Source organism: Enterobacter sp. FUJ80071, assembly GCF_038739915.1.
Lineage (GTDB): Bacteria > Pseudomonadota > Gammaproteobacteria > Enterobacterales > Enterobacteriaceae > Enterobacter > Enterobacter kobei.
The window spans coordinates 4583250-4640920 of the sequence record NZ_JBBXKH010000001.1; the positions used below are offsets into that span (position 1 = coordinate 4583250).

Annotated in this window: 53 protein-coding genes and 1 riboswitch (2 of these 54 cut by a window edge); of the genes, 28 read left to right on the forward strand and 25 right to left on the reverse strand. The window is 56.4% G+C overall.

Features of this window, described 5'->3' with window-relative positions; genetic code table 11:
* Nucleotides 1-57, reverse strand: a riboswitch (cobalamin riboswitch); it reaches 120 nt to the left of the window's first position.
* Nucleotides 58-161: 104 nt separating this feature from the next.
* On the forward strand, nucleotides 162-1262 hold the full coding sequence (gene trmA, locus AAER43_RS22235; protein ID WP_023338877.1) for a tRNA (uridine(54)-C5)-methyltransferase TrmA: 1101 nt from the start codon (nucleotides 162-164) through the stop codon (nucleotides 1260-1262).
* 56 nt (nucleotides 1263-1318) lie between these two features.
* On the opposite strand, the gene AAER43_RS22240 is transcribed toward trmA, so the two are convergent.
* Nucleotides 1319-1678, reverse strand: a complete 360-nt coding sequence (locus AAER43_RS22240; RefSeq protein ID WP_008501783.1) for a YijD family membrane protein — start codon at nucleotides 1676-1678, stop codon at nucleotides 1319-1321.
* A gap of 9 nt (nucleotides 1679-1687) precedes the next feature.
* On the reverse strand, nucleotides 1688-2326 hold the full coding sequence (fabR, locus tag AAER43_RS22245; protein ID WP_008501784.1) for an HTH-type transcriptional repressor FabR: 639 nt from the start codon (nucleotides 2324-2326) through the stop codon (nucleotides 1688-1690).
* Nucleotides 2327-2522: 196 nt separating this feature from the next.
* On the opposite strand from fabR, the gene sthA reads away from it, so the two are divergent.
* A complete protein-coding gene (gene sthA, locus AAER43_RS22250; RefSeq protein ID WP_014885685.1) occupies nucleotides 2523-3923 on the forward strand; it encodes a Si-specific NAD(P)(+) transhydrogenase in 1401 nt (466 codons plus the stop codon).
* On the opposite strand, the gene oxyR is transcribed toward sthA, so the two are convergent.
* From oxyR to argC, 4 genes are all read right to left on the reverse strand, one after another.
* Complete coding sequence (gene oxyR, locus AAER43_RS22255) at nucleotides 3906-4823, reverse strand: DNA-binding transcriptional regulator OxyR (RefSeq protein WP_014885686.1); 918 nt, start codon at nucleotides 4821-4823, stop codon at nucleotides 3906-3908. The two genes, sthA and oxyR, sit on opposite strands and share 18 nt — an antisense overlap.
* Nucleotides 4824-5149: 326 nt before the next feature.
* Entirely contained in the window at nucleotides 5150-6523 is a 1374-nt protein-coding gene (gene argH / locus AAER43_RS22260) for an argininosuccinate lyase (protein WP_032635165.1), read from the reverse strand.
* Between the two features lie 77 nt (nucleotides 6524-6600).
* The gene (gene argB / locus AAER43_RS22265) at nucleotides 6601-7377 is read right to left on the reverse strand and encodes an acetylglutamate kinase (RefSeq protein ID WP_086527814.1); all 777 of its coding nucleotides are present in this window, start codon (nucleotides 7375-7377) and stop codon (nucleotides 6601-6603) included.
* 6 nt (nucleotides 7378-7383) lie between these two features.
* Nucleotides 7384-8388, reverse strand: coding sequence for an N-acetyl-gamma-glutamyl-phosphate reductase (argC, locus tag AAER43_RS22270; RefSeq protein ID WP_047625605.1), 1005 nt, complete (start codon nucleotides 8386-8388; stop codon nucleotides 7384-7386).
* 88 nt (nucleotides 8389-8476) lie between these two features.
* Here argC and argE point away from each other — a divergent pair, with 88 nt between their 5' ends.
* From argE to AAER43_RS22295, 5 genes are all read left to right on the forward strand, one after another.
* A complete protein-coding gene (argE, locus tag AAER43_RS22275; RefSeq protein WP_014885690.1) occupies nucleotides 8477-9628 on the forward strand; it encodes an acetylornithine deacetylase in 1152 nt (383 codons plus the stop codon).
* Between the two features lie 307 nt (nucleotides 9629-9935).
* Complete coding sequence (gene ppc, locus AAER43_RS22280; RefSeq protein WP_047625603.1) at nucleotides 9936-12587, forward strand: phosphoenolpyruvate carboxylase; 2652 nt, start codon at nucleotides 9936-9938, stop codon at nucleotides 12585-12587.
* A gap of 56 nt (nucleotides 12588-12643) precedes the next feature.
* Nucleotides 12644-13405: an AraC family transcriptional regulator gene (locus AAER43_RS22285; RefSeq protein ID WP_050862899.1), complete on the forward strand. Its 762-nt coding sequence runs from the start codon at nucleotides 12644-12646 to the stop codon at nucleotides 13403-13405.
* A gap of 128 nt (nucleotides 13406-13533) precedes the next feature.
* Nucleotides 13534-14196 (forward strand): fructose-6-phosphate aldolase, encoded by a 663-nt coding sequence (gene fsa / locus AAER43_RS22290; RefSeq protein ID WP_050862898.1) that lies wholly within the window; start codon nucleotides 13534-13536, stop codon nucleotides 14194-14196.
* 12 nt (nucleotides 14197-14208) lie between these two features.
* Nucleotides 14209-15312 (forward strand): glycerol dehydrogenase, encoded by a 1104-nt coding sequence (locus tag AAER43_RS22295; RefSeq protein ID WP_014885694.1) that lies wholly within the window; start codon nucleotides 14209-14211, stop codon nucleotides 15310-15312.
* A 92-nt stretch (nucleotides 15313-15404) separates the two neighbouring features.
* On the opposite strand, the gene katG is transcribed toward AAER43_RS22295, so the two are convergent.
* The 4 genes from katG to metB all read right to left on the reverse strand — a co-directional run bounded on the left by katG (nucleotide 15405) and on the right by metB (nucleotide 22442).
* The gene (gene katG, locus AAER43_RS22300) at nucleotides 15405-17585 is read right to left on the reverse strand and encodes a catalase/peroxidase HPI (RefSeq protein WP_023331595.1); all 2181 of its coding nucleotides are present in this window, start codon (nucleotides 17583-17585) and stop codon (nucleotides 15405-15407) included.
* Between the two features lie 148 nt (nucleotides 17586-17733).
* Nucleotides 17734-18621, reverse strand: a complete 888-nt coding sequence (gene metF, locus AAER43_RS22305) for a methylenetetrahydrofolate reductase (protein ID WP_023331596.1) — start codon at nucleotides 18619-18621, stop codon at nucleotides 17734-17736.
* 225 nt (nucleotides 18622-18846) lie between these two features.
* Nucleotides 18847-21279 (reverse strand): bifunctional aspartate kinase/homoserine dehydrogenase II, encoded by a 2433-nt coding sequence (locus AAER43_RS22310; protein ID WP_050862897.1) that lies wholly within the window; start codon nucleotides 21277-21279, stop codon nucleotides 18847-18849.
* 2 nt (nucleotides 21280-21281) lie between these two features.
* A complete protein-coding gene (gene metB, locus AAER43_RS22315) occupies nucleotides 21282-22442 on the reverse strand; it encodes a cystathionine gamma-synthase (protein WP_014885697.1) in 1161 nt (386 codons plus the stop codon).
* Between the two features lie 275 nt (nucleotides 22443-22717).
* Here metB and metJ point away from each other — a divergent pair, with 275 nt between their 5' ends.
* Nucleotides 22718-23035 carry a met regulon transcriptional regulator MetJ gene (gene metJ, locus AAER43_RS22320; protein WP_006179183.1) on the forward strand — a complete coding sequence of 106 codons (318 nt, stop codon included), beginning with the start codon at nucleotides 22718-22720 and terminating at the stop codon, nucleotides 23033-23035.
* A 48-nt stretch (nucleotides 23036-23083) separates the two neighbouring features.
* On the opposite strand, the gene rpmE is transcribed toward metJ, so the two are convergent.
* Nucleotides 23084-23296: a 50S ribosomal protein L31 gene (gene rpmE, locus AAER43_RS22325; RefSeq protein WP_003862040.1), complete on the reverse strand. Its 213-nt coding sequence runs from the start codon at nucleotides 23294-23296 to the stop codon at nucleotides 23084-23086.
* 200 nt (nucleotides 23297-23496) lie between these two features.
* On the opposite strand from rpmE, the gene priA reads away from it, so the two are divergent.
* The 7 genes from priA to rraA all read left to right on the forward strand — a co-directional run bounded on the left by priA (nucleotide 23497) and on the right by rraA (nucleotide 31456).
* Nucleotides 23497-25692: a primosomal protein N' gene (gene priA, locus AAER43_RS22330; protein WP_023331599.1), complete on the forward strand. Its 2196-nt coding sequence runs from the start codon at nucleotides 23497-23499 to the stop codon at nucleotides 25690-25692.
* Nucleotides 25693-25811: 119 nt separating this feature from the next.
* Nucleotides 25812-26837, forward strand: a complete 1026-nt coding sequence (cytR, locus tag AAER43_RS22335; RefSeq protein ID WP_050862896.1) for a DNA-binding transcriptional regulator CytR — start codon at nucleotides 25812-25814, stop codon at nucleotides 26835-26837.
* Nucleotides 26838-26930: 93 nt separating this feature from the next.
* Nucleotides 26931-27920 (forward strand): cell division protein FtsN, encoded by a 990-nt coding sequence (ftsN, locus tag AAER43_RS22340; RefSeq protein ID WP_050862895.1) that lies wholly within the window; start codon nucleotides 26931-26933, stop codon nucleotides 27918-27920.
* Nucleotides 27921-28014: 94 nt separating this feature from the next.
* Nucleotides 28015-28545 (forward strand): ATP-dependent protease subunit HslV, encoded by a 531-nt coding sequence (gene hslV / locus AAER43_RS22345; RefSeq protein WP_008501802.1) that lies wholly within the window; start codon nucleotides 28015-28017, stop codon nucleotides 28543-28545.
* Nucleotides 28546-28554: 9 nt separating this feature from the next.
* Complete coding sequence (gene hslU / locus AAER43_RS22350) at nucleotides 28555-29889, forward strand: HslU--HslV peptidase ATPase subunit (protein ID WP_010436948.1); 1335 nt, start codon at nucleotides 28555-28557, stop codon at nucleotides 29887-29889.
* Between the two features lie 68 nt (nucleotides 29890-29957).
* Nucleotides 29958-30878 carry a 1,4-dihydroxy-2-naphthoate polyprenyltransferase gene (menA, locus tag AAER43_RS22355; RefSeq protein WP_014885701.1) on the forward strand — a complete coding sequence of 307 codons (921 nt, stop codon included), beginning with the start codon at nucleotides 29958-29960 and terminating at the stop codon, nucleotides 30876-30878.
* Between the two features lie 92 nt (nucleotides 30879-30970).
* Complete coding sequence (rraA, locus tag AAER43_RS22360; RefSeq protein WP_014885702.1) at nucleotides 30971-31456, forward strand: ribonuclease E activity regulator RraA; 486 nt, start codon at nucleotides 30971-30973, stop codon at nucleotides 31454-31456.
* Between the two features lie 76 nt (nucleotides 31457-31532).
* Here rraA and zapB read toward each other — a convergent pair whose 3' ends face one another.
* Nucleotides 31533-31772, reverse strand: coding sequence for a septal ring assembly protein ZapB (gene zapB / locus AAER43_RS22365; protein WP_008501806.1), 240 nt, complete (start codon nucleotides 31770-31772; stop codon nucleotides 31533-31535).
* A 399-nt stretch (nucleotides 31773-32171) separates the two neighbouring features.
* Between zapB and AAER43_RS22370 the strand changes: the two genes are divergently transcribed.
* From AAER43_RS22370 to fpr, 4 genes are all read left to right on the forward strand, one after another.
* On the forward strand, nucleotides 32172-33017 hold the full coding sequence (locus tag AAER43_RS22370) for an MIP/aquaporin family protein (RefSeq protein WP_050862894.1): 846 nt from the start codon (nucleotides 32172-32174) through the stop codon (nucleotides 33015-33017).
* Between the two features lie 21 nt (nucleotides 33018-33038).
* Nucleotides 33039-34547, forward strand: a complete 1509-nt coding sequence (gene glpK, locus AAER43_RS22375) for a glycerol kinase GlpK (protein ID WP_014885706.1) — start codon at nucleotides 33039-33041, stop codon at nucleotides 34545-34547.
* Between the two features lie 117 nt (nucleotides 34548-34664).
* On the forward strand, nucleotides 34665-35675 hold the full coding sequence (gene glpX / locus AAER43_RS22380) for a class II fructose-bisphosphatase (protein ID WP_050862893.1): 1011 nt from the start codon (nucleotides 34665-34667) through the stop codon (nucleotides 35673-35675).
* Nucleotides 35676-35771: 96 nt separating this feature from the next.
* Entirely contained in the window at nucleotides 35772-36518 is a 747-nt protein-coding gene (fpr, locus tag AAER43_RS22385; protein ID WP_014885708.1) for a ferredoxin--NADP(+) reductase, read from the forward strand.
* Here the strand turns inward: fpr and AAER43_RS22390 are convergent, their stop codons facing one another.
* On the reverse strand, nucleotides 36519-36938 hold the full coding sequence (locus tag AAER43_RS22390; RefSeq protein WP_023331602.1) for a DUF805 domain-containing protein: 420 nt from the start codon (nucleotides 36936-36938) through the stop codon (nucleotides 36519-36521).
* Between the two features lie 112 nt (nucleotides 36939-37050).
* Between AAER43_RS22390 and AAER43_RS22395 the strand changes: the two genes are divergently transcribed.
* Together AAER43_RS22395 and tpiA are read left to right on the forward strand one after the other, a co-directional pair.
* Nucleotides 37051-37647 (forward strand): DUF1454 family protein, encoded by a 597-nt coding sequence (locus AAER43_RS22395; protein WP_014885710.1) that lies wholly within the window; start codon nucleotides 37051-37053, stop codon nucleotides 37645-37647.
* A 111-nt stretch (nucleotides 37648-37758) separates the two neighbouring features.
* Nucleotides 37759-38526 carry a triose-phosphate isomerase gene (tpiA, locus tag AAER43_RS22400; protein ID WP_003862019.1) on the forward strand — a complete coding sequence of 256 codons (768 nt, stop codon included), beginning with the start codon at nucleotides 37759-37761 and terminating at the stop codon, nucleotides 38524-38526.
* A gap of 81 nt (nucleotides 38527-38607) precedes the next feature.
* On the opposite strand, the gene AAER43_RS22405 is transcribed toward tpiA, so the two are convergent.
* The 6 genes from AAER43_RS22405 to cpxP all read right to left on the reverse strand — a co-directional run bounded on the left by AAER43_RS22405 (nucleotide 38608) and on the right by cpxP (nucleotide 44746).
* Nucleotides 38608-39912, reverse strand: coding sequence for an SLC13 family permease (locus AAER43_RS22405; protein WP_014885711.1), 1305 nt, complete (start codon nucleotides 39910-39912; stop codon nucleotides 38608-38610).
* A gap of 73 nt (nucleotides 39913-39985) precedes the next feature.
* Nucleotides 39986-40729 carry a CDP-diacylglycerol diphosphatase gene (locus AAER43_RS22410; RefSeq protein ID WP_014885712.1) on the reverse strand — a complete coding sequence of 248 codons (744 nt, stop codon included), beginning with the start codon at nucleotides 40727-40729 and terminating at the stop codon, nucleotides 39986-39988.
* Nucleotides 40730-40836: 107 nt separating this feature from the next.
* Nucleotides 40837-41826 carry a sulfate ABC transporter substrate-binding protein gene (locus AAER43_RS22415; protein WP_014885713.1) on the reverse strand — a complete coding sequence of 330 codons (990 nt, stop codon included), beginning with the start codon at nucleotides 41824-41826 and terminating at the stop codon, nucleotides 40837-40839.
* 229 nt (nucleotides 41827-42055) lie between these two features.
* Nucleotides 42056-43018 carry a 6-phosphofructokinase gene (pfkA, locus tag AAER43_RS22420; protein WP_014885714.1) on the reverse strand — a complete coding sequence of 321 codons (963 nt, stop codon included), beginning with the start codon at nucleotides 43016-43018 and terminating at the stop codon, nucleotides 42056-42058.
* Nucleotides 43019-43192: 174 nt separating this feature from the next.
* Nucleotides 43193-44086, reverse strand: coding sequence for a CDF family cation-efflux transporter FieF (fieF, locus tag AAER43_RS22425; protein ID WP_014885715.1), 894 nt, complete (start codon nucleotides 44084-44086; stop codon nucleotides 43193-43195).
* Nucleotides 44087-44239: 153 nt separating this feature from the next.
* Nucleotides 44240-44746, reverse strand: a complete 507-nt coding sequence (gene cpxP, locus AAER43_RS22430; protein ID WP_023331606.1) for a cell-envelope stress modulator CpxP — start codon at nucleotides 44744-44746, stop codon at nucleotides 44240-44242.
* Between the two features lie 150 nt (nucleotides 44747-44896).
* Between cpxP and cpxR the strand changes: the two genes are divergently transcribed.
* Entirely contained in the window at nucleotides 44897-45595 is a 699-nt protein-coding gene (cpxR, locus tag AAER43_RS22435) for an envelope stress response regulator transcription factor CpxR (protein WP_006179159.1), read from the forward strand.
* Nucleotides 45592-46965 (forward strand): envelope stress sensor histidine kinase CpxA, encoded by a 1374-nt coding sequence (cpxA, locus tag AAER43_RS22440; RefSeq protein ID WP_014885717.1) that lies wholly within the window; start codon nucleotides 45592-45594, stop codon nucleotides 46963-46965. Before cpxR ends, cpxA begins: the two co-directional genes overlap by 4 nt.
* A 53-nt stretch (nucleotides 46966-47018) precedes the next feature.
* Here the strand turns inward: cpxA and yiiM are convergent, their stop codons facing one another.
* Entirely contained in the window at nucleotides 47019-47693 is a 675-nt protein-coding gene (gene yiiM, locus AAER43_RS22445) for a 6-hydroxyaminopurine reductase (RefSeq protein WP_014885718.1), read from the reverse strand.
* A 71-nt stretch (nucleotides 47694-47764) separates the two neighbouring features.
* On the reverse strand, nucleotides 47765-48385 hold the full coding sequence (gene sodA / locus AAER43_RS22450; protein WP_004203668.1) for a superoxide dismutase [Mn]: 621 nt from the start codon (nucleotides 48383-48385) through the stop codon (nucleotides 47765-47767).
* A 289-nt stretch (nucleotides 48386-48674) separates the two neighbouring features.
* Between sodA and rhaT the strand changes: the two genes are divergently transcribed.
* Nucleotides 48675-49709: an L-rhamnose/proton symporter RhaT gene (gene rhaT, locus AAER43_RS22455; protein WP_014885719.1), complete on the forward strand. Its 1035-nt coding sequence runs from the start codon at nucleotides 48675-48677 to the stop codon at nucleotides 49707-49709.
* Here the strand turns inward: rhaT and rhaR are convergent, their stop codons facing one another.
* The gene (gene rhaR, locus AAER43_RS22460) at nucleotides 49710-50558 is read right to left on the reverse strand and encodes an HTH-type transcriptional activator RhaR (protein WP_023336471.1); all 849 of its coding nucleotides are present in this window, start codon (nucleotides 50556-50558) and stop codon (nucleotides 49710-49712) included.
* A gap of 72 nt (nucleotides 50559-50630) precedes the next feature.
* Entirely contained in the window at nucleotides 50631-51464 is an 834-nt protein-coding gene (rhaS, locus tag AAER43_RS22465) for an HTH-type transcriptional activator RhaS (protein ID WP_050862892.1), read from the reverse strand.
* Between the two features lie 301 nt (nucleotides 51465-51765).
* Between rhaS and rhaB the strand changes: the two genes are divergently transcribed.
* The 4 genes from rhaB (at nucleotide 51766) to rhaM (ending at nucleotide 55736) form a co-directional block, all read left to right on the forward strand.
* On the forward strand, nucleotides 51766-53235 hold the full coding sequence (gene rhaB, locus AAER43_RS22470) for a rhamnulokinase (RefSeq protein WP_014885723.1): 1470 nt from the start codon (nucleotides 51766-51768) through the stop codon (nucleotides 53233-53235).
* Entirely contained in the window at nucleotides 53232-54491 is a 1260-nt protein-coding gene (rhaA, locus tag AAER43_RS22475) for an L-rhamnose isomerase (protein ID WP_014885724.1), read from the forward strand. The genes rhaB and rhaA overlap by 4 nt, the downstream gene beginning before the upstream one ends.
* A 72-nt stretch (nucleotides 54492-54563) precedes the next feature.
* Nucleotides 54564-55394, forward strand: a complete 831-nt coding sequence (gene rhaD, locus AAER43_RS22480; protein WP_050862891.1) for a rhamnulose-1-phosphate aldolase — start codon at nucleotides 54564-54566, stop codon at nucleotides 55392-55394.
* 27 nt (nucleotides 55395-55421) lie between these two features.
* Nucleotides 55422-55736 (forward strand): L-rhamnose mutarotase, encoded by a 315-nt coding sequence (gene rhaM, locus AAER43_RS22485; RefSeq protein WP_014885726.1) that lies wholly within the window; start codon nucleotides 55422-55424, stop codon nucleotides 55734-55736.
* Here the strand turns inward: rhaM and AAER43_RS22490 are convergent.
* On the reverse strand, nucleotides 55724-57001 hold the full coding sequence (locus AAER43_RS22490) for an MFS transporter (protein ID WP_014885727.1): 1278 nt from the start codon (nucleotides 56999-57001) through the stop codon (nucleotides 55724-55726). The genes rhaM and AAER43_RS22490 overlap by 13 nt on opposite strands.
* A 44-nt stretch (nucleotides 57002-57045) precedes the next feature.
* Nucleotides 57046-57671: the final stretch of an alpha-galactosidase gene (locus AAER43_RS22495; RefSeq protein WP_050862890.1), read on the reverse strand. Its footprint extends 1498 nt past the window's final position; 626 of the gene's 2124 nt are visible here — the last part of the coding sequence; its start codon lies beyond the right edge, outside the window; its stop codon occupies nucleotides 57046-57048.

Below are 57671 nucleotides of genomic sequence, written 5' to 3' on the forward strand. Positions count from 1 at the left end.
CAGAATTACACTGGATTCCCTTTTCACTCTCAGGAGACCGGAAACAGAATGCTACAATTAGACACGTATAGATGTCCAGACAGCTATGAGCCATTAAATCTGGACATCCCCTGCACAATGCCTACAATCCCCGCGTAATTCTTTATCACTCAGGACGCATCATGACCCCAGAACACCTCCCGACAGAACAGTACGACGCGCAGCTGGCAGAGAAAGTCGTCCGCCTGCAAAGTATGATGACGCCGTTCAACGCGCCCGTTCCCGAGGTGTTCCGCTCTCCCGTCAGCCACTACCGCATGCGCGCCGAGTTCCGCATCTGGCACGACGGAGATGACCTGTACCACATCATTTTCGATCAGCAGACGAAATCCCGCATTCGCGTGGACAGCTTCCCGGCGGCGAGTGAGCTCATCAACCAACTGATGACCCTGATCATTGACGGTGTGCGCGATAATCCGGTGCTGCGTCATAAGCTGTTCCAGATTGACTATCTGACCACGCAAAGCAATCAGGCGATTGTCTCTCTGCTCTACCACAAAGCGCTGACCGACGAATGGCGCGAACAGGCAGAAGCCCTGCGCGATGCGCTGCGTGCGCAGAACATCAATGTCCACCTGATTGGCCGCGCGACCAAAACCAAAATCATGCTGGATCAGGATTACGTCGATGAGCGTTTGCCGGTAGCGGGTAAAGAGATGATTTATCGTCAGGTCGAGAACAGCTTCACTCAGCCGAACGCCGCGATGAACGTGCAGATGCTGGAGTGGGCGCTCAAGGCGACGGAAGGTTCTAAAGGCGACCTGCTTGAGCTGTACTGCGGTAACGGCAACTTCTCCCTGGCCCTGGCACGTAACTTTGATCGCGTTCTGGCAACCGAAATTGCCAAGCCGTCAGTTGCCGCCGCGCAGTACAACATTGCCGCTAACCATATCGACAACGTGCAGATCATTCGTATGGCCGCAGAAGAGTTCACGCAGGCCATGAACGGCGTGCGGGCGTTTAACCGCCTGGAAGGGATCGACCTGAAGAGCTACCAGTGTGAGACGATTTTTGTCGACCCGCCGCGCAGTGGCCTGGACAGCGAAACCGAAAAGATGGTGCAGGCGTACCCGCGCATTTTGTACATCTCCTGTAACCCGGAGACGCTGTGCAAGAACCTCGAAACATTAAGCCAGACGCACAAAGTTGAACGTCTGGCGCTGTTCGATCAGTTCCCGTATACGCACCATATGGAGTGCGGCGTTTTACTGACCGCACGGTGATCTGTAGGCCGGTTTTGGCAGGTGGCGCTTCGCTTACCTGCCCTACAAATAATTCATTACTCTGGTAACTGGCTCTTACGGCTACGCATGCGCGAGCCAATCCAGAATACCAGCGCCACAGAAAGTACCGCAGGGAAGAAGTTAGATCCGATATCCGGGTACTCCGCACGCACCACGGTGCTATACAGCAATACGCCGAGAATAAAGCAGGCAGCGGCCAGCCCCGGTAACCCCACCGGCATGGTGCGGTTCAGGTAACGTTGATGCAGGCAGTACACCGTCAGCACCAGCGCAATAAGCGGGAAAATCGAAAACGGAACAATTGAGCTAAAAATAGCGGCAAACGTCCCATTAATGGATAAGCCAGCGATCAATGCCAGCAACAGCGTCCCTTTATCCTGACCTGACTGTTTCATTACTCACCTTCACTCTTCGGTTTGATGTGCCAGTTTCTCTTGTTCACGGCGATACCAGTAGTACGCGCCTTTGGAGATCATCCTGAGCTGCAATACCAGTCGCTCTTCGAGCTGTTTGCGTTGTTCAATGCTGACATCCAGCGCTTCGGCACCCGCGCTGAAAACAATCGTCACCATCGCCTCAGCCTGTGCTTCAGTAAACGCACGCGGCATATGGTTTTCGAGTTCAAGATAGTCGGCAAGTTCCGCGATGAAGTGCTGAATTTCACGCGCGACGGCGGCACGAAACGCCGCCGATGTGCCCGAACGCTCGCGCAAAAGCAGACGAAACGCGTTGGGGTTATTGCCAATAAATTCCATAAAGGTCGACACGGAGGTGCGTATCACGCTCCCCCCTTTGGCGATACGCTGACGTGCCTGGCGCATCAGCTGGCGCAGCATCAGACCGCTTTCATCGACCATGGTCAGGCCCAGTTCATCCACATCACGGAAATGACGATAGAAGGACGTTGGCGCAATCCCGGCCTCGCGTGCGACTTCGCGCAGGCTCAAACTGGCAAAACTCCGCTCGGCACTCAGTTGACTGAATGCGGCTTCCACCAGCGAACGCCGGGTTTTCTCTTTTTGTTGTGCTCTTACGCCCATCACGATAGTTGAATCCTTCCAAAGGCCTGCTGGCACTATACCAGAGAATAAAATTAATCTGTTTGCCTGGCTTTGTGAATGATTGTTTACGTGCGGTTTGTGCTCCACTGCCGGAAAAAAGCACAACGATAATTGGGTTACCCTGGCAATGATGTTATGATTCTGTTGCTTTTATGTATAAGAACAGGTAAGCCTTACCATGCCACATTCCTACGATTACGACGCAATAGTTATTGGTTCCGGCCCCGGCGGCGAAGGCGCTGCTATGGGTCTGGTGAAACAGGGAGCCAGAGTAGCGGTCATTGAGCGCTACCATAATGTCGGCGGCGGTTGCACCCACTGGGGCACCATCCCTTCAAAAGCCCTCCGCCACGCCGTTAGCCGCATTATCGAATTTAACCAGAACCCTCTTTACAGCGACCACTCCCGACTTCTTCGTTCCTCCTTTGCCGACATCCTGAATCATGCAGATACCGTCATTAACCAGCAGACGCGCATGCGCCAGGGGTTTTATGAGCGTAACCACTGTGAGATTTTGCAGGGCAACGCGCATTTTGTGGATGAACACACCCTGGCACTTGAATGCCACGACGGTTCGGTGGAGACCCTCACCGCCGAAAAATTTGTGATTGCCTGCGGATCGCGCCCTTACCACCCGGCCGACGTCGACTTCTCGCACCCGCGCGTTTACGACAGCGACTCGATTCTGAGCCTGCACCATGAACCCCGCCACGTCATCATCTATGGCGCAGGGGTCATTGGCTGCGAATATGCGTCGATCTTCCGTGGAATGGATGTCAAAGTTGATCTCATCAACACGCGCGACCGCCTGCTGGCATTCCTCGATCAGGAGATGTCAGACTCTCTCTCCTACCACTTCTGGAACAGCGGCGTGGTGATTCGCCACAACGAAGAGTACGAGAAGATTGAAGGTTGCGACGACGGTGTGATCATGCACCTCAAGTCCGGTAAGAAGCTGAAAGCGGACTGCCTGCTGTACGCCAACGGTCGTACCGGCAACACCGATTCCCTGCAGCTGGAGAATATCGGACTTGAGACCGACAGCCGCGGTCAGCTGAAGGTCAACAGCATGTACCAGACTGCCCTGCCGCACGTTTACGCGGTCGGCGACGTGATTGGTTACCCAAGCCTGGCCTCTGCCGCTTATGACCAGGGCCGTATTGCCGCACAGGCGCTGGTGAAAGGTGAAGCGACGGCGCATCTGATCGAAGATATCCCGACCGGCATCTATACCATCCCGGAAATCAGTTCCGTAGGTAAAACCGAGCAGCAGCTGACGTCAATGAAAGTGCCATATGAGGTGGGTCGCGCGCAGTTTAAACATCTGGCGCGGGCGCAAATTGTCGGAATGAGCGTGGGGACGCTGAAAATCCTGTTCCATCGCGAGACGAAAGAGATCCTCGGCATTCACTGCTTTGGTGAGCGCGCGGCGGAAATCATTCATATCGGCCAGGCGATTATGGAGCAAAAAGGCGGCGGTAACACCATTGAGTACTTCGTTAACACCACCTTTAACTACCCGACTATGGCGGAAGCCTATCGGGTCGCCGCGCTGAACGGCTTAAACCGCCTGTTTTAACGCGTTATCGAAATGGCCATCCATCGCACCGCGGATGGCCTCTGCCAGCTGCTCATAGCGGCTGCGCAGCGGTGACCCCGGACGATAAACAAGGCCGATCGTGCGACGCGGTTCAGGCTTAATGCACGGCAGATAAACCACGCCATCACGCTTACGCTCGCGCGGCACGGCCAGCGCAGGCAGCAGCGTAATCCCGCTTCCCGCCGCCACCATATTACGCAGCGTTTCCAGGCTGGTTGCGCGGAAATGGGTATCTTCGTCGGCACCCGCTTCAAAGCAAAAGCCCATTGCCTGATCGCGCAGACAGTGGCCATCTTCCAGCATCAGCAGCTTTTCACCGGCCAGATCGGCCATCGGCACGCGATCGCGGTTCGCCCACGGGTGATCTTCATAGATCGCCAGCATCATTGGCTCATCGAACAGCGGCACTTCAATAAACGCTTCGCTCTCTTTCACCAGCGCCAGAATAGCGCAGTCAAGCTTGCCGCTATCTAACTGCGCCAGCAGTTGATGGGTTTGCGCTTCATGCAGGTACATTTCGAGTTTTGGGAAAGTCTGGTGCAACATTGGAATAATGTGCGGCAAAAGATACGGGCCAACGGTTGGGATCAGGCCAATATGCAGTGGGCCGGACATCGCTTCCCCCTGCTGGCTTGCCATTTCCTTGAGCACTTTGACCTCGCGCAGCACGGTGCGCGCCTGATCCACCAGCAACAAACCGGCCTGGGTGAACAGTACCTTACGACTGGTGCGCTCCAGCAGCATCACGCCCAGCTCATCTTCCAGCTTGCGGATCTGACCGCTCAGCGTCGGCTGGCTGACGTGGCAGGAATCTGCAGCACGGCGAAAATGGCGGTGCTCGGCTAGCGCTACCAGGTATTCAAGATCACGAATATTCATTATTCATCCTCCGTCGCCACGATAGTTCATGGCGATAGATAGCATAGCAACGAACGATTATCCCTATCAAGCTTTCTGTTGAATAATACACCACATAGACGAGGCGGCACGTGTTTGACCCTTGACGTCCCCGCACCGTCATCGAGTTTCTCTCAAAACTCGAACAACTAAAGCCAACGTGAACTTTTGCGGACCCCGTGGTCCGCTTTTTTTTTGCGCAAAAAAGCCCGAGGTAAACGCAAAATGGCAACCGAAGTTGCCATTTTTAGTGTTTGCTCCCTCTCCCTGTGGGAGAGGGCCGGGGTGAGGGCACCCACCCGCACCGATCAAACCAACCGGTTTTTCGCATCCGTAATCGCCTGCGCGACCTGCTTCGGCGACACGCCGCCTTTCGCGGCACGCTTATCCAGGCAGGATTGCAGCGCCAGAATCGGATAGACATCCTCCCCGATAACCGCACTGAACTTCTGCAGGTCGGCCAGTGCCAGATCTTCCAGTGGTTTACCCTGACGAATGGCTTCCACCACCGCTTCACCCACAATGTGGTGCGCTTCACGGAAAGGTACGCCTTTCGCCACCAGATAATCCGCCAGTTCGGTAGAGTTCGCATAGCCTTGCTGCGCCGCTTCCTGGCAGCGCGGACGTTTCACCTGAATGCCATCCAGCACCAGCGCACCCATATGCAGACAATCCAGCCAGGTGTCGAGCGCGTCGAACAGCCCTTCTTTGTCTTCCTGCATATCTTTGTTGTACGCCAGTGGCAGCCCTTTCAGGGTCATCATCATACCGGTCAGTGCGCCCTGCACACGGCCACACTTGCCGCGAATCAGCTCCAGCGCGTCCGGGTTTTTCTTCTGCGGCATCAGGGAAGATCCGGACGTCACGCGGTCGGACAGCTCCACAAAACCGGCTTCACCGGAGTTAAAGAAGATCAGGTCTTCGGCAAAGCGCGACAGATGCACCATCCCGATAGACGCATTGGAGAGCAGCTCAAGTACATGGTCACGGTCAGAGACGCTGTCCAGGCTGTTACGGGTGGCGGACGCAAAGCCCAGCCAGCCTGCGAGCTGTTCACGGTCGATTTCATACGCTGTACCGGCCAGCGCGCCGCTGCCCAGTGGGCTGACATCCAGACGTTTCAGGGTATCCTGCAGACGGCTTTCGTCACGCGCCAGCATCTCAACATAGGCCAGACACCAGTGGGCAAAGGTCACCGGCTGCGCGCGCTGCAGGTGGGTATAGCCCGGCATTACGGCGTCCTGGTTGTTCTGCGCGGTCTCTACCAGCGCGCTCTGCAGCTGACGGTTAGCTGCCAGCAGCTCGCCAACGGTCTCTTTACACCACAGCTTCAGGTCGGTAGCAACCTGGTCGTTACGGCTACGGCCGGTGTGTAGCTTTTTACCCAACTGACCGACTTTGTCGATAAGTTTGCCTTCCACCCAGCTGTGAATATCCTCGGCATCGCTCTGCAGGATTTGCTGCGGATCCAGACGCACCTCTTCCAGAAGGTTATTCAGCGCCTCTTCCAGTTGTAGCTGCTCCTCTGCGGTCAGCACGCCAACGGTCACCAGCGCTTTGGACCAGGCCACAGAGCCGACAATATCCTGTTCGGCCAGGCGGTAGTCGAAGCGCAAAGAGTCATTGAACTGTTTGAACCGCTGATCCGCTGCCTGTGTAAAACGCCCACCCCAAAGTGCCATAACATGCTTCCTTAATATCTTTGAATTTCATTGACCGGTGGCGCTGCGCTTACCGGGCCTACAAAACATTAAATCGATTACGCTAAAATACGCGTGCCAATCGGCGTGCCGTTAAACAGCGCCGGCAGTTGTTCCGCGTGACGCCAGGAGGCGATATCCACCGGGCGACCCAGCGTGCGAGCGGCATCCAGCGCGGCGTTCACTTTGACGATCATGCCGTCAGTAATGATGCCCTGCGCGATCAGCTGTTCGGCTTTGGCCGCGGTCATTTCCGCGATGCGCTGGCCTTTGCCGTCCAGAATGCCGCTCACGTCGGAAAGCAGGATCAGGTCTGCGCCCAGCGTAGCCGCCAGAGCCGTTGCCGCCTGATCCGCGTTAACGTTCATTAGCTCGCCCTCTTCGGTCACGCCGATAGAGCTCACCACTGGCAGGAAACCACCTTCCAGCAGCGTGTTAATGAGCTTAGGCGAACCCGGCTGCGCCAGTCCAACGTGGCCCAGTTCTTCATCGAGCTGGGTCACTTTTACGCTGTCGCCATCCCCCAGACAGAGACCAACGGAGGCGATATGATGTTTCTTCGCCCATGCCAGCAGCGTTTTGTTCGCCGTTCCCGCCAGCGCACCGGTAATGATGTCAATCTGGTCAGCGGGCGTGACGCGCAGGCCGTTTTTCTTTTTCACCGGCAGGTTGAGCCCTTTCATCAGCTCATCTACCACGCAGCCGCCGCCGTGCACAATCACCAGCGGACGTTGGTGTGATTCACGATAGTTCACCAGCGCGGTAAACAGACGCTCCAGCGCTTCTTCGCTGTCCAGCAGTACACCACCGAGTTTGATAATTAATGGGTTCATCATCACACCTTAAATAAGAGCCTGCGTTTCAGGGAAGCCGAAACGAATATTTGCACACTGCATTGCCTGTGCGGCAGCGCCTTTGAGTAAGTTATCTTCTGCAGCGACCACAATCAGGTGCTCGCCCTGTACGGCAAAGCCGATGTCGCAGAATGGCAGCCCGACCACGTTTTTCAGCGCCGGCACGCCTTTGTCATACAAACGCACCAGCGGTTTATCCGCATACGCCTGCGTGAAGACCTCGCTCACCTGCTCTTTGGTCACGCCCGGTTTCAGGCGGCAGGTGATGGTTTCAAGAATCCCGCGCGGGAAGCTGCCCAGATGCGGCGTGAAAATGACGTCCGTACCCAGATGCGTCGTGATTTCAGGGTGATGGCGGTGATTAAACACGCCATACGGCTGAAGGCTCACTTCGCAGAAGCTATTAGAGATCGCCGCTTTGCGCCCTGCTCCGCTCACGCCGCTGGTGGCGTTGATCACCGGCCACTGGTTCAGATCCAGCAGACCTGCGTCGATCAGCGGTTTCAGGGAAAGTTGCGCCGCCGTCGGGTAGCAGCCCGGCACGGCAATCAGATCCGCTTCTTTGAGTTTGTCTGTGCTCCACTCCGCCAGGCCGTAAACCGCTTTTTCAAGCAGATCGGGGTGCTGATGGGTGAAACCGTAATATTTTTCGTAGAACGCGCCGTCGTTAACGCGGAACGCGCCGGAGAGATCGAACACCACGCAGCCGGCTGCCAGGAACTGCGGTGCCAGGTCATGACTGACTTCGTGCGCAGTGGCTAAAAACACCACGTCAACGCCGTCGGTGAACTCACTGATGTCAGACATCGGCTGCAGCGGCAGATCGACAATGCCCTTAAGCCACGGATGCAAATCGGAAATTAACTTTCCTGCATCATTGCTTTGCGCTGACACGGTCAAAGCGGTTATGGTCATATGTGGATGGCGATTCACGTAGCTTACAAGCTCTGCGCCCGCATAACCGCTAGCGCCTACAATCAGCGTATTCAACATCGGGTTCCTTTATGCTCAACGTTAATGTATTTTTATTCACATTTATTGCATGAATATTGATACTATCACGACCTAAGGTGTGTCAACAATGAAAATGAACTTACCGCCATTTATCGAGATCTACCGCGCCCTGATTGCCACACCGTCCATCAGTGCAACGGAAGAAGCGCTGGATCAAAGCAATGAGTCTTTAATCAATCTGCTGGCGGGTTGGTTTAGCGATCTTGGATTTAACGTTGAGGTACAGCCCGTCCCCGGAACCCGTCATAAATTTAACCTGCTGGCCAGCACCGGAACCGGTGCGGGCGGCCTGCTGCTTGCCGGTCATACCGACACCGTGCCGTTTGACGATGGCCGCTGGACCCGCGATCCGTTCACCCTGACCGAGCACGACAACAAACTCTATGGTCTCGGCACCGCCGACATGAAAGGCTTCTTCGCCTTTATCCTCGACGCGCTGCGTGACGTGGACGTGACAAAACTGAAAAAGCCGCTCTACATTCTGGCGACCGCCGACGAAGAGACCAGCATGGCGGGCGCGCGCTACTTCTCTGAAAACACGTCGATTCGCCCGGATTGCGCCATTATCGGCGAGCCGACGTCACTGCAACCGATTCGCGCGCACAAAGGTCATATCTCGACGGCCGTGCGCGTGCTGGGCCAGTCCGGTCATTCCAGCGATCCGGCGCGCGGCGTAAATGCGATTGAGCTGATGCATGACGCCATCGGGCGCATCATGACCCTGCGCGACTCGCTGAAAGAACGTTATCACTATGACGCGTTCACCGTGCCGTATCCGACCCTAAACCTCGGCAGCCTGCACGGCGGCGATGCCTCCAACCGTATCTGCGCCTGCTGCGAACTGCATATGGATATCCGCCCGCTGCCGGGTATGACGCTGAGCGATCTCGACGGCTTGCTGAATGAAGCACTGGCCCCGGTGAGCGAGCGCTGGCCGGGCCGCCTGACGGTCTCCGAACTGCATCCGCCGATCCCGGGTTATGAGTGCCCTCCGGATCACCAGCTGGTTGAAGTGGTGGAAAAACTGCTTGGTGAAAAAACCGACGTGGTGAATTACTGCACCGAAGCGCCGTTCATTCAGACGCTGTGTCCGACGCTGGTCCTTGGCCCTGGCTCCATTAACCAGGCGCACCAGCCGGATGAGTATCTGGAAACCCGCTTCATCAAGCCCACTCGCGAGTTGATTACCCAGGTTGTGCACCACTTCTGCTGGCATTAAAAACTGCCCCTCACCCTACCCCTCTCCCCAAAGGGGAGAGGGAATTTGAACACCCTCTCCCCTTTGGGGAGAGGGCAGGGTGAGGGGAGTAAATCCCGCGATCTCCGTCACATTCCCATAAGCATCTCTTATCTGACGCAATGCGAATTAAATTTCGTAAATTGCCCGCATTTATTCGTTTGCTGAACCGTTTTCGCAGCAATTGACGACGGGGGTTTTACGTGGCTTTATAAAGGGAGATGACAAAATATTGTCCAGCAGATTTCCGCATGGGCATAAACAAAAATGATGGGGTGACTGGGTTTTTATGAACGAACAATATTCCGCGTTGCGTAGTAATGTCAGTATGCTCGGCAAAGTGCTTGGAGATACCATCAAAGATGCATTGGGGGAAAACATCCTCGAACGCGTTGAAACCATCCGCAAGCTGTCTAAATCTTCCCGTGCCGGTAACGAGGCCAGCCGTCAGGAACTGCTCACCACCTTGCAGAACCTCTCCAACGATGAGCTGCTGCCCGTTGCCCGTGCCTTCAGCCAGTTCCTGAACCTGGCCAACACCGCTGAGCAATACCACAGCATTTCGCCTAATGGCGAAGCTGCCAGCAACCCGGAAGTGATTGCCCGTACGCTGCGTAAACTGAAAGACCAGCCCGATCTCACCGAAGCCACCATCAAAAAAGCGGTGGAGTCTCTCTCGCTGGAGCTGGTTCTGACCGCTCACCCAACCGAGATCACCCGTCGTACCCTGATCCACAAAATGGTGGAAGTGAACAACTGCCTCAAGCAGCTGGATAACAAAGACATCGCCGGCTATGAACGCAACCAGCTGATGCGCCGTCTGCGCCAGCTGATTGCTCAGTCCTGGCACACCGACGAAATTCGTAAGCAACGCCCCAGCCCGGTCGACGAAGCCAAATGGGGCTTTGCGGTGGTGGAAAACAGCCTGTGGGAAGGGGTGCCGAACTACCTGCGCGAGCTGAACGAACAGCTGGAAGAGAACCTCGGCTACCGCCTGCCGGTCGACTTTGTGCCGGTACGCTTCACCTCCTGGATGGGCGGCGACCGCGACGGCAACCCGAACGTCACTGCGGAAATCACCCGTCACGTTCTGTTGCTGAGCCGCTGGAAAGCGACCGATTTGTTCCTGAAAGATATTCAGGTGCTGATTTCCGAACTGTCGATGGTCGAAGCGACGCCGGAACTGCGCGCGCTGGCCGGTGAAGAAGGTGCCAGCGAGCCGTACCGTTTCCTGATGAAAAAACTGCGCGGTCAGCTGATGGCGACTCAGGCCTGGCTGGAAGCGCGCCTGAAAGGCCAGCGTCTGCCGAAGCCGGAAGGCCTGCTCAGCCAGAACGAACAGCTTTGGGAACCGCTGTACGCCTGTTATAAATCACTCCAGGCCTGCGGGATGGGCATCATCGCTAACGGCGAACTGCTCGACACCCTGCGCCGCGTGAAATGTTTCGGCGTGCCACTGGTGCGTATCGACGTACGTCAGGAAAGTACCCGCCATACCGAAGCGCTGGGTGAACTGACCCGCTATCTCGGCATCGGCGACTATGAAAGCTGGTCTGAAGCCGACAAACAGGCATTCCTGATCCGCGAACTGAACTCCAAGCGCCCTCTGTTGCCGCGCAACTGGGAGCCAAGCAACGAAACCCGCGAGGTGCTCAACACCTGTAAAGCGATCGTGGACGCACCGAAAGGATCGGTGGCCGCCTATGTGATCTCCATGGCGAAGACCCCGTCCGACGTGCTGGCCGTTCATCTGCTTCTGAAAGAAGCGGGCATCGACTATGCCCTGCCGGTGGCGCCGCTGTTTGAAACCCTCGATGACCTGAACAACGCCAACGACGTGATGACCCAGTTGCTGAACATCGACTGGTATCGCGGCTTTATTCAGGGCAAGCAGATGGTGATGATTGGTTATTCCGACTCCGCCAAAGATGCGGGCGTGATGGCGGCATCCTGGGCGCAGTATCAGGCGCAGGATGCACTGATCAAAACCTGCGAGAAAGCCGGTATTGAGCTGACGCTGTTCCACGGACGCGGTGGCTCAATCGGCCGAGGCGGCGCGCCTGCACACGCGGCACTGCTGTCGCAGCCGCCGGGCAGCCTGAAAGGCGGCCTGCGCGTGACCGAGCAAGGTGAGATGATCCGCTTCAAATACGGCCTGCCGGAAGTGACCATCAGCAGTCTGTCGCTTTATACCAGCGCCATTCTGGAAGCAAACCTGCTGCCACCGCCGGAGCCGAAAGCGTCCTGGTGCCATATCATGGACGAACTGTCGGCGATCTCCTGCGATCTTTACCGTGGCTACGTGCGTGAAAACAAAGATTTTGTGCCTTACTTCCGCTCGGCAACACCTGAGCAGGAACTGGGTAAACTGCCGCTGGGCTCGCGTCCGGCGAAGCGTCGCCCGACCGGCGGCGTAGAGTCACTGCGCGCGATTCCATGGATTTTCGCCTGGACGCAGAACCGTTTGATGCTGCCTGCCTGGCTGGGTGCCGGTGCCGCGCTGCAGAAAGTGGTGGAAGACGGTAAACAGAACGAACTGGAAACCATGTGCCGCGACTGGCCATTCTTCTCTACCCGTCTGGGTATGCTGGAGATGGTCTTCTCGAAAGCTGACCTGTGGCTGGCGGAATACTACGATCAGCGTCTGGTTAAGCCTGAGCTGTGGGCGCTGGGTAAAGAGCTGCGCGAACTGCTGGAAGGCGACATCAAAGTGGTGCTGGATATCGCCAACGACTCACACCTGATGGCAGACCTGCCGTGGATCGCCGAGTCTATCCAGCTGCGTAACATCTACACCGACCCGCTGAACGTCCTGCAGGCAGAGCTGCTGCACCGTTCTCGTCTGGCGGAAGAAGAAGGTAAAGAGCCGGATCCACGCGTTGAGCAGGCGCTGATGGTGACGATTGCGGGCGTTGCGGCGGGTATGCGTAACACGGGCTAATCGGCTATGCCGGGGGGGTGCTTGCGCCCACCCGGCAATACCCCGGTATCCATAACATGTTCCACGATATTACGCACATCCTCACGGCTCTGATTAAAGGCGCATTCCCCCTGGATCAAGTGCACTTTGTCGCGCCTGCCGAGAATAGCCGCACATCACCTTGTCTCTCAGTTATCCTGGAAACCCGCTGCGAAGCATTCTTTTCCGCAACCGGGAACGTCCCGCAGCATTCTTCAAACTCGCTCAGAATAAGCTTCTGCAAACAGCAGCTGACGCTTCAGCTCTACCGGGGCAACGCTCTTATACAACAGCAGCAGATTGCCAGAAGAGGACCCCGGACGGGCGCGTTTCTCCTGCAAACGCTCAATGAGCTGCAGATGCAGCCAACTGAGCAGGACACGGCCAGGCTGGTGATATTAAGTCTGCTCAGCCACTGCCGCGATCTGCTTGGCAGTGATATCCACACTGATAGCCGCAGCCGCGCATTATTCGAAGCCGTTCGTCGCTTTATTGACGAAAACCATGCCTCGGCGCTGACCCGGGATTCCGTTGCCGGGGAATTTTATATTTCCCCTAACTATCTCTCTCACCTTTTTCAGAAGACCGGGAACGTCGGGTTCAATGAATACCTGACGCAGACCCGTCTGGAACACGCGCGCCAGCTGCTGAAAGGCTATGACCTCAAAATTAAAGATATCGCCGCACGCTGCGGATTTACCGACAGCAACTACTTTTGCCGTCTCTTTCGTAAGCACACCGAGCGCTCCCCTTCCGAATATCGTCGTCAGTATCACAGCCAGCTGATCGCCAAAAAATAGCATTGTGATCGTTCTCTCACTTCACTAAGGACATTACATTTGTCCAGTATTTGGCAAAATTGACCTGTATCCGCCGTACTCTGCCGCGCCTTATCCTTTATTCAACCTTTCTGACTTAAGGAAAAATAATGGAACTGTACCTGGACACCGCCAACGTGGCGGAAGTTGAGCGTCTGGCGCGGGTATTCCCGATCGCGGGTGTGACCACTAACCCGAGCATTATTGCCGCCAGCCGGGAGTCCATCTGGAGCGTGCTGCCGCGCCTGCAAAAAGCCATCGCTCCCCGGGGCACTCTGTTTGCCCAGACCATGAGCCGTGACGCCGGGGGAATGGTGGCAGAAGCCAAACGTCTCAGTAATGCCCTGCCGGATATCGTGGTGAAAATTCCGGTAACGGCAGAAGGACTTGTAGCGATTAAGGCATTGAAAAACGAGGGGATCACTACACTCGGGACGGCCGTATACAGCGCCGCACAGGGTCTGCTGGCTGCGCTGGCGGGCGCGTCGTATGTCGCACCGTATGTGAACCGCGTCGATGCCCAGGGCGGTGATGGTATCCGCATGGTCCAGGAGCTGCAGTCTCTTCTGGAAATGCATGCCCCTGAGAGCAAGGTGCTGGCCGCCAGCTTCAAAACGCCACGTCAGGCGCTGGACTGCCTGCTGGCCGGATGCGAGGCAATCACGCTTCCTTTAGATGTAGCGCAACAAATGCTCGGCACGCCGGCGGTAGAGTCAGCCATAGAGAAGTTCGAGCAGGACTGGAAAAACGCGTTTGGTAACCTCAACCTCTAAGGGAGAAATGTTATGGACCGTATCATTCAATCGCCGGGAAAATATATCCAGGGCGCTGATGTGCTTACCCGTCTCGGCGACTACCTGAAACCGCTGGCAACGCGTTGGCTGGTTGTCGGCGATAAATTTGTGCTGGGTTTTGCTGAAGAAACCTTGCGCCAGAGCTTTAAAAACGCAGAGCTGCATGCAGAAATCGCACCGTTTGGTGGCGAATGTTCACAAAATGAAATCGATCGTCTGAAAAAACTGGCCGATAGCGCCGACTGTCTGGCCGTGCTGGGTATCGGCGGCGGGAAGACGCTGGACACCGCCAAAGCGCTGGCACACTTTATGGACGTGCCGGTTGCGATTGCCCCGACCATTGCCTCCACCGATGCACCGTGCAGCGCACTTTCCGTAATCTATACCGACAGCGGCGAGTTCGATCGCTACCTGATGCTGCCGCACAACCCGAACATGGTGATTGTGGATACCAAAGTCGTCGCGGGTGCGCCGGCTCGTCTGCTTGCCGCGGGGATTGGCGATGCGCTGGCGACCTGGTTTGAAGCGCGCGCCTGCTCGCGTAGCGGTGCCACGACGATGGCGGGCGGTAAATGCACGCAGGCGGCACTCGCGCTGGCGGAGCTGTGCTACAACACGCTGCTTGAAGAGGGTGAGAAAGCCATGCTGGCGGCGGAACAGCATGTCGTAACGCCTGCGCTGGAACGCATTATCGAAGCCAACACCTATCTCAGCGGCGTAGGTTTTGAAAGCGGTGGACTGGCTGCGGCACATGCGATTCATAACGGTATGACGGCGGTGCCGGATGCGCATCACTTCTATCACGGTGAAAAAGTAGCGTTTGGTACGCTGACGCAGCTGGTGCTCGAAAATGCGCCGGTAGAAGAAATAGAGACCGTCGCGGCGCTTTGCCACAGCGTGGGACTGCCGATCACGCTGGCGCAGCTGAATATTAAAGAGGATATTCCGGCCAAAATGCGGCTGATCGCAGAAGCGTCCTGTGCAGAAGGGGAAACTATTCACAACATGCCGGGCGGAGTAACGCCAGATCAGGTGTATGCGGCGCTGCTGGTGGCTGACCAGTATGGACAGCGGTTCCTGCAGGAGTGGGAGTAATAAAAAAAGCCGGGTGGCGCTACGCTTACCCGGCCTACGAATGACATGCTTTTGCAAGCCGGGTAAGGCGTAGCCGCCACCCGGCATACTGGTTACTTCACGTCAAACCGATCCAAATCCATCACTCTCGCCCAGGCGGCAACAAAATCACGCACAAACTTCTCGTGTGCATCGCTGCTGGCGTAGACTTCAGCCAGCGCGCGCAGGACGGCGTTTGAACCAAACACCAGGTCCGCGCGGGTCGCGGTGTATTTCACTTCGCCACTGGCGCGATCGCTACCGGCAAACAGCTCGTTTGAGTCGTCGGTCGCCTTCCACTGGGTATTCATATCCAGCAGGTTCACGAAGAAGTCATTGCTCAGCACGCCCTCACGGTCGGTGAACACGCCATTCTTGCTGCCATCGAAGTTTGCCCCGAGTACGCGCAGACCGCCGACCAAAACCGTCAGTTCGGGTGCGGTCAGCGTCAGCTGCTGCGCTTTGTCGATCAGCAGTGATTCGGTGGTTGACGTATCCACCTGCGCACGGTAGTTGCGGAAGCCATCGGCAATCGGCTCGAGCAGGTTAAACATCTCGATATCCGTCTGGTCCTGGCGCGCATCCACGCGGCCCGGCGTAAACGGTACGGTAACGTAAACACCTGCCGCTTTCGCCGCCTGCTCAACGCCTACCACGCCCGCCAGCACGATGATATCGGCCAGGGAGGCTTTATTGGTGGTGCGCTGGATGGCTTCCAGAGCCGGTAATGCACGTACGGCAGCGGCGTTAACATCCCAGTCGCGCTGAGGCGCCAGCGCCAGACGCGCACCGTTGGCGCCGCCACGCTTGTCGCCACCGCGGAAGGTCGATGCAGACGCCCAGGCAACGGAAACCAGCTCACTCACGGAGAGACCCGAGGCAATGATTTCCGCTTTCAGGCTTTCAATGTCTTCTTTCGAAGGATTGAACACCGGCTGAGGCAGCGGATCCTGCCAGATCAAATCTTCTTTCGGCACTTCCGGACCAATGTACCGCGCTTTTGGGCCCATATCGCGGTGAGTCAGTTTGAACCACGCGCGCGCAAAGGCTTCGTTGAAAGCCTGCGGATCGTTCAGGAAGCGGCGAGAAATTTTCTCGAATTCCGGATCAAAACGCAGCGTCAGGTCGGTGACCAGCATCGTTGGTTTGCGTTTTTTCGACGGGTCGAACGGGTCCGGCATAATTTCTGGCGCATCCACGGCTTCAAACTGAATGGCACCTGCCGGGCTGCGGGTCTGGACCCACTCATATTTGAACAGGTTCTCGAAGAAGTAGTTGCTCCACTGGGTCGGAGTTTGTGACCAGATAACTTCCAGACCGGACGTAATGGCATCTGCACCAACGCCTGTACCGTGCGTACTCGCCCAGCCCAGGCCCTGCGCTTCAATCGGTGAGGCTTCAGGGTCGGTGCCCACATGTGTGGCTTCACCTGCGCCATGGGTTTTACCGAGCGTATGACCACCGGCGATCAGCGCCACGGTCTCTTCGTCGTTCATGCCCATATTGCCAAAGGTCGCGCGGATGGCTGCCGCCGCGGACAGTGGTTCACCGCTGGCGTTTGGCCCTTCCGGGTTAACGTAGATCAGGCCCATTTCGGTTGCGGCCAGAGGACGCTTCGCCAGCGCTTCCGGGTCACGGTGGGTCAGCCAGGCTTTTTCATCGCCCCAGTTCACGTCCAGATCCGGTTCCCAGACGTCTTCACGACCGGCACCGAAACCAAAGGTGCGGAAACCGGAGTTTTCCAGCGCCACGTTCCCCGCCAGGATGAACAGGTCAGCCCAGGAAATTTTTTGCCCATATTTTTGCTTGATGGGCCACAGCAGACGACGCGCTTTATCCAGACTGACGTTATCGGGCCAGGAGTTAAGCGGTGCAAAACGCTGTTGACCGCGTCCTGCCCCGCCGCGTCCATCAACGGAGCGATACGTACCCGCGCCGTGCCACGCCATGCGAATAAACAGGCCAGCATAGCTGCCCCAGTCAGCAGGCCACCACGGCTGAGAGTCGGTTAAAAGCGCCTTGAGATCGCCTTTGAGGGCAGAGTAGTCGAGTTTGCTAAATTCTTTGCGGTAGTCGAAGTCTTCACCCAGCGGGTTAGAACGGTTGGAATGTTGGTTAAGAAGGTCAATGCGGAGTTGCTTTGGCCACCAGTCACGGCTGCTTGTACCTGCTCCCGCGCTGTGATCGGCGCCGCCGTGATGGAACGGGCATTTGCCGGCTGATGCTGCGTTATTGGTCTCGTCTGACGTGCTCATCGCTATGCTCCCTTGTACAGTGTTACCGTTACGATATACACCACTAGCAATAAGATATAGTTGAAATAATCCACAGATTCGATAGTTAATACCTTTTAACTATCTGTTTGATTAAAAAGCCCTCATTTTATAAGGGCTTTCTATTTTTTTATGCCGGACGAACGCCCAGGGTGTGACAGATGGCATAGCTCATTTCCGCGCGGTTGAGCGTGTAGAAGTGGAAATCCTTCACCCCTTCGCGGCTTAAGATCTTCACCATGTCCATCGCGATGTTAGCGCCCACCAGCTTGCGGGTCTCCGGGTCATCGTCCAGCCCTTCATACATTTTGGACATCCACAGCGGAATGCGCACGTTGGTCATATCAGCAAATTTCTTCGCCTGTTTGAAGTTAGAGACCGGCAAAATTCCCGGGATAATTTCGACGTCGATGCCCGCGGACACACAGCGGTCACGGAAACGCAGGTAGCTTTCCACATCAAAGAAGAACTGCGTAATCGCGCGATTGGCACCCGCATCCACTTTACGCTTCAGGTTGAGCAGGTCCGCCTGGGCGCTTTTCGCTTCCGGATGAACTTCAGGATACGCGGCGACGGAGATATCAAAGTCAGCCACGTCTTTCAGCAACGCGACCAGGTCGGCGGCATACATTTCCGGCTTACCGCTTCCCGGCGGCAGATCGCCGCGCAGGGCGACAATATGACGGATACCGTTGTTCCAGTAGTCCTGGGCAATGGCACGTAACTCGTCACGGGTGGCGTCGATACAGGTGAGGTGCGGCGCAGCTTCCAGACCGGTACGGTCTTTAATGCCTTTGATGATGCTGTGCGTGCGGTCGCGCTCGCCGGAGTTCGCACCGTAGGTCACGGAGACAAACTTTGGCTTCAGGCTGCTCAGGCGATCGATAGAGCTCCACAGGGTTTGCTCCATTTCACTGGTGCGCGGCGGGAAAAATTCAAAAGAGACGTTAATCTGGCCGTTTACTTCGGCCAGGCTCTGATTCAGTGCTTCCCGCTGGTTGGCGTGAAAAAAGCTCATACCTTACCTCTATCTGTCGCGTGTCATTGTTTGTTGTATTATGAACTTCTATACGTTTAGACGTCCAGATGTAAAAATGACGGAAAAGCGGAGGGACGTCAACATAAATAATCAACAATAACGGTGAGGTTTGCTCAGGGAAGATGAAGGAAATTCATGATGGGGTGAGCGCGGTCCGATGCCCTCACCCTGGCCCTCTCCCACAGGGAGAGGGAAATGTAGACGTTACAGCAGCTTAGCCAGACGGTTGATGTCGGACTGGATCGCTCCGGCGGTGACATCGCGCCCCGCGCCCGGGCCACGGATCACCAGCGGATTATCGCGGTACCAGCGGCTTTCGATCGCGAAGACATTATCGCACGGCAGCAGCGCCGCCAGCGGATGGTCAGGTCGCACCGCCTCGACGCCGACACGGGCTTTACCGTTGGCCTCAAAACGCGCCACATAGCGCAGCACCAGTCCCATCTCGTTCGCCGCTTCCAGACGCTGCACCATCTGCTCGTTAAGCTCTTCACCATTTTCAAAGAAATGGTCCACAGACCCTTCTTCACAGCCAGCAGGCACCAGGGACTCGACGCGGACGGCATCCGGCTCGATGTCGTAACCCGCTTCGCGCGCCAGAATCACCAGCTTACGCATCACGTCTTTACCGGAGAGGTCAACACGCGGGTCAGGCTCGGTTAAGCCCTGCTGCCACGCCTGATCCACCAGGTCGGTAAACGGTACGGTGCCGTCAAACTGCAGGAACAGCCAGGAGAGCGTGCCGGAGAAGATCCCGCTCAGCGCCAGAATGCTGTCGCCGCTTTCAAGCAGGTCACGCACGGTGTGGTTAACCGGCAGGCCCGCCCCAACGGTGGCGTTATACAGCCAGTGTCGCCCCGTTTTTTCAAACGCGTCGTGGATCTGACGATATTTATCCGTGCTGCTGGCCCCCGCCAGCTTGTTGGCGCTAATGACGTGGAAACCGTGGCTGGCGAAATCCAGATACTGATCCGCAAGCTGTTCGCTGGCGGTGACGTCCAGCACCACCAGATCGTCATACGGGTGCGCGCGCATCCACAGGAACAGCGACTCTTCATCCTGCTCGACGGCCTCATCGTTAAAGAAGGCCAGCGCCCGGCTGGCGTCCAGCCCTTCGTAATTCAGCAGGCTACGGCGGCTGTCCACCACGCCTGCGAGAATGAATTCAAACCCGGTACGTGCCGAAAGCGTCACCTGCTCACGGGCGAACAGCTCCAGCCAGCGGGAACCGATGTTGCCTTTACCAAACAGCACCAGGCCGATGCGTTTTTCCGCGCGGAACAGAGAGGTGTGCAGACCCTGAATCAGGCTTTCGGTTGGCCCTTTACGCAGCACGGCGACCAGGCTGATGCCCTCTTCTGACTGCCAGGTAAATTCAACCGGCTGGCCTTTCAGCTGCTGCCAGAAGCGGTGGCAGTGCAGCGGGTTACGGGTGACGCCCGCCCCCACCATCGCCACCAGCGCCAGCCCCTGACGCAGGCGAAGCTCGCCCGGCAGGCCCGCTTCATCCAGAATCTTCAGGGCGCTGTCCGCCACTTCAGCGGTATAGCAGAACTGCAGCAGCTGGCGGTCGTTATGCACGCCAACGGCCAGCGGACGCACCTGGGCACGCTTTAATACCAGGTCGATATCTTTATGCGCCAGCTTGAAGTCCTGGCCCGCGGGCACCTGGAACTCAATCAGGCAGATGTCATCATGACTGGTGACAATACGCGCCCCGGTACCGGACGCCAGCACGCGCTCGATACGCGTAGAGCCTTGATCCGGGGTATAGCTACAGCGCAGCTGCAGGTCGATATCGCTGCCGGACACCGGCTGCAGCGTGCGGGCGTGCAGCACGGGCGCGGCCAGGCGAGCGAGCTCGCTGGCTTCGTCGAGACGCAGCAATGGCAGCAGACAGGCATCTTTCACTTTACGCGGGTCCGCGCTGTAAACGCCGGCCACGTCGCTCCAGATGGTCACGCGGGACACGCCCGCCAGCGCACCGATTTGCGTTGCCGAATAGTCAGAACCGTTACGGCCCAGCAGCACGGTTTCGCCCGCATTGCTGCGGCTGATAAAGCCGGTGACAACAATACGTTTGCCGGGATGCTGCACCAGGAGCTGTTGCAGCAGCGGATAGGATAACCCTTCATCCACCTGGGGCTGTGCGGCGCGTTCGGCGCGGAGGAAATCACGGGCGTCGAGCCAGGCGGCATCCACACCCAGATGTTGCAGCACGGCAGCCATCAGACGTGCAGACCACACTTCACCGTGGCCCACCACTTCGGCATACACCGCGTCGGTGATCCCGCTGTCCAGTAGGGCCGCCAGACGTTCAAGATCGTGCGTAAAAGCGCTGATCAGCCCGTCGGCAACGTCCGCTGGCAGCAGGCCAGCAATCAGTTCGCTCTGATAGCGGCGTAAGGACTGTTGCACCTGATGCGCAGAAAGGCGATCGGTCTGGCTCAGTTTCAGCCAGCTAATCAACTGGTTGGTGGTGCTGCCCGCCGCGGAGACAACCATCATGTCACCCGGCTGTGAATACTCCGTCATGATCCCTGCAACGCGCAGATAACATTTCACATCAGCAAGACTACTACCACCAAACTTGTGCAGCTGACGACCCTTCGCCCCTGCCTGCGCTATCACACTCATGATTACCCCTTGGCTGCGACCCGGAAGCCATTTTCCAGATCGGCAATTAAATCTTCAGAATCTTCAATACCGGTCGAGATACGCAGCAGCGTCTCGGAAATCCCGGCGGCGGCACGTGCTTCCGGTGCCATACCGGCGTGCGTCATGGTTGCGGCGTGGGAGATCAAGCTTTCAACCCCACCTAATGATTCCGCCAGCGTAAACAATGACAGCCCGCTCAGGAAGCGACGCAGCGTTTGCTCGTCGCCGTCCAGTTCAAAACTTAACATCGCGCCAAACCCTTTCTGCTGGCGCGCGGCAATCTCGTGCCCCTGGTTTTCCGGCAGCGACGGGTGATAAAGCTTCTTCACCAGCGGCTGGGTTTTCAGGAAATCGACAATGGCCTGGGCATTGCGCTGCGCCACTTCCATACGCGGAGAAAGCGTACGGATGCCGCGCAACAGCAGGTAGCTGTCGAACGCCCCGGCGGTGACGCCAATGTTATTGGCCCACCATGCCAGTTCCGTGACAACGTCGGGATCTTTTGCAATCACCACGCCCGCTACCACATCAGAGTGGCCGTTCAGATATTTAGTGCATGAATGCAATACCAGATCAGCACCCAGTGCGAGTGGGTTCTGAAGGGCCGGACTGAGGAACGTATTATCCACTACACTTATCGCTCCCGCATCCCTTGCGAGCTGACAAATTTTCGCAATATCGACAACGCGCAACAATGGGTTGCTTGGACTTTCCACCAGAACGAGCTTTGGTTTCTCTGCCAGCGCCTGTTTCAGCGCCTGTTCGTCGTTTTGATCGACAAACAGCACGCGATAGCAGCCGCGTTTTGCGAGGCTGTCAAACAGGCGATAGCTGCCGCCATAGCAGTCGTGCGGGGCGACCAGCAGGTCTCCCGGCTTCAGGAACACGGTCGTCACCAGGTGAATCGCAGACATCCCGGTGTTGGTCAATACGGCCCCTGCGCCCCCTTCCAGCTCGGCCAGCGCACGCTGGGTCACATCACGCGTAGGGTTGCCACGACGCGAGTAGTCGTGCGCGCGGGGTTCATTAAATCCGGTGAAATTGTAGGTACTGGAAAGATGAATCGGCGGGACAACGCAGCCGTACTGCTCGTCATCATTTAATCCGCTACGCACTGCAATAGTGGCCTGTTTACGCGTCATGGTGAGGGCTTCCTGGCGAATGAGGTGAAAAGTCAGGCACCAGAGTAAACATTCAAATTATGGACGTCAATACATCTGGACATCTAAACTTCTTTGCGTATAGATTGAGCAATGCGCAAATAGCCGTTAAAATTATATGCTTTAGTGCACGCTGCAGCGGCAATATCCGTGCCACGGTATCGTCTCTACGGTAAACTACGCAAGATTACGGTTCAAAACGGGCAGTGACCGGTTTGCACCTTTAGATTAATGACTGAGAGGATTAAAGGTATCTCATGGCTGAATGGAGCGGCGAATATATCAGCCCATACGCTGAGCACGGTAAGAAGAGTGAGCAAGTAAAGAAAATTACGGTTTCCATTCCTCTGAAGGTGTTAAAGATCCTCACCGATGAACGTACGCGTCGTCAGGTGAACAACCTGCGTCACGCGACCAATAGCGAACTGCTGTGCGAAGCGTTCCTGCATGCGTTTACCGGTCAACCGTTGCCAAACGATGACGATCTGCGCAAAGAGCGTAGCGACGAAATCCCGGAAGAGGCGAAGGTGATCATGCGTGAACTGGGTATTGACCCGGATACGTGGGAATACTGAGAAGCGGATACAAAAAAGGCACCTTGCGGTGCCTTTTTTTCGGGAAACTTATTTAGCGCCCGGGATGCTGAAACGCTTGTTGAAGCGGTCAACACGGCCACCGGTTGCAACATCACGCTGCTTACCAGTGTAGAACGGGTGGCATTTGCCGCACACGTCCAGGTTCAGATCGTGACCCACGGTGGAGCGGATCTGGATAGAGTTACCGCAAGAACAGTTTGCAGTAATCATTTCGTATTTCGGGTGAATATCTTTTTTCATGGGAGAACCTCAGTTAAGGCCGCGTCGCTCTTCCAGCCCTAACGCCAGACACCACGCGATGTTGAATGTAAGTTCTTTGGCGTAAAGTACACCAAAGGCGGCGAATCATACAGAATTTGACCAACGTATGCAAACTGATCCGCACGCCGCTTTCACTAATGTGTATACTAACGCGCCACTTTTCAAGTCAGGAAGATTCGATGCCCGTCGCTCACGTTGCCCTGCCCGTTCCGCTTCCCCGCACCTTTGACTACCTGCTGCCCGACAGCATGAGCGCCAAAGCGGGCTGTCGCGTGACCGTGCCGTTTGGCAAACAACAGCGTGTGGGGATCGTTGTTTCCGTCAGCGATAAAAGCGAACTCCCCCTTAATGAGCTGAAATCGGTCATTGAGGTACTGGACAGCGAACCGGTTTACTCCACCAGCACCTGGCGACTGCTACTGTGGGCGGCGGATTACTACCATCATCCGATTGGGGATGTCCTGTTCCACGCCCTGCCTATCCTGCTGCGCCAGGGTAAGAGCGCCAGCCATGCGCCGATGTGGTACTGGTTTGCCACCGAGCAAGGGCAGGCCGTAGACATTAATAGCCTCAAACGATCGCAGAAACAGCAGCAGGCGCTGGCCGCTCTGCGCCAGGGTAACATCTGGCGGCATCAGGTCGACGAACTTGAGGTGAGCGAAGCCGCTTTACAGGCCCTGAGAAAGAAAGGTCTGAGCGAGCTGGCAAGCCAGGCCCCAGCCCTTCACGACTGGCGCGACGGCTTCTCCGTTTCAGGGGATCGTCTGCGCCTGAATACCGAGCAGGCCACCGCGGTCGGCGCCATTCACAGCGCCTCGGACCATTTTTCTGCCTGGCTGCTGGCGGGCGTCACCGGTTCCGGTAAGACCGAAGTGTATCTGAGCGTGCTGGAAAACGTGCTCGCGCAGGGCAAACAGGCGCTGGTCATGGTGCCGGAAATTGGCTTAACCCCTCAAACCATCGCTCGATTCCGCGAGCGCTTTAACGCACCGGTTGAGGTCCTGCACTCCGGTCTGAACGACAGCGAACGCCTCAGCGCCTGGCTGAAAGCGAAAAATGGCGAAGCGGCGATTGTGATCGGCACCCGCTCGTCGCTGTTTACGCCGTTTAAAAATCTTGGCGTGATCGTGATCGACGAAGAGCACGACAGCTCCTATAAGCAACAGGAAGGCTGGCGCTACCATGCCCGCGATCTGGCAGTTTATCGCGCCCACAGCGAGCAAATTCCGATCATTCTCGGCTCCGCCACCCCTGCGCTCGAAACCCTGCACAACGTGCGCCAGCGCAAATATCATATGCTGCGTCTGACGCGTCGTGCCGGGAATGCCCGTCCGGCCATTCAGCACGTGCTCGATCTAAAAGGTCAGCAGGTTCAGGCCGGGCTAGCACCCGCATTGATTACCCGCATGCGTCAGCATTTGCAGGCGGGCAACCAGGTGATTCTGTTTCTCAACCGCCGCGGATTTGCCCCCGCTCTGCTGTGCCACGACTGCGGCTGGATTGCGGAATGCCCACGCTGTGACCACTACTACACCTTCCATCAGGCACAGCGCCACCTGCGTTGTCACCACTGCGACAGCCAGCGTCCGGTGCCGCGCCAGTGTCCATCGTGCGGGTCAACGCATATCGTGCCGGTCGGACTAGGAACGGAACAGCTTGAGCAGGCGCTGGCGCCCTTCTTCCCTGACGTTCCAATCTCTCGTATCGACAGAGACACCACCAGCCGCAAGGGCGCGCTGGAACAGCAGCTCGCGGAAGTACATCGCGGCGGGGCGCGCATTCTGATTGGTACCCAAATGCTGGCAAAAGGGCACCACTTCCCGGACGTCACGCTGGTCGCCCTGCTGGACGTGGACGGCGCGCTGTTCTCTGCGGATTTCCGCGCGGCCGAGCGTTTTGCCCAGCTTTATACCCAGGTGGCCGGACGGGCAGGGCGCGCAGGCAAACAGGGCGAAGTGGTTCTGCAGACGCACCACCCTGAGCACCCGCTGCTGCAAACCCTGCTGCACAAAGGCTATGACGCCTTTGCCGAGCAGGCGCTGGCCGAACGACAGACCATGCAGCTACCACCGTGGACCAGCCACGTCATCATCCGCGCGGAAGATCATAACAACCAGCAGGCACCGCTTTTCCTGCAGCAGCTGAGAAATCTCCTGCAGGCCAGCCCCCTGGTGGATAATCAGCTGTGGATCCTGGGTCCGGTACCGGCGCTGGCGCCGAAACGCGGCGGACGTTTCCGCTGGCAAATTTTGCTCCAGCATCCTTCGCGGATCCGTTTACAGCACATTGTTAGCGGCACGCTGGCGCTGATCAACACCCTGCCTGAAGCACGTAAAGTGAAGTGGGTGCTGGACGTCGATCCCATCGAAGGCTGAAGACGGATCGAAAAATTTAACGCTCCTCACACTTTTTATGAAAATTCTGTAACCGATTCCATTAACTATCTGTAAAAATGGTGATGTCAGAAGTTCGGTGTTCAGGCGAGGAGAAGACGTTGAAGTCCAGGAAAGAGGTTGCCACGGCGACCATGAAAGACGTTGCCGAGAAAGCACAAGTCTCAACGGCAACCGTGTCCCGCGCATTAATGAACCCGGATAAAGTCTCCCAGGCGACCCGCAACCGGGTAGAGCAGGCTGCGCTTGAAGTGGGTTATTTCCCACAGGCGATGGGGCGCAACGTCAAACGCAATGAATCACGCACAATCCTTGTGATTGTGCCGGACATCTGCGATCCCTTCTTCAGTGAGATTATCCGCGGTATCGAAGTGACGGCGGCGGAACAAGGCTACCTCGTTCTGATTGGCGACTGCGCCCACCAGAATCAGCAGGAAAAAACCTTTATCGACCTCATTATCACCAAGCAGATCGACGGCATGCTGCTGCTTGGCTCGCGCCTGCCGTTTGACGCCAGCATTGAAGAGCAGCGTAATTTACCGCCGATGGTCATGGCTAACGAGTTTGCCCCTGAACTTGAGCTGCCGACGGTCCATATCGATAACCTCACCGCCGCATTCAACGCGGTGAACTATCTTCAGGAGCTGGGGCATAAGCGCATTGGCTGTATTGCCGGGCCAGAAGAGATGCCGCTGTGCCACTACCGCCTGCAGGGCTACGTTCAGGCACTGCGCCGTACTGGCGTTACCGTCGATCCGCACTACATTGCCCGCGGTGATTTTACCTTCGAAGCCGGTGGACAAGCGCTGGAGAAGCTTCTGGACCTGCCTGAACCGCCAACCGCCGTATTTTGTCACAGCGACGTGATGGCGCTGGGCGCGTTATCGTACGCCAAACGCCGCGGACTGCGCATACCGAAAGATTTATCCATCATCGGATTCGATAATATTTCGCTTTCAGAATTTTGCGATCCGCCGCTCTCAACGGTCGCGCAACCGCGCTATCAAATCGGTCGCGAAGCGATGCTGCTTCTGCTGGATCAGCTTCACGGTCAAACAGTTAGCAGCGGCTCGCGGTTGCTGGACTGCGAACTGATAGTCCGGGGCTCTACCCAGGCATTGACTTAACGTAAACGTCTTTAGGACACCCTTATCTGGTCAAAGCCCCGCCGCTTAAGTAACATGGCGGGCTGACGAACGAATAAATACAGCGAAACGATAGTGGCACAACGAGATTATGTACGTCGCGGCCAGCCGACACCTTCGCGACGCAAAAAGAGTAGCTCAAGGAAAAAGCAACCTAGCCTGCCTGCTGTCTCGCCAGCAATGGTCGCTATTGCTGCGGCTGTTGTCGTCGCCTTTATTGGTGGTCTGTACTTCATCACGCACCATAAAAAGGAAGAGTCCGAGGCGCTTCAGGCCAGTAAAGTGGCCGGTAATGGCCTTCCTCCGAAACCTGAAGAGCGCTGGCGCTATATCAAAGAGCTGGAAAGCCGCCAGCCTGGCGTGCGTGCGCCTACCGAGCCCTCTGCCGGTGGTGAAGTGAAGAATGCCGATCAGCTGACGGACGAGCAGCGCCAGTTGCTGGCACAAATGCAGGCCGATATGCGCCAGCAGCCGACGCAGCTGAACGAAGTGCCATGGAATGAACAAACGCCAGCGCAGCGTCAGCAAACGTTGCAGTTGCAGCGTCAGCGCCAGGCTCAAATTCAGCAGCAACAGCAGCAGCAGTGGACGCAAACTCAGCCGGTACAGCAGCCGAAGGCACAGCCTTACCAGCAACCGCAGCAGCAGACGCGTACGGTACAATCTCAGCCTGTTCAGCAGCAGCCAAAAGCACAGCCGCAAAAACAGGCGGCTCAGCCGTATCAGGATCTGCTCCAGACGCCAGCGCATACCACCGCACAGCAGCCGAAAACGCAGCAGGCTGCGCCGGTGACCAAAGAGACCGAAGCGCCGAAGCAGACGGCGGAGAAAAAAGACGAACGTCGCTGGATGGTACAGTGCGGTTCGTTTAAAGGTGCGGAGCAGGCCGAAACCGTGCGTGCTCAGCTGGCATTTGAAGGGTTTGATTCACGCATTACCACCAATAACGGCTGGAATCGCGTGGTGATTGGCCCGGTCAAAGGCAAAGAAAACGCCGATGGCACCCTTTCTCGTTTGAAAGTGGCCGGCCACACAAACTGCATTCGACTCGCCTCCGGGGGTTGAAACCCCCAAAATCTCCCCCATCTATCATTTAATTCAGCCCTGAGCACAGGCTCAGGGCTTCTGTTTCCCGAATTTGTAACCAGGGGGTCTGCTCGTGACAACAATAGTAAGTGTACGCCGTAACGGCCATGTGGTAATCGCCGGTGATGGCCAGGCCACGCTGGGTAATACCGTCATGAAAGGCAACGTGAAGAAAGTCCGTCGTCTCTATAACGACAAAGTGATCGCCGGTTTTGCAGGCGGCACAGCTGATGCCTTCACGCTGTTTGAACTGTTTGAACGCAAGCTTGAAATGCACCAGGGTCATCTGGTGAAAGCGGCCGTTGAGCTGGCAAAAGACTGGCGTACCGACCGTATGCTACGCAAGCTCGAAGCGCTGCTGGCGGTAGCCGATGAAACCGCTTCGCTGATCATCACCGGTAACGGTGACGTTATTCAGCCGGAGAATGACCTGATTGCCATCGGCTCTGGCGGCCCTTATGCCCAGGCTGCAGCCCGCGCGCTGTTGGAAAATACCGACATGAACGCACGTGATATCGCGGTGAAGGCGTTGGATATTGCAGGTGATATCTGCATCTATACCAACCATAACCACACCATCGAAGAATTGACCTCCAAAGCGTAAGGATCTCCCATGTCTGAAATGACCCCACGCGAAATTGTCAGCGAACTGAACAAACACATTATCGGCCAGGATAACGCCAAGCGCTCCGTGGCTATCGCTCTGCGTAACCGCTGGCGTCGTATGCAGCTTGACGAAGAGCTGCGCCATGAAGTGACGCCGAAAAACATTCTGATGATCGGCCCAACCGGTGTCGGTAAAACCGAAATTGCCCGTCGTCTGGCGAAGCTGGCGAACGCGCCTTTCATCAAAGTCGAAGCCACCAAGTTCACCGAAGTGGGCTATGTGGGTAAAGAAGTGGACTCCATCATCCGCGATCTGACCGATTCGGCGATCAAAATGGTGCGCGTCCAGGCGATTGAGAAAAACCGCTATCGCGCGGAAGAGATGGCCGAAGAGCGCATTCTCGACGTGCTGATCCCACCGGCGAAAAACAACTGGGGCCAGGCTGAGCAGCAGGCTGAACCGTCTGCCGCGCGTCAGGCATTCCGCAAAAAACTGCGTGAAGGCCAGCTGGATGATAAAGAGATTGAGATCGATCTTGCTGCCGCGCCAATGGGTGTAGAAATCATGGCACCTCCTGGCATGGAAGAGATGACCAGCCAGCTGCAGTCCATGTTCCAGAACCTGGGCGGCCAGAAGCAGAAAGCACGTAAGCTGAAAATCAAAGACGCGATGAAGCTGCTGATTGAAGAAGAAGCGGCGAAGCTGGTGAACCCGGAAGAGCTGAAGCAGGATGCTATCGACGCGGTTGAGCAGCACGGCATCGTGTTCATCGACGAAATCGACAAGATTTGTAAGCGCGGCGGCAACAGCTCCGGCCCGGACGTGTCCCGTGAAGGCGTTCAGCGCGACCTGCTGCCGCTGGTTGAAGGCTGCACCGTCTCCACTAAGCACGGTATGGTGAAAACGGACCACATCCTGTTTATCGCTTCCGGCGCGTTCCAGGTTGCCAGCCCGTCTGACCTGATCCCGGAACTGCAGGGTCGTCTGCCGATCCGCGTTGAACTGCAGGCGCTGACCACCGAAGATTTCGAACGCATCCTGACCGAGCCAAACGCCTCTGCGACCGTACAGTACAAAGCGCTGATGGCGACCGAAGGCGTGAACCTGGAGTTCACCGAAGACGGTATCAAACGTATCGCCCAGGCCGCGTGGCAGGTTAACGAAACCACCGAAAACATCGGTGCGCGTCGTCTGCACACCGTGCTGGAACGCCTGGTGGAGGATATCTCTTATGATGCGAGCGACCTTAACGGTCAAACCATTACCATTGACGCTGAATATGTGAGCAAACATCTTGATGCGTTAGTGGCAGATGAAGATCTTAGCCGTTTTATCCTATAATCGCGGTTATTGCATTCTCATCACCGTTAATGGGGGCTAATGCCCCCATTTTTATTGGCTAAATACTTATGACTGATATCAGCCGTACTCAGGCGTGGCTCGAAAGTCTACGCCCTAAAACGCTTCCTCTGGCCTTTGCCGCCATTATCGTCGGCACGGCACTTGCCTGGTGGCAAGGTTATTTTGATCCTCTGGTCGCTGCGCTGGCATTGATTACCGCAGGGCTGCTGCAAATTCTCTCCAATCTCGCTAACGACTACGGTGATGCGGTGAAAGGCAGTGACAAACCTGACCGTATCGGACCGCTGCGCGGGATGCAGAAAGGGGTGATTACCCAGGCACAGATGAAGCGCGCGCTGATTATCACCGTGGTACTGATTTGTTTATCGGGTCTGGCACTGGTGACGGTCGCCTCGAAAACCACCAGCGACTTCATCGGCTTCCTGGTGCTGGGCTTGCTCGCAATTATCGCGGCCATTACCTACACCGTCGGTACGCGTCCTTACGGGTATATTGGCCTCGGGGATATCTCCGTGCTGGTGTTCTTCGGCTGGCTGAGCGTGATGGGGAGCTGGTACCTGCAGGTGCATACCGTTATCCCTGCCCTTTTCCTGCCCGCAACCGCCTGCGGTCTGCTGGCGACCGCGGTACTCAACATCAATAACCTGCGCGATATCGACAGCGACCGTGAGAACGGTAAAAACACGCTCGCGGTACGTCTGGGGCCGGTCAATGCGCGCCGCTATCATGCCTGCCTGCTGATTGGTGCCCTGGTTTGTCTGGCACTGTTTAATCTGATCTCGCTGCACAGCGTATGGGGCTGGCTGTTTATACTCGCCGCGCCGCTGCTGATTAAGCAGGCCCGCTTCGTCATGCGTGAACTTAGCCCGGCCGCGATGCCGCCGATGCTGGAACGAACGGTAAAAGGCGCCCTGCTGACTAATCTGTTGTTCGTCATTGGGATTGTCTTAAGCCAGACGCTCAGTTAGCTGACAAATATCAATTAACAATTGATGATTTTGCCAACAACGCATTTAGCACGATATACTGAACACATTCGCAGCAACTGAGCGGTAAACCTATGAAATACGATACCTCCGAGCTTTGTGACATCTACCAGGAAGATGTCAACGTCGTTGAACCGCTGTTCTCCAACTTTGGTGGACGGTCGTCGTTTGGCGGACAAATCGTCACGGTGAAATGTTTCGAGGACAACGGGTTGCTGTACGATCTGCTCGAACAGAACGGTCGTGGCCGCGTTTTGGTCGTCGATGGCGGCGGTTCCGTGCGTCGCGCTCTGATAGATGCAGAGCTGGCCGGCATTGCCGTGCAGAACGAGTGGGAAGGCATTGTGGTGTACGGTTCCGTGCGCCAGGTGGACGATCTCGAAGACCTGGATATCGGGATTCAGGCGATTGCGGCCATTCCGGTAGGCGCAGCGGGTGACGGTATCGGTGAAAGCGACGTCCGCGTCAATTTTGGCGGCGTGACCTTCTTCTCCGGCGACCATCTCTACGCTGATAACACCGGGATTATTCTTTCGGAAGATCCGCTGGATATTGAGTAATAAAACAGTAAGCGTAAATCATAAAAAAACCGCCAATAACAATGTGGCGGTTTTTTTGTCCCTCGGGCAATGGGAATCAGACTTCTTCCATACGTCCCAGCAGCGCCTGCAGGCGATCCTGCCAGCCGTTCTGCTGTTCGCGCAGCTGGTTGTTTTCACGCTCCAGTTCTTCGCGGCTGTGCTGCGCGTTCTGCACTTCCTGCGCCAGGCTGTTGTTTTTCTCTTTCAGCTCTTCAATTTCCATTTGCAGCAGCGTGATGGTGTCAATCGCCTGCTGTACTTTCGATTCCAGTTTCTCAAACACTTCTAAAGACATGATGCTACCTCTCCTGAATTGCAAGGCGACGCTTTAACGTAAACGCGCACGACATATTCCATCGATTGTATGGAGCGCGGCGCTCTGTGTCCAGCGACACGCCGCGCAGATCGCGGTTTGCAACACTTTTCGGTCTCGTCCTGGTGCGTTCGCGGCATATACCACTAAGTTGTTAACTCATTCGTTAATGAAATGATTCAGCTCACATTCCATTTCTGATGCAAAAACGCGCTTTATGGCGCGAAAACGCTCATTTTATTGACGCAAACCACACATTTTGATTTCGATATTTCTCGTTTTTGCTCGTTAACGATAAATTAACACTATGTCTACAGGGCATCGTGGCTGTCACGGGCGACCACGCTAACAATAAACATCAATTTCTTCAGGATTCCGATTATGAGTCAGACATCAACCTTAAAAGGCCAGTGCATTGCCGAGTTCCTTGGTACCGGGTTGTTGATATTCTTCGGAGTGGGCTGTGTCGCTGCACTGAAAGTGGCGGGTGCCAGTTTTGGTCAGTGGGAAATCAGTATCATCTGGGGTCTGGGCGTGGCGATGGCCATCTACCTGACTGCAGGGGTTTCTGGTGCACATCTTAACCCGGCGGTGACTATCGCACTGTGGCTGTTCGCGTGCTTCGACGGACGCAAAGTTGTTCCCTACATTCTTTCTCAGTTTGCCGGCGCGTTTTGTGCAGCGGCGTTAGTTTACGGGCTTTATTACAATCTTTTCATCGACTTCGAACAGACGCATCATATGGTGCGCGGCAGCGTCGAAAGTCTGGATCTGGCAGGCATCTTCTCAACCTATCCAAACCCGCATATCAATTTTGTGCAGGCGTTCGCAGTTGAAATGGTGATTACCGCTATTCTGATGGGCGTTATCCTGGCGCTGACCGACGACGGAAACGGCATTCCGCGTGGCCCGCTGGCACCTTTGCTGATTGGTCTGCTGATTGCGGTGATCGGCGCATCCATGGGCCCGCTGACCGGGTTTGCGATGAACCCGGCGCGTGATATCGGACCGAAAGCCTTCGCGTTTATCGCGGGATGGGGCGACGTGGCCTTTACTGGCGGGAAAGATATCCCTTACTTCCTGGTACCGCTGTTTGCGCCGGTAGTTGGGGCTGCGCTGGGCGCGTTTAGCTACCGCAAATTAATTGGTCGCCACTTACCGTGCGACACCTGTGTGGAAGAGGAGAAGGAAACGACTTCTACCGCACAACAAAAAGCTTCGCTGTAATCTGACTACGGGACACATACCATGACCGAAAAAAAATATATCGTTGCGCTCGACCAGGGCACTACCAGCTCCCGCGCTGTCGTAATGGATCATGACGCGAACATTGTCAGCGTGTCTCAACGTGAATTTGAGCAAATTTACCCTCGTCCAGGCTGGGTAGAACATGACCCAATGGAGATCTGGGCTTCACAAAGCTCAACGCTGGTTGAAGTACTGGCGAAAGCCGATATCAGTTCCGACGAGATTGCCGCTATCGGTATTACCAACCAGCGTGAAACGACGATTGTCTGGGAACGCGAAACCGGTAAGCCTATCTACAACGCTATTGTCTGGCAGTGCCGCCGTACTTCAGAAATCTGTGAACAGCTGAAGCGTGACGGGATGGAAGAGTACGTGCGCAGCGCCACCGGTCTGGTGGTTGACCCGTACTTCTCCGGCACCAAAGTGAAGTGGATCCTCGACCACGTGGAAGGTTCACGCGAGCGTGCAAAACGCGGCGAGCTGCTGTTCGGGACCGTTGATACCTGGCTTATCTGGAAGATGACCCAGGGACGCGTTCACGTCACCGACTACACCAACGCCTCGCGTACCATGCTGTTCAACATCAACACCCTGGAGTGGGATGACAAGATGCTGGACGCGCTGGATATCCCACGCGCGATGCTGCCTGAAGTGCGCAAGTCTTCAGAAGTCTACGGTCAGACCAACATTGGCGGTAAAGGCGGCACCCGTATTCCTATCGCCGGTATCGCCGGTGACCAGCAGGCGGCACTGTTCGGCCAGCTGTGCGTCAAAGAAGGGATGGCGAAGAACACCTACGGCACCGGCTGCTTTATGCTGATGAATACCGGTGAGAAAGCGGTGAAATCAGAAAACGGCCTGCTGACCACCATCGCCTGCGGCCCTCGCGGTGAAGTGAACTACGCCCTGGAAGGTGCGGTGTTTATGGCGGGTGCATCTATTCAGTGGCTGCGTGACGAGATGAAGCTGATTAGCGATGCCTTCGACTCCGAATACTTTGCGACCAAAGTGAAGGACACCAACGGTGTGTACGTGGTGCCAGCGTTCACCGGCCTGGGCGCACCGTACTGGGATCCCTATGCACGCGGTGCGATTTTCGGTCTGACGCGTGGTGTGAACTCGAACCACATTATTCGCGCCACCCTGGAATCCATTGCCTACCAGACGCGCGACGTGCTGGAAGCGATGCAGGCAGACTCCGGCATTCGTCTGCACGCCCTGCGCGTGGACGGCGGCGCGGTAGCGAATAACTTCCTGATGCAGTTCCAGTCCGACATTCTGGGTACCCGCGTTGAGCGCCCTGAAGTGCGTGAAGTCACGGCGCTGGGTGCGGCGTATCTTGCCGGTCTGGCGGTAGGCTTCTGGCAGAACCTGGACGAGCTGCAGGAAAAAGCGGTTATCGAGCGCGAGTTCCGCCCGGGCATCGAAACCACCGAGCGCAACTTCCGCTACAGCGGCTGGAAGAAAGCAGTGAAGCGCGCCCTGGCGTGGGAAGAGCACGACGAGTAATCCTATATTCCCTCTCCCATGAGGAGAGGGTGAGGGGCCCAGACAGCACCGGTCCCCTCTCCCCTCCCCACTCTGTGATAAACTTCGTGCAATTCCTTTTGATTGCACGAGTACCTCATGAAACGTGAACTTGCTATCGAGTTTTCCCGCGTCACCGAAGCGGCCGCCCTCGCAGGCTATAAATGGCTGGGGCGTGGCGACAAAAATACCGCGGACGGTGCTGCTGTCCATGCCATGCGCATTGTACTTAACCAGGTCAACATCGACGGCACTATCGTCATCGGCGAAGGCGAGATCGACGAAGCGCCAATGCTCTATATCGGTGAAAAAGTCGGTACCGGCAAAGGGGATGCGGTGGATATCGCCGTAGACCCGATTGAAGGCACCCGCATGACGGCGATGGGTCAGGCCAACGCGCTTGCGGTTCTGGCCGTGGGCGATAAAGGCTGCTTCCTTAACGCGCCGGATATGTACATGGAAAAGCTGATAGTCGGTCCTGCTGCGAAGGGCGCAATCGACCTCAGCCTGCCGCTGGAAGAGAACCTGCGCAACATCGCCAGAGCCCTGGGCAAATCCCTGAGTGAACTGACCGTGACGATTCTGGCAAAACCGCGCCACGACGCCACCATCGCGCAGATGCAAAAGCTCGGCGTGCGCGTGTTTGCCATTCCGGATGGCGATGTTGCCGCCTCAATTCTGACCTGCATGCCGGACAGCGAAGTAGACGTGCTGTACGGCATCGGCGGTGCGCCGGAGGGCGTGGTCTCGGCGGCGGTGATCCGCGCGCTGGACGGCGATATGCAGGCGCGCCTGCTGCCCCGCCATGAGGTGAAAGGCGACAGCGACGAGAACCGCCGTATCGGTGAAAACGAGCTGGCGCGCTGCGAAGCAATGGGTATCGAAGCCAATAAGGTTCTCGCGCTGAATGAAATGGCACGCAGCGACAACGTTGTCTTCTCCGCCACCGGCATCACCAAAGGTGACCTGCTGGACGGCATCACCCGCAAGGGCAATATGGCGACCACCGAAACGCTGCTGATCCGCGGTAAATCGCGCACCATTCGCCGCATTCAGTCCATCCACTATCTCGATCGTAAAGACCCGGACGTACAGACGCACATTCTGTAAAACCGTTTGATCGATAGAGCTTTCCGGCCCGAAGGGGCTGGAAATGTTTCCCACAAGTACGGAAGATAGAACAGAGAAACAGCACAGGAGAAGATCATGGCGGACTGGGTAACAGGTAAAGTCACAAAGATAGAGTTCTGGACCGATGCGCTATTTAGTCTCACCCTGCATGCTCCCGTTCACCCGTTTAAGGCCGGACAATTTGCGAAGCTGGGGCTGGATGTCGACGGCGAACGCGTGCAGCGCGCCTACTCTTACGTTAACGCGCCGGATAATCCGGATCTTGAGTTCTATCTGGTGACCGTCCCGGACGGCAAACTCAGCCCGCGCCTTGCCGCCCTTAAGCCCGGCGACGATGTGCAAATTGTGAGTGAAGCAGCAGGTTTCTTTGTACTCGAAGAGATCCCTGATTGTGACACGCTCTGGATGCTGGCAACCGGCACGGCCATTGGCCCCTACCTCTCCATTCTGCAATATGGCAAAGACCTTGAGCGCTTTAAAAACATCGTGCTGGTGCATGCTGCGCGCTACGCCGCAGACCTGAGCTACTTGCCGCAGATGCAGGCGCTGGAACAGCGATATGGCGGGAAGCTGAAAATTCAGACCGTCGTCAGCCGCGAAACCGTAGCAGGTACGCTGACCGGTCGCGTGCCGGCGTTAATTGAGAGTGGTGTGCTGGAAAACGCAGTGGGTTTGCCGATGACTGCCGATACCAGCCACGTCATGCTGTGTGGTAACCCGCAGATGGTTCGGGATACGCAACAGCTTCTGAAGGATACCCGGCAGATGACGAAACATCTTCGCCGCCGACCGGGTCATATGACCGCCGAACACTACTGGTGATCAGCGGTACTTCACCTCAAGGGTGTCTTTACCGTATTTATTTTCGCTCTGGGTGCCGATAAACGCGCCCAGATCGACAATCATCATCACGAAGATAACGGACGGCAGCAGTCTGCCCACCACCCAGGGAAGAATGGACGGCAGCATCCCCCAGTTCCCTGCGACCAGCATCCACGCCAGAATAATCAGAAAGGCCCACGCGCCGGAACGGCCACGATCGTGAAGACGCTTCACCACCACGGCCGCCGTTGGCCACAGCAAACAGACCAGCGCAAAAGCCGCCGTTTGCGTGCTCAACCAGGCATTGTACGCAACGAAAAACAGAAGCAGCATGGCGACAACCCACGTCACCATCCAGACCCAGAAATCACGGCGTCCGATACGCCCTTTGAATGAAAACAGCCACTGCTGTATGGTCATGTAAGGTTCCTTATTATCATTTAGTCCGCATTTTACCCTGGAGTTGTGACCTTTTGACAAGCCGGGCAGATATCGTTTTAATCATGAGCACTTACGGCCAGGGGCAATGTTGATGAAAAGTTCGGCACACACTCTCTTCCTGTGTATAGCAATGCTTGGCGCGGGTTTTCCGCTGCACGCCGCCGACACGTCGGCCCCTACCACAGCACCCTATTTGCTGGCAGGCGCGCCGTCGTTCGATCAATCCATCAGTCAGTTTCGTGAAACCTTCAATCAGACCAACCCTACGTTGCCGCTGGATGAGTTTCGCGCGATTGATAGCTCTCGTGATACCCCAACCCTGACCCGCGCGGCGAGCAAGATAAACGAAAACTTGTATGCCTCCACGGCGCTGGAGCGTGGGACGTTAAAAATCAAAAGCATGCAAATCACCTGGCTACCGATCCAGGGCCCAGAGCAGAAAGCGGCAAAAACGAAGGCGCAGGAGTACATGAGCGCGGTATTACAGGCGTTTACGCCCGCGCTGACGAAAAAGCAAAGCCAGCAAAAGCTGCAAAAGCTGCTGGCCGCGGGTAAAAACAAGCGGTACTACGCCACAACTGAAGGGGCAATTCGCTATGTGGTGGCGGATAACGGCGAAAAAGGACTGACCTTCGCAGTTGAACCGATTAAGCTGGCGCTATCTGACACCCTCGGCGGGGCGAATTAATGACAAAAAGCAAAGCCTTTCGAGGGAAAATCTCTATACTGATTCACAGACCATGCTGCCCGACAGGGCGGCCATATTCCTTAATTCGCTTATTTAGCGTGGAGAATTGAAATGCGACATCCTTTAGTGATGGGTAACTGGAAACTGAACGGCAGCCGCCACATGGTAAACGAACTGGTTGCGAACCTGCGTAAAGAGCTGGCTGGCGTAACGGGCTGCGCGGTTGCTATCGCTCCGCCGGATATGTACCTGGATCTGGCTAAACGCGCCGCTGACGGCAGCCACATCATTCTGGGTGCACAGAACGTTGACGTTAACCTGTCTGGCGCGTTCACCGGTGAAACTTCCGCTGAAATGCTGAAAGATATCGGCGCAAAATACATCATCATCGGCCACTCAGAGCGTCGCACCTACCACAAAGAATCCGACGAGTTCATCGCGAAGAAATTCGCTGTGCTGAAAGAGCAGGGTCTGATCCCGGTTCTGTGCATCGGTGAAACCGAAGCAGAAAACGAAGCGGGCAAAACCGAAGAAGTGTGCGCACGTCAGATCGACGCGGTTCTGAAAACGCAGGGCGCAGCAGCGTTCGAAGGTGCAGTCATTGCTTACGAGCCAGTCTGGGCGATCGGTACCGGCAAATCTGCAACGCCAGCGCAGGCTCAGGCCGTGCACAAATTCATCCGTGACCACATTGCTAAAGCCGATGCGAAAGTGGCTGAGCAAGTGATTATCCAGTACGGCGGTTCCGTAAACGCTTCCAACGCTGCTGAGCTGTTCACCCAGCCAGACATCGATGGCGCGCTGGTTGGCGGTGCATCCCTGAAAGCTGACGCTTTCGCGGTGATCGTTAAAGCGGCAGAAGCGGCTAAACAGGCGTAATTGCCTTTGCGGCGGGTGGCGCTTCGCTAACCCGCCCTACGCTCTTCTCCTCCCTCTCCCTTCGGGAGAGGGTTGGGCGGACTACACTTTCCCCAGCAAGCTAAACCACAGATAATCCAGCGGCAGCAGCACCAGATACGTCGCAACGGCCAGCGCCAGACAGAGCATCATCCCCGCCTTTGCAGGCACCTTCCCTAGCCCCATCGCCACAACAATCGGCGACGCCTGATACGGCAGCAGCGGCGTGGAATAACCCAGTACCTGAATCATAATCACCGACAGCAGCGGGAAGCCGGTGGCATCTGAGAAGCTCTGTGCCAGGGTGGTATACAGCGCCGGAACGCCGTTGGCAGTCATAATGAAGTTGAGCGCGGTGGTGATACCGGTCAGCGCCAGGAAACTGGTGAACGGTTTGTCTGCGTCCAGCGGCATAATGCGGAGCAACGCTTCGCCCACCGCCGTACCGATACCGGTTTGCGTCACCACGATGGCTAGCCCAAGAATACCTGCCACATAGAGACAGGTACGCATATTCACCCCCGCAGAAAACTCTTCCCCGGTGATAAAACCAACGCGCGGCAGCATAACGATGACGGACGCCGCCAGCCCAGTCCATGCCGGCCCAATACCATGCCAGCTCTCCGTGACCCACATCACCAGCACCACCGCCAGCAGCCAGGCGAGGCGCTTTTCATCCTGCCCCATGGGTTCAGATGGCGCCAGATCCTTCGGCGGTTTTGGGCTGCCGGGGAATAACCAGCAGATGAGGCCAATCAGGATCAGTCCTTTGAGAATGCCCAGCACTGGGGTGTGCAGCAGCAGATACGGAACATAGTTCAGGTGGATGCCGTACGAGCCTTCCGCCGCACCGCTCATCACCAGGTTAGGGACGTTAGCAGGCAGGATAGTTGCCGAGAGCTGGAAAGTGCCGAACCCCACAGCCAGCGCCAGACCAAACCAGGCGCGGGAACCGTCAGGGATGCCGGCACGTTTCGCCATCGCCGCAACAATCGGCATCAGCAGCGCAATACGCCCCATATTCGACGGCATCACAAACGCCAACGCATAGCTCAGCAGCACCACACTCGCAACCATCAATATCCAGGAATCGGTAAGCTTTGCTGACAGCGCCCGGGCGGCCCTGTCAGCCAGACCGGTTTTACGGATCGCCACCCCCAGTACAAAACCGCTGAATACCAGCCAGAAAGCCGACGAGGCAAAGCCGCCGAAAATGACTTCCGGCGGGGCGATTCTGGCGGCCATCGCTGCCGTGAAAAACAGCAGCGCGGTGATAAATTCTGGCAATAGCGACGTCGCCCATAGCACGATGGTGACGCCAACAATCAACGAAGGCAGCAGCAGAGGATGAGATAACCAGAGCGACATACCTGTCTCCTGTAGATTTTTTCAGCAAGTCTACGGCGACAGGCAGGACGAGTAAACGCTATTTATGGTGGGGTCACTTCAGGATAGTACATTGATGATCCTGCAATTCCTCAGCCGAGGCGCGGTTAAGCATGAGCAGGTTTCGCTCGGTCGCCAGCAAAACAAACGAACCATCCGACTGCTGCGCCATCGCCAGCGCAAAGCGCCCCATGTGGTCGCGCGCTTCGGGTAGCTCTTCCGCCAGCATCATAAACGGGCTGCGCTGGACCAGTTCATTCTCCGTTACCCGTCGGGCAAGATACTCGTGCCCCTCCAGCCCACCGGGTAGAGGTAGCCACTGGGTGCTGATGTCGCCCTGTGCCGCATTGAGTTTCTCACGTACGTCCGGGCGCAGACAGGAGATATGAATATGGAAATGGTTCTGCGTACGGCCAGTCGGCGAGTTAATCGTCAGTGAAATGGCGCTGTCAGGCACCTCAGATCCCCGCTTCAGGGTCATAAAGCTGCGCGACTGCCACGCAAGCCAGAAGAAATTTGGCGTGTGAGGCTCGGTCAGGAGCGGGCTTTCGGTTCCATTAATGCGGTATGTCGGCATCAGCAGATACTGCAACGGCCCGTTGCGGTCTTTAAATACGACATAGCCCGCATCAGGCTTCACCTGTGCGCAGGGTGCCGGGTTACGGTGTTGCAGTTGATTAGGCAGGCACTGGTCGAGAACGATATGACGCAACGCATTCGGATTACCCGCTTTTATCCAGTACACGCCGCCAGCGGCAAGGGCGATGATAATAAGGATCAATAAGATAATTTTTTTCACAACGCGTTCCCTGTTTTCGATAGAGGCGAAAGAGTAACGCAAAATGATGACCAAATAAAAAACCCGGTGGATTTCTCACACCGGGTCACCGTGCCGTTTGATAACGCTTAGCGCTGGCTAATCTGGTCGAAGGTGCCGCCATTAGAGAAGTGCTCTTTCTGCGCTTTCGTCCAGCCGCCGAACACATCATCAATGGTGAAGAGCTTCAGTTTCGGGAATTCCCCTTCATATTTCTTCGCAACAGCCGCATCGCGTGGACGATAGTAGTTTTTCGCCGCAATTTCCTGGCCTTCAGGCGAGTAGAGATATTTCAGGTAGGCTTCCGCCACCGCTTTTGTCCCTTTCTTATCAACCACTTTGTCGACCACGGAAACAGTCGGCTCGGCAAGAATAGACTCGCCTGGGGTCACAATCTCGAACTTGTCTTTGCCCAGCTCGTGGGTGGCCAGCAGGGCTTCGTTTTCCCATGCGATCAGCACGTCGCCGATACCGCGCTCGACGAAGGTGTTGGTGGCGCCACGCGCGCCGGAGTCCAGCACCTCAACGTTTTTGTACAGCGCTTTCACGAACTCCTGCGCTTTGGCCTGGTCACCGTTGTTGTGATGCAGCGCGTAACCCCAGGCCGCCAGGTAGTTCCAGCGAGCGCCGCCGGAGCTTTTCGGGTTTGGTGTAATCACTGACACGCCCGGTTTTACCAGGTCGTTCCAGTCTTTAATCTGTTTCGGGTTGCCTTTACGTACCAGGAAGACGATGGTCGAGGTGTATGGCGCAGAGTTATCCGGCAGGCGTTTGATCCAGTTTTTGTCGATACGACCACGCTCGGCAATGGCGTCGACATCGTAGGCCAGCGCCAGGGTCACCACGTCGGCTTCGATACCGTTGATGACGGAGGTCGCCTGTTTACCGGAGCCGCCGTGAGACTGGCGAACCACGACATTGTCGCCAGTTTCCTGTTTCCAGTGCGCCGCAAATGCTTTGTTGTACTGCTCGTACAGCTCACGCGTCGGGTCGTAAGACACGTTCAGTAACTGGATATCCTTCGCCAGAACGCTGGTCGATGCCAGCAATAATGTTAAACCCACGCCCCATTTATTCATCGCCCGGCTCTCTTGTGTAGTGTTTTGATGAATGCAGCGTGCCAGAAAGCGATTCGATGATTAAAGAATAAAAAAAGATTGGCTATAACGTAGAGGAATAAAAAGAAGAATGTGAGCAGCCAGATGCCCTCACCCCAACCCTCTCCCACGGGAGAGGGAGCAAACATAAAAAACGGTAACCCAAGGGTTACCGTTTTGCATTTACCTTGCCACCGGGCAACAGAGCCGATCAGTACAGTTTTTTCGCGCAGTCCAGCCAGTCACCTTTGAACGGACGCTTCATGTTTTCAATCGCGTCGATGATGTCATGGTGAACCAGTTTTTCGTTCTGAATACCGACGCAACGGCCGCCGTGACCCTGCAGCAGCAGATCGATAGCGTACGCGCCCATACGGGACGCCAGAATGCGGTCGTAAGGGCCAGGGGAACCGCCACGCTGGATGTGACCCAGTACGGTCGCGCGGGTTTCGCGCTTGGTTTCGGCTTCGATGTACTTCGCCAGCTCGTCAACGTCACAGATGTGCTCGGTGATAGCCACGATCGCGTGTTTTTTACCTTTCGCGATGCCGGCTTTGATTTCAGCGACCAGATCTTCACGGCTGAATTCCACTTCCGGAACCACCACGAACTCACAACCACCGGCAATCGCCGCGGCCAGGGTCAGGTCACCGCAGTAACGCCCCATCACTTCAACGATAGAGATACGCTGGTGAGAAGACGAGGTATCGCGCAGACGGTCGATCGCTTCAACAACGGTACCCAGTGCAGTAAAGAAGCCGATAGTGTAGTCAGTACCTTTGATGTCGTTGTCGATGGTGCCCGGCAGACCGATGCACGGGAAGCCCATTTCGGTCAGACGTTTTGCACCCATGTAAGAGCCGTCACCGCCGATAACCACCAGCGCGTCCAGACCGCGTTTTTTCATGTTCTCGATAGCCACTTCACGGATGTGTTCGTCACGGAATTCCGGGAAGCGCGCAGACCCAAGGAAGGTACCGCCACGGTTAATCATGTCGGACACGCTGTAACGGTCGAGCTGAACCATACGATCTTCATACAGACCCAGGTAACCATCATAGATACCAAAAACTTCCAGACCTTCCGTCAGCGCTGCACGGACAACACCACGAATTGCCGCGTTCATGCCCGGCGCATCACCGCCGCTTGTCAACACACCGATTTTCTTAATCATGACTACCTCTGAACTTAGGAATGCAAAATTGAAATCTGTTGCCGGAAGAAACTTATCGACCAACGAATACTGCAAATAGTATATCAATCCCTTCCAGCTGAATTGATTCAGGTCAGACCAAATGGCGGTAATTTATACACAAAATGCTGGCCTGGCTCACTTTTTTACAACCAATTACGAAAGCCCCACGTGTCCGGGTACAACCGAGCAGGGATCCTGGTGAATAATGACGTCTGAACCAGGAAAACGCTGCAAAATTGCCTGCTCGACCTGCTCAGCAATCACGTGAGCCTGTACCAGTGGCAGGTTGTCTTCCATTTCAATATGAATCTGAATAAAGCGGGTCGGCCCTGACTGCCGCGTTCGAAGATCGTGTGCACCGCTGACGCCAGGCCAGGAGGTCACAAGAGAAAAAATTTCATTGCGTTCTGCGTCCGGAAGGGCTCGGTCAAGCAACGATTGCACCGCGTCATACCCCATCCGTAAGGCGCTATACAAAATATAGATGCCGATACCTAACGCAAATAGCGCATCGGCCCGGTGCCAGCCATACCAGGCCAGGCCCAGCGCAATAAGAATTGCCCCATTCATCATAACATCAGATTGATAATGAAGCATATCCGCCCGTACAGCCTGGCTTTGCGTTTTGCGAACCACCCAGCGCTGGAACGTTACCAGAACAAGTGTGCTTATAAGTGCAACGACCGTCACCACTACGCCCACACCGGGATCGTTCATAGGTGTCGGCGAGACGAGATGCTGAATGCCGGTCAAAAACAGGAACAGTGCAGAACCGGAAATAAACATGCTTTGCGCCAGCGCGGCCAGCGACTCCGCTTTACCGTGCCCAAACGTGTGCTCTTCATCCGCGGGCTGCAGTGAATAGCGCACCACCAGCAGGTTGGTCAGCGAGGCGGCAATATCCATTAGCGAATCCACCAGCGCCGCCAGAATACTGACCGAACCGGTATACCACCAGGCAAAGATTTTAATCAGTAACAGGCCAGACGCCACAACGGTTGCCGCAATAGCGGCCCGGCTTACCAGCCTTCCATAGGATTGATTCATAAACGCTCCTGTCATGTCTTGCCGCTAGTATAACGGAAGCATAGGGGGACGGAGGATGAATAAACGGTTAACAAATCAGAATGCGGGGCAAAAAAAAACCCCACATCATGTGGGGGAAGACAGGGATGGTGTCTATGGCAAGGAAAACAGGGTTTACTGGTTACTACGGGTACTGCTATTGCTACTGAAAAGCGTCGCATCCAGGCTTCGCTGCATCCGTGCAACCTCACGCAACTGGTCCATTCGTTGCTGATGTCGGGTGTTCAAAACCGCTTGCTGCTCGGGCGTTAGCAGGTGGAACATCTGGTTACGGACCTTCGCCATCTCTACCTGGCGGGCAACCTGTTCCTGTGCCATTTTTTCGGCCTGAGCGCGTACAGCGCTTTCGTCAAAATTTTCTGCGGTGACAAGGCGATGCATTGTCTCCATTTCGCTAACATTAACAGGGGGCTGGTCGTGTCGTGCCCTCTGCATCAGATCTCGCATCTGTTGACGCTGATGTTCGGTTAAACTTATGCCGTCAAACATATGGCTTTGGCTACTGAGCTGCGTTGCGCCCTCTGGTGAGGGACCGGTATCGCCGTTGATAGCTACAGCGGCCTGGCTAAACGCACTGAACGCCAGCGTTGAGGCCATGACGGCAGCGGTAACTTTGCGCATCACTTGCTCCCAAAATCTTTCGTGTCGCGATTCAACGAGAGACAGTCTACGATTCAGGCTGCAAACATGCGTCAGGGGGTGTAAAACAACGTAAAGTCATGGATTAGATAGCCTTGATGTCGTAATTTCTGCCTCGGAGGTATTTAAACAATGAATAAAATCCTGTTAGTTGATGATGACCGAGAGCTCACATCCCTTTTAAAGGAGTTGCTCGACATGGAAGGTTTCAACGTCCTGGTTGCCCATGATGGCGAGCAGGCGCTGAGTCTCCTTGACGACAGCATCGATTTACTTTTGCTCGACGTCATGATGCCGAAGAAAAACGGTATTGATACGCTGAAAGAGCTTCGCCAGACACACCAGACCCCCGTTATCATGCTGACCGCCCGCGGCAGCGAACTTGACCGCGTTCTCGGCCTTGAGCTGGGTGCGGATGACTATTTACCGAAACCGTTCAACGATCGTGAACTGGTGGCCCGTATTCGCGCTATCCTGCGCCGTTCCCACTGGAGCGAGCAGCAGCAGAATACCGACAACAGCTCACCCACGCTGGAAGTGGACTCCCTGAGCCTGAACCCAGGTCGTCAGGAAGCGAGCTTCGACGGTCAGACCCTGGAGTTGACCGGCACAGAGTTCACCCTGCTTTATCTGCTGGCGCAGCACCTCGGCCAGGTGGTATCGCGTGAACACCTGAGTCAGGAAGTGCTGGGCAAACGTCTTACCCCGTTTGACCGCGCCATCGACATGCACATCTCTAACTTGCGCCGCAAGCTGCCGGAGCGTAAAGACGGTCACCCATGGTTTAAAACCCTGCGTGGTCGCGGCTATCTGATGGTTTCCGCTTCATGATAGGCAGCTTAACCGCCCGCATCTTTGCCATCTTCTGGCTGACGCTGGCCCTGGTTTTAATGCTCGTGTTGATGTTGCCAAAACTCGACTCACGCCAGATGACGGAGCTTCTTGACAGCGAGCAACGTCAGGGCGTGATGATCGAGCAGCATGTTGAAGCGGAGCTGGCAAACGATCCGCCGAACGATTTGATGTGGTGGCGCAGGCTGTTTCGCGCTATCGACAAGTGGGCGCCGCCCGGGCAACGCCTTTTGCTGGTCACCAGCGAAGGCCGCGTCATTGGGGCCGATCGCAATGAAATGCAGATTATCCGTAACTTTATTGGCCAGGCGGATAATGCCGATCACCCACAGAAAAAGAAATATGGTCGGGTAGAGATGGTGGGTCCTTTCTCGGTACGCGATGGGGAAGACAATTACCAGCTCTATTTGATTCGCCCTGCGAGCAGTTCCCAGTCCGATTTCATCAACCTGCTGTTTGACCGTCCGCTCCTGCTGCTGATTGTTACCATGCTGGTCAGCTCGCCGCTGCTGTTATGGCTGGCGTGGAGTCTGGCAAAACCCGCACGTAAGCTGAAAAACGCCGCCGATGAAGTGGCGCAGGGTAACCTGCGACAACACCCTGAGCTGGAAGCGGGGCCACAGGAATTCCTTGCCGCCGGGACCAGTTTTAACCAGATGGTCAGCGCGCTCGATCGAATGATGACCGCACAGCAGCGTCTGCTATCGGACATCTCGCACGAGCTGCGCACCCCGCTTACGCGTTTGCAGCTTGGCACCGCGCTGTTGCGCCGCCGCAGTGGGGAAAGTAAAGAGCTGGAACGTATTGAAACGGAAGCTCACCGCCTGGACAGCATGATTAATGACCTGCTGGTGATGTCACGCAACCAGCAGAAAAACGCGCTGGTCAGCGAAACGGTGAAAGCCAATCACCTGTGGCATGAGGTGCTGGACAACGCGGCGTTCGAAGCGGAACAGATGGGCAAATCGTTCACCGTCAACTTCCCGCCGGGTCCATGGCCGCTGTACGGCAACCCCAACACGCTGGAAAGCGCGCTGGAGAATATTGTGCGTAACGCTCTGCGCTACTCGCATACCAAGATTGAGGTGGCGTTCTCGGTAGATAAAGACGGGATCACCGTTATCGTGGATGACGACGGTCCTGGCGTCAGCCCTGAAGATCGGGAGCAGATTTTCCGTCCGTTCTACCGTACTGACGAAGCGCGCGACCGTGAATCCGGCGGTACAGGTTTGGGTCTGGCAATTGTTGAAACCGCCATGCAACAGCATCGCGGCTGGGTGAAAGCTGACGACAGCCCGCTGGGCGGGTTGCGGTTAACGCTGTGGCTGCCGTTGTATAAGCGTTCATAACTGTATGTGCCGGGTGGCGGCTTCGCCTTACCCGGCCTACTTTCTGCGGAGCACTATTTTCCCCACAATCTCCGCGAATTATCTTCGATCTTGTTGCTTAACCGCCGCTTCTGCATTGTTCTGGTCCAGCTGGTCGATAACCCCGCCGCAGACAGCAACCGATGATATTGTTCATCATCAAACGGCATATGCCAGGCGATGGCGCAGGCGTCATACACCGACACGTCGCTCAGGCGCGAAGCCAGCTCAAGCGGCGCATCCGCCGAAACCTGCCCGGCCAGCACCACACGGTACAGCCAGCCGGTTTTACCCGCGCTTTGCAGCTGGGCCGACATATCCTGAATGCCGAAGTGGTAGTTGAGCTTGAAGCACGGCGAGCGAGGCTGCGTCACCTGAATCAGGGCGTCGCCCCAGCGATAAATATCGCCGATAAACACGTTCTTTTCCGTCAGCCCTTCCGTCGAGAGATTCTCACCAAATGCAGGCGCGACGAAGAGGTCCGCCTGGTCAGGAAATTCGGTTTTCCAGTGCTGATAGTGCTCGCGAGGATAGTGACACAGCGCGCGATCCGGCCCGCCGTGGATTTTCTTTTCGGCCTGCTCATCGCCTGCCAGCCCAAGGTCGGTTAAGGTCAGTTCACCGTCAACCTGCACTTTCGCGATGGCGCTCGGGCGGCTGCCGTCGTACTCCCTTACCTTGCCTGTAAACACATTCACCGGGTAATGCATCGCTGCCTCCATTACGCAGATACAAAAAAAGCGAGTCATCAGACTCGCTTCTCACAGGCGTCAATGCAACCTTATTTTTTAGCGGCGAAACGCGCTGCTGCTTCGTCCCAGTTCACCACATCCCAGAACGCTTTGATGTAGTCAGGGCGACGGTTCTGGAACTTCAGGTAGTAAGCGTGTTCCCACACGTCCAGACCCAGGATCGGGAAGCCGGATGCGCCAGAGATCGCTTCACCCATCAGCGGGGAGTCCTGGTTAGCAGTGGAAACCACCGCCAGTTTGTCACCTTTCAGAACCAGCCACGCCCAGCCAGAGCCGAAACGGGTTGCAGCGGCTTTTTCGAATTCCGCTTTGAAGTTGTCAACGGAGCCGAAGTCACGCTCGATAGCCGCTTTCAGGTCGCCCTGCAGGGTGGTACCGGTTTTCAGGCCTTTCCAGAACAGGCTGTGGTTAGCGTGGCCGCCCGCGTTGTTACGCAGAACGGTTTTCTTGTCCGCTGGCAGCTGGTCCAGTTTAGTGATCAGTTCTTCAGCAGACAGGTTAGCGAACTCTGGCAGGCTTTCCAGCGCAGCATTCGCGTTGTTCACATAGGTCTGGTGGTGTTTAGTGTGATGGATTTCCATCGTCTGCTTGTCGAAATGCGGTTCCAGTGCGTCGTAGGCATACGGCAGGGATGGCAGTGTATAACTCATAATCCTCTCCATTATTGTCGGGCGGCACAGCTGTTAATGCCGCGTAAGCAGTTGGTTCATTATAGTTAATTAAATGATATTGAAAATGATTATCAATGCCGTAGTTTTTGTAAGGTCATTCCTTTTCTGATGAAGCGTGAAAATGTGAATCTGCTCACGCGCTTAACGCGTTGATTGCCATTTAAAACCAAAGTGCGGCAGCCTCCCGAAGGTGGTCGTTCTGCTTAATTTTTACACTCATCGGGTCGGTGGGATGCCATTGACCGATAAAAACGATGAGGACGTAAACATGAATCATGCGATTACGATGGGTATTTTCTGGCATTTGATAGGTGCGGCCAGTGCAGCCTGCTTCTATGCTCCGTTTAAAAAAGTCAGGCAGTGGTCATGGGAAACCATGTGGTCGGTTGGCGGTGTGGTCTCCTGGATCCTGCTTCCCTGGGCCATCAGCGCCATGCTACTCCCGGATTTCTGGGGCTACTTCTCCTCTTTTAACGCCTCCACTCTGCTGCCAGTGTTTCTGTTTGGTGCCATGTGGGGCATCGGCAATATTAACTATGGCCTCACCATGCGCTATCTCGGCATGTCGATGGGGATCGGCATCGCGATTGGCATCACGCTGATTGTCGGCACTCTGATGACGCCCATCCTCAACGGTAACCTCGACGTGTTACTGAATACCGAAGGCGGCAGAATGACGCTGCTGGGCGTGCTGGTAGCGGTTATTGGCGTCGGAATAGTGACCCGCGCGGGCCAGTTGAAAGAGCGCAAGATGGGCATTAAAGCCGAGGACTTTAACCTGAAAAAGGGTCTGCTGCTGGCGGTAATGTGCGGCATCTTCTCCGCCGGAATGTCGTTTGCCATGAACGCCGCCAAACCGATGCACGAGGCGGCCGCCGCGCTGGGCGTCGACCCGCTGTACGTGGCGCTGCCCAGCTACGTGGTGATCATGGGCGGCGGCGCACTGGTTAACCTCGGCTATTGCGTAATTCGTCTGGCAAAAGTTGAGAGTTTGTCGCTAAAAGCCGACTTCTCACTGGCAAAACGGGTCATCATCACCAACGTACTGCTTTCGGCGCTCGGCGGACTGATGTGGTACCTGCAGTTCTTTTTCTACGCCTGGGGACACGCCAGCATCCCGGCACAATATGACTATATGAGCTGGATGCTACACATGAGCTTCTACGTGCTGTGCGGCGGACTGGTGGGTCTCATCTTGAGGGAGTGGAACAATGCCGGACGCCGACCGGTGGGCGTTCTGAGCCTGGGCTGCGTGGTGATTATCATTGCGGCCAACATTGTCGGCCTCGGTATGGCGAACTGATTACGCCGCCCTGCGACTGTGATGACGCCATTGCACCGGCGTCATCCCTACCTCGCGATTAAAGACCACCGAAAAGTAGTTACTGTCCTCAAAGCCGCAGCGCATTGCCACGTCACTGACCATGAACTCTGTATGCTGGAGCAAATACTGGGCGTGGCAAATGCGCAGCTGGCGCAAATAGTGATTTACCGTCATGCCCGTCTGGGTACGGAACTGCTGACGCAGGGCACGTTCGCTGCACTGCTCCTGCTCGCAGAACTTTTCCAGAACAAAGCTTTTATTCAGGCTGGCCGCCAGCGTGGCAATCAGCTTATCGAGCAGGGTCTCCTGCTGCGTGGCGGAGGGGTTATCCGTCTCGTAGCGATGCCGTTTAAGCATCATCACCAGCTGTGCGAAGAGGATCTCCGCCATCGGGTTAGCCAGCGGATCGGTTTTATAGCTCTCCTGTTCAAGGAGGGAAATGGCCTGACGGATGGCAGTCATGCCGCTGCTGCTTAAACGCCAGTGCGGCGAGCCTTTCGCACCGTTGAAGCCGGGAATGCATGCTGCCCAGTCAACGTTAAGGCTGAGCCGATCGGGGCAGTAGATAACGTTCTGTAAAACCAGGTCATTCACCGAGGCGTAGGCGTGTTTATCTTCGGCACGAATGTAAAACAGATCCCCCCGGGTAATGCGGTAAGGCCGATCGTTGAGAATGTGCAGACCGTTGCCGCGCCACACCAGCACCAGCTCATAAAATTCGTGCGTGTGTTCAGCAAAGACGTTTTGCGGATAGCGATCCGCCACCGCAACAGCTTGTTCAGCGGAGGCAAAAAAGTCATCTTTGCGAAGAATTAACGGTGCGGCCACATCACCACCTCAACGGCGAAAACCTGACATTATTACCCGCTTTACGGCAGCAAAACGTTGACTGGGCTCGCGTTACTGTAGTGAGGTGTCCCTCCCCTGGCGAATATCACGCGGAGACCAGCTGAACTCCCGACGAAACAGCGTCGAAAAGTGGTTACTGTCGCCGAAACCGCAGCGATAAGCGATATCCGTGACGCTTTCATCACTGTGGCGAAGCAGGTGGCGCGCTTTTATCAGCCGCAGTCGGTTAAGGTAACGCTGGGGCGTCTGCCCGGTTCGCTGCTTAAGCTGGCGGTGCAGGGTGCGCAGGGAGAGTGAAAAATGACTCGCCAGCATTTCCCAGCAGATATCCTCGGCAAAATGTTCCTCCAGCCAGGCCATCAGCTGGTTCAGGCGGGCTTCGCTGCTCTCCCCCTCCACCGGGTTACTGCGGCGCAACGCCACCAGCAGCTGCATAAACAACATCTCGCGCGTGGCGAGCGCATGCATCTCCTGTCCGTCCTGACTCTGCTCCATCTGGAGCAAAATCTGGCGAACCTGCTGCAGCGTGGCCTGATTCACGCGCCAGTGCGACGGATAATGTCCTTCCTTCTCCTGCGGCAGTAGCTGATGAAGCCCCGCGAGAAACTGGAACGCGTCCGGGGATCGATAGAGCACGTTCGTCAGGCACAGGTTGTCGGTATGCTCATACAGATGCCGATCGTGGTCGCGCACAAAGCAGACTGTGCCGCCGCTGATGGTGTAGGGCTGACCGTTAAAGACATGGATGCCCGTGCCATGCTCAACAATCACGATTTCATGAAAATCATGATGATGCTCCGGGAAAGCCGCCTGCGGCAGCCGCGGCTCTATCGCCACAGGCGAGCCATCCGCCGGAAAAAAGTCCACGCTGTGCAGTACGGTCATAACGCCCCCCACCAATGAGAAATGTTCTCAAAATAGTAAATAAGGCCTCTCACCCTCACCTTAAATTTTCGACAGCAAACGCCGCAAAACCTGCCTGTTTTTCAAGAATAAGCGGGAAAGATCCGGAATTGCGGTCAACGTCACAGTGGCTGAACGGCGCGCCTTCGCGGAAAAGTGTGAACCCCCTCACGTTCATCTTTGCTTTCTTGCCAGCACGGGTTGCGGACTGTCAGTGGCGAGAAGGTGGTCTTTTCGCCCCTTTTTTACACTCAGCGCTAATGATTTCAAAAAGGATCCGACCATGACCTTTCGCCATTGTGTCGCTGTGGATTTAGGCGCATCCAGCGGCCGTGTAATGCTCGCCACCTGGGACTGCGACCAGCACACCCTTTCCCTTCGCGAGATGCATCGTTTTGCGAACTGCCTGCAAAAACAGGACGGCTTTGATACCTGGAACATTGATGAACTTGAGACGGAGATCCGTACCGGGCTCAAAAAAGTCTGCGATAGCGGGATCCTCATCGACAGCATCGGCATAGATACCTGGGGCGTCGATTATGTCTTGCTGGACAGCAGCGGCGCTCGCGTTGGCCTGCCCGTCTCCTACCGCGACAGCCGCACGGATGGCCTGATGGCGCACGCCATCGCCCGGCTCGGTAAGGATGATATCTACGGGCGCAGCGGCATACAGTTTCTGCCGTTTAACACGCTTTATCAGCTGCGCGCGCTGGTCGAGCAGCAGCCAGGGCTGGCAGCAGACGTTGCCCATGTGCTGCTGATCCCGGACTACCTGAGCTATCGCCTGACCGGCAACATGAACTGGGAATATACCAACGCCACCACCACCCAGCTGGTCAACATCAACTCGGATAACTGGGATGAGCACCTGCTGGCCTGGACGGGCGCATCCCCGGCGTGGTTCGGTACGCCGACCCATCCCGGCAACGTCATCGGCCAGTGGGTGTGTCCGCAGGGGAATGCGATCCCGGTCGTTGCCGTGGCGAGCCACGATACCGCCAGCGCGGTTATTGCCTCACCGCTTTGCGGTAAAGATGCCGCCTATCTCTCTTCCGGCACCTGGTCGCTGATGGGCTTTGAAAGCAAAACGCCTTACGTCAGCGAGGAGGCAATGGCCGCAAATATCACCAACGAAGGCGGGGCCGAAGGGCGCTATCGGGTGTTAAAGAACATTATGGGGTTGTGGCTGCTCCAGCGGGTGCTTAAGGAGCAGAAAATTACCGATCTGCCCGGGCTTATCGCCGACACCGAAAAGCGCAAAGCCTGTACGTTCCTGATTCATCCCAATGACGATCGCTTTATCAATCCGGCGCACATGAGCACCGAGATCCAGGCCGCCTGCCGCGAGGCCGGACAGCCTGTACCATCAAGCCCGGCCGAACTGGCGCGCTGTATTTTTGACAGCCTTGCCCTGCTTTATGCGGATGTGCTGAGCGAGCTGGCCAGCCTTCGCGGCAGACCGTTCGACACGCTGCATATTGTTGGCGGCGGTTGCCAGAACGCGCTGTTAAACCAGCTTTGTGCCGATGCCTGCGGCATCACCGTGGTGGCGGGCCCGGTCGAGGCCTCCACGCTCGGCAATATCGGCATTCAGCTGATGACCCTTGACGAACTGGCCAGCGTGGACGATTTCCGCTCGGTAGTCACCGCCAGCGGCAGCCTGACCACGTTCCTTCCCGATCCCTGCCATGAAATTGCCCGCTACCGGGCGCAGTTTCAGCAAAACCGACTGACTAAGGAGCTTTGCGCATGACCACTCAACTTGAACAAGCCTGGAACCTGGCTAAACAGCGTTTCGCCGCCGTCGGCGTGGATGTCGAAGCGGCACTGCGTCAGCTCGACCGTCTGCCGGTCTCCATGCATTGCTGGCAGGGCGATGACGTCGCCGGCTTCGAAAACCCAGGCGGTTCCCTGACGGGGGGTATTCAGGCAACCGGTAACTATCCCGGGAAAGCGCGCAACGCCACCGAACTGCGCGCCGATCTGACGCTGGCGCTCAGCCTGATACCCGGTCCGAAGCGCCTGAACCTGCACGCGATTTATCTGGAATCCGACGAACCGGTCGCGCGTAATGAAATCCAGCCGAAACACTTTAAAAACTGGGTGGCGTGGGCAAAAGCCAACGGTCTGGGCCTGGACTTCAACCCGTCCTGCTTCTCGCACCCGCTCAGCGCTGACGGCTTTACCCTCGCCCATCCCAGTCACGAGATCCGTCAGTTCTGGATCGACCACGTTAAGGCCTGCCGCCGCGTTTCAGCCTGGTTTGGTGAACAGCTTGGTACCCCGTCGGTGATGAATATCTGGATCCCGGACGGCATGAAGGACGTCACCATTGACCGCCTCGCCCCGCGCCAGCGCCTGCTGGCTGCACTGGATGAAGCCATTAGCGAGAAGCTTAACCCGGCGCACCATATTGATGCCGTGGAGAGCAAGCTGTTCGGCATTGGCGCGGAGAGTTATACCGTCGGCTCGAACGAGTTCTATATGGGTTACGCCACCAGCCGCCAGACTGCCCTGTGTCTGGATGCCGGGCACTTCCACCCGACGGAGGTCATCTCCGACAAAATTTCTGCCGCCATGCTCTACGTGCCGCGCCTGCTGCTGCACGTCAGCCGTCCGGTGCGCTGGGACAGCGACCATGTGGTGTTGCTGGATGACGAAACGCAGGCCATTGCCAGCGAGATCGTTCGCCACGACCTGTTCGACCGCGTTCATATTGGCCTCGACTTCTTTGACGCCTCCATCAACCGAATCGCAGCGTGGGTTATCGGCACCCGCAACATGAAGAAAGCGCTGCTTCGTGCCCTGCTGGAGCCCACTGAAGCACTGAAACAGCTGGAGCAGGAAGGTGACTACACGGCCCGCCTGGCGCTGCTGGAAGAGCAGAAATCGCTGCCGTGGCAGGCCGTGTGGGAAATGTACTGTCAGCGCAACGACGTACCAACAGGCAGTCAGTGGCTGGAGAACGTGCGGGCGTATGAGAAAGACGTGTTGAGCACACGCGGGTGATTCAACCCTCCCCGCAGTATAAGTAGGCCGGGTAAGCATAGCGCCACCCGGCATTTTCAAAGGAACCACAGTATGCAGACCATCACCCATTCCTGGTTCGTCCAGGGCATGATTAAAGCCACCTCTGACGCCTGGTTGAAAGGGTGGGATGAGCGTAACGGCGGCAACCTGACGCTGCGCCTGGACGATGCCGACATCGAGCCGTACGCCGCTGATTTCCACCAAAAACCGCGCTATATCGCCCTGAGCCAGCCGATGCCGCTGCTCGCTAACACGCCGTTTATCGTCACCGGATCCGGCAAGTTCTTTCGCAACGTCCAGCTCGACCCGCAGGCCAATCTCGGCGTCGTGAGGGTGGACAGCGACGGCGCGGGCTACCACATTCTTTGGGGGCTCACGGACGAGGCAGTACCCACCTCTGAACTGCCAGCGCACTTCCTCTCGCACTGCCAGCGCATCAAGGCGACCCACGGTAAAGACCGCGTCATCATGCACTGCCACGCCACCAATCTGATTGCCCTGACCTACGTGCTGGAAAACAACGCCGATCTCATCATCCGCAAGCTGTGGGAAGGCAGCACCGAGTGCCTGGTGGTCTTCCCGGACGGCGTCGGCATTCTGCCGTGGATGGTGCCCGGTACCGACGAGATCGGCCAGGCAACCGCCAAAGAGATGCAAAAGCATTCTCTGGTGCTGTGGCCGTTCCACGGCGTTTTCGGCAGCGGCCCGACGCTGGATGAAACTTTCGGCCTGATCGATACCGCTGAAAAATCAGCTGAAGTGCTGGTGAAGGTCTATTCCATGGGCGGTATGAAGCAGACCATTACCCGGGAAGAGCTGATTGCACTCGGTAAACGCTTTGGCGTTACGCCGATGCAGTCGGCACTGGATTTGTACCCATAGCCGTCCGCGAAAGCGAATGGAGGCATGATGATCCGCAAAGCGTTTGTGATGCAGGTAAACCCGGACGCGCACGAGGAGTATGCGCGTCGCCATAACCCCATATGGCCCGAGCTTGAAGCGGTGCTGAAAGACCACGGCGCGCACCGCTACGCCATTTATCTCGACAAAGCACGCAACCTGCTGTTTGCGACCGTGGAGATTGAATCGGAGGAGCGCTGGCGCGCGGTAGCGAATACCGACGTTTGCCAGCGCTGGTGGGAACATATGGTCGACGTTATGCCGTCAAACCCGGATAACAGCCCGGTGAGTACGGAGCTTACCGAAGTGTTTTACCTGGACTGATGTGTTAACGCTGCTGCCCCCGAGGCGGCAGCAATCTCCTGCCTGCTGCTCAACGTAAACGCCGACACCACCGTAATTGCCAGCACGAAACAGCCCAGCATCAAATACGTCTCCTGGAAACCGATCCGGTCATACATATTTCCGGCAAAGGCAGAAAGGAAAATCGCCGCCGACTGTTTGGCAAACTGGAAGCCGATCAGATAGATAGTCGCCGACAGTCGGGTATCAAACACCCCGGTGATGTACTTAAAGGCGCCCACCAGCAGGAACGGGACTTCCAGCGCGTGCAGCATCTTCAGGGCAATCACCTCCACGGCGGTGGTGGCGAACGACGAGCCGATAATACGCGTCGCCATTATCACCCCGGCGATCAGCAGCGTATTTTTCGCGCCGATACGGTTAATGATCCACGGCGAGCAGAACATGATGATGGCGTTACAGATTTCCCCCGCCGTGGTGGCAAAGCCAAAGGCGCGAGTGCCTTCCTGCGGCGTGGCGAAGAAGGTTTTAAAGAAGGTGGCAAACTGCTGATCGAAAACGTCATACACGCAGGCAACGCCAATCACGTACAGAATGAACATCCACATTCTGCGCTGGCGGAACAGCTTAAAGACGGTTCTGGCAGTGATCTGCGGCTGGTTGGCTCCCAGGGCGTTCATCACCTGCGCCGTCTGGTTGGGCTTCGGCTTCGCGACCACCAGCAGCAGCATCAACAGCAATGCGGCCCCTGATCCCATCCAGAATACATACGACGGATCGATGCCGAACAGGATGCCGCCCGTAGACGCGCATAGCCCCCAGCCGAGACAGCCGAACATGCGCGCCTTGCCGTATTCGAAGAAGCTGTTGCGGCTCACGCGTTCGATGTAGGCCTCGATTGCGCCCGATCCCGCCGAGAAGACAAAACCGATATACAACCCGCCGCTCAACGCCCCCAGCCAGATACTGGTTTTCAGCAGGGGCGCGAAGACGTACAGGAAGAACGGTGCGAACAGGAATAACAGCACCGAGATTATCCACAGCAGGTGTTTTTTCAGCCCCAGCTTGTCCGAAATCACCCCCAGCACCGGCTGGAACGCAATGGCCGACAGCGAGATGCAGGAGAAAACAATCCCGGTATGGGTTTTATTCAGGCCGATGATATCCGACAGCCAGATCGGCAGGAACGGAAAGCAGGTGGCCATGATGAAGAAGTAGAGAAAGAAGAACAGCCCGAAGATCCAGAAATTTGGGTTGTCTTTGTGGGTACAGGTTGTTGTATTCATTATTTTTATCCTCAACGGAGGGCCAGTTTCCCGGCCCATCACCTTTACACGCGTTCCACGCCAATCAGAATGGCGGTTTCCGGATCGAGAACCGGCAGCGCAATGCCCGCCTGCATCAGCCACTCACCGCTCACCGTTTGCGGTGTTTCCATCCACGCCGGCAGCTTGCGCATGGTGTGCCCGCCTTCGCCCGTAATTTGAATATTCGGGTGATCGAGCAGCGCGACGCGGTACTGCGCGCTGGCCTCCAGCCCCGGCATGCGCAGCGGCATCATCAGGCTGTAATCCGGCATCGCGAGCTGGCTGACCATAAATAGCCCCTGCGCCTTGTCTTCGCTCACAATCCCCTGCGCCAGCGTGGTGGCGTCCGGCATATCAATCCGCCATTGTGTGCCGTGGTGGATCACCTCTCGCCACTGCTTGTGCAGCGCGGCGTAATGTCGATACCCCTCGCGCTCCTGCGCGTCCACGGTGAGCGGATCCAGCTCCAGCCCCATATGGCCAAACAGCGCCGTCAGGCCGCGAAATTCAATGCTGTGCTGGCGGAAGGTGGCGTGGCATTTATGATGACCGATATGCGCCCCCATCACCTCCGGCGGGAAAAAATAGCTCATGCCACGCTGGATGGTGCTGCGCTCCAGTGCGTCGTTGTTGTCGGACGCCCAGAAGC

Bases quoted from the DNA above. Each gene is read 5' to 3' on its own strand.
- trmA (WP_023338877.1), top strand. From the start codon at position 162: ATGACCCCAGAACACCTCCCGACAGAACAGTACGACGCGCAGCTGGCA.
- AAER43_RS22240 (WP_008501783.1), bottom strand. From the start codon at position 1,678: ATGAAACAGTCAGGTCAGGATAAAGGGACGCTGTTGCTGGCATTGATC.
- sthA (WP_014885685.1), top strand. From the start codon at position 2,523: ATGCCACATTCCTACGATTACGACGCAATAGTTATTGGTTCCGGCCCC.
- oxyR (WP_014885686.1), bottom strand. From the start codon at position 4,823: ATGAATATTCGTGATCTTGAATACCTGGTAGCGCTAGCCGAGCACCGC.
- argH (WP_032635165.1), bottom strand. From the start codon at position 6,523: ATGGCACTTTGGGGTGGGCGTTTTACACAGGCAGCGGATCAGCGGTTC.
- argB (WP_086527814.1), bottom strand. From the start codon at position 7,377: ATGATGAACCCATTAATTATCAAACTCGGTGGTGTACTGCTGGACAGC.
- argC (WP_047625605.1), bottom strand. From the start codon at position 8,388: ATGTTGAATACGCTGATTGTAGGCGCTAGCGGTTATGCGGGCGCAGAG.
- argE (WP_014885690.1), top strand. From the start codon at position 8,477: ATGAAAATGAACTTACCGCCATTTATCGAGATCTACCGCGCCCTGATT.
- ppc (WP_047625603.1), top strand. From the start codon at position 9,936: ATGAACGAACAATATTCCGCGTTGCGTAGTAATGTCAGTATGCTCGGC.
- AAER43_RS22285 (WP_050862899.1), top strand. From the start codon at position 12,644: ATGTTCCACGATATTACGCACATCCTCACGGCTCTGATTAAAGGCGCA.
- fsa (WP_050862898.1), top strand. From the start codon at position 13,534: ATGGAACTGTACCTGGACACCGCCAACGTGGCGGAAGTTGAGCGTCTG.
- AAER43_RS22295 (WP_014885694.1), top strand. From the start codon at position 14,209: ATGGACCGTATCATTCAATCGCCGGGAAAATATATCCAGGGCGCTGAT.
- katG (WP_023331595.1), bottom strand. From the start codon at position 17,585: ATGAGCACGTCAGACGAGACCAATAACGCAGCATCAGCCGGCAAATGC.
- metF (WP_023331596.1), bottom strand. From the start codon at position 18,621: ATGAGCTTTTTTCACGCCAACCAGCGGGAAGCACTGAATCAGAGCCTG.
- AAER43_RS22310 (WP_050862897.1), bottom strand. From the start codon at position 21,279: ATGAGTGTGATAGCGCAGGCAGGGGCGAAGGGTCGTCAGCTGCACAAG.
- metB (WP_014885697.1), bottom strand. From the start codon at position 22,442: ATGACGCGTAAACAGGCCACTATTGCAGTGCGTAGCGGATTAAATGAT.
- metJ (WP_006179183.1), top strand. From the start codon at position 22,718: ATGGCTGAATGGAGCGGCGAATATATCAGCCCATACGCTGAGCACGGT.
- rpmE (WP_003862040.1), bottom strand. From the start codon at position 23,296: ATGAAAAAAGATATTCACCCGAAATACGAAATGATTACTGCAAACTGT.
- priA (WP_023331599.1), top strand. From the start codon at position 23,497: ATGCCCGTCGCTCACGTTGCCCTGCCCGTTCCGCTTCCCCGCACCTTT.
- hslU (WP_010436948.1), top strand. From the start codon at position 28,555: ATGTCTGAAATGACCCCACGCGAAATTGTCAGCGAACTGAACAAACAC.
- menA (WP_014885701.1), top strand. From the start codon at position 29,958: ATGACTGATATCAGCCGTACTCAGGCGTGGCTCGAAAGTCTACGCCCT.
- rraA (WP_014885702.1), top strand. From the start codon at position 30,971: ATGAAATACGATACCTCCGAGCTTTGTGACATCTACCAGGAAGATGTC.
- zapB (WP_008501806.1), bottom strand. From the start codon at position 31,772: ATGTCTTTAGAAGTGTTTGAGAAACTGGAATCGAAAGTACAGCAGGCG.
- AAER43_RS22370 (WP_050862894.1), top strand. From the start codon at position 32,172: ATGAGTCAGACATCAACCTTAAAAGGCCAGTGCATTGCCGAGTTCCTT.
- glpK (WP_014885706.1), top strand. From the start codon at position 33,039: ATGACCGAAAAAAAATATATCGTTGCGCTCGACCAGGGCACTACCAGC.
- glpX (WP_050862893.1), top strand. From the start codon at position 34,665: ATGAAACGTGAACTTGCTATCGAGTTTTCCCGCGTCACCGAAGCGGCC.
- fpr (WP_014885708.1), top strand. From the start codon at position 35,772: ATGGCGGACTGGGTAACAGGTAAAGTCACAAAGATAGAGTTCTGGACC.
- AAER43_RS22390 (WP_023331602.1), bottom strand. From the start codon at position 36,938: ATGACCATACAGCAGTGGCTGTTTTCATTCAAAGGGCGTATCGGACGC.
- AAER43_RS22395 (WP_014885710.1), top strand. From the start codon at position 37,051: ATGAAAAGTTCGGCACACACTCTCTTCCTGTGTATAGCAATGCTTGGC.
- tpiA (WP_003862019.1), top strand. From the start codon at position 37,759: ATGCGACATCCTTTAGTGATGGGTAACTGGAAACTGAACGGCAGCCGC.
- AAER43_RS22405 (WP_014885711.1), bottom strand. From the start codon at position 39,912: ATGTCGCTCTGGTTATCTCATCCTCTGCTGCTGCCTTCGTTGATTGTT.
- AAER43_RS22415 (WP_014885713.1), bottom strand. From the start codon at position 41,826: ATGAATAAATGGGGCGTGGGTTTAACATTATTGCTGGCATCGACCAGC.
- pfkA (WP_014885714.1), bottom strand. From the start codon at position 43,018: ATGATTAAGAAAATCGGTGTGTTGACAAGCGGCGGTGATGCGCCGGGC.
- fieF (WP_014885715.1), bottom strand. From the start codon at position 44,086: ATGAATCAATCCTATGGAAGGCTGGTAAGCCGGGCCGCTATTGCGGCA.
- cpxP (WP_023331606.1), bottom strand. From the start codon at position 44,746: ATGCGCAAAGTTACCGCTGCCGTCATGGCCTCAACGCTGGCGTTCAGT.
- cpxR (WP_006179159.1), top strand. From the start codon at position 44,897: ATGAATAAAATCCTGTTAGTTGATGATGACCGAGAGCTCACATCCCTT.
- cpxA (WP_014885717.1), top strand. From the start codon at position 45,592: ATGATAGGCAGCTTAACCGCCCGCATCTTTGCCATCTTCTGGCTGACG.
- yiiM (WP_014885718.1), bottom strand. From the start codon at position 47,693: ATGCATTACCCGGTGAATGTGTTTACAGGCAAGGTAAGGGAGTACGAC.
- sodA (WP_004203668.1), bottom strand. From the start codon at position 48,385: ATGAGTTATACACTGCCATCCCTGCCGTATGCCTACGACGCACTGGAA.
- rhaT (WP_014885719.1), top strand. From the start codon at position 48,675: ATGAATCATGCGATTACGATGGGTATTTTCTGGCATTTGATAGGTGCG.
- rhaS (WP_050862892.1), bottom strand. From the start codon at position 51,464: ATGACCGTACTGCACAGCGTGGACTTTTTTCCGGCGGATGGCTCGCCT.
- rhaB (WP_014885723.1), top strand. From the start codon at position 51,766: ATGACCTTTCGCCATTGTGTCGCTGTGGATTTAGGCGCATCCAGCGGC.
- rhaA (WP_014885724.1), top strand. From the start codon at position 53,232: ATGACCACTCAACTTGAACAAGCCTGGAACCTGGCTAAACAGCGTTTC.
- rhaD (WP_050862891.1), top strand. From the start codon at position 54,564: ATGCAGACCATCACCCATTCCTGGTTCGTCCAGGGCATGATTAAAGCC.
- rhaM (WP_014885726.1), top strand. From the start codon at position 55,422: ATGATCCGCAAAGCGTTTGTGATGCAGGTAAACCCGGACGCGCACGAG.
- AAER43_RS22490 (WP_014885727.1), bottom strand. From the start codon at position 57,001: ATGAATACAACAACCTGTACCCACAAAGACAACCCAAATTTCTGGATC.